This is a genomic window from Microvirga sp. 2MCAF35 (assembly GCF_052115545.1).
GTDB lineage: Bacteria > Pseudomonadota > Alphaproteobacteria > Rhizobiales > Beijerinckiaceae > Microvirga.
The window spans coordinates 1-46,290 of record NZ_JBFRGW010000035.1 but is presented as its reverse complement, the minus strand read 5'-3'; the positions used below and the strand labels follow the sequence as shown (position 1 = coordinate 46,290).

General features: G+C 59.1%; 35 protein-coding genes and 1 pseudogene. 23 read left to right on the top strand and 13 right to left on the bottom strand.

The features are described 5' to 3' along the window. Window positions 1-141: 141 nt before the first annotated feature. A pseudogene (locus AB4097_RS16645) lies at window positions 142-282 on the top strand (AMP-binding enzyme); the annotation flags it as partial. A 10-nt stretch (window positions 283-292) separates the two neighbouring features. On the opposite strand, the gene AB4097_RS16640 reads toward AB4097_RS16645, so the two are convergent. Next, a complete protein-coding gene (locus AB4097_RS16640; protein ID WP_442041520.1) occupies window positions 293-1,093 on the bottom strand; it encodes an enoyl-CoA hydratase in 801 nt (266 codons plus the stop codon). A 127-nt stretch (window positions 1,094-1,220) separates the two neighbouring features. On the opposite strand from AB4097_RS16640, the gene AB4097_RS16635 reads away from it, so the two are divergent. Further along, complete coding sequence (locus AB4097_RS16635; protein ID WP_442041518.1) at window positions 1,221-1,793, top strand: peroxidase-related enzyme; 573 nt, start codon at window positions 1,221-1,223, stop codon at window positions 1,791-1,793. A gap of 4 nt (window positions 1,794-1,797) precedes the next feature. Here AB4097_RS16635 and AB4097_RS16630 read toward each other — a convergent pair whose 3' ends face one another. Both AB4097_RS16630 and AB4097_RS16625 read right to left on the bottom strand, forming a co-directional pair. Then, on the bottom strand, window positions 1,798-3,186 hold the full coding sequence (locus AB4097_RS16630; RefSeq protein WP_442041516.1) for an FAD-binding oxidoreductase: 1,389 nt from the start codon (window positions 3,184-3,186) through the stop codon (window positions 1,798-1,800). A 104-nt stretch (window positions 3,187-3,290) separates the two neighbouring features. Beyond that, window positions 3,291-4,079 (bottom strand): SDR family NAD(P)-dependent oxidoreductase, encoded by a 789-nt coding sequence (locus AB4097_RS16625; protein ID WP_442041514.1) that lies wholly within the window; start codon window positions 4,077-4,079, stop codon window positions 3,291-3,293. Between the two features lie 432 nt (window positions 4,080-4,511). Between AB4097_RS16625 and AB4097_RS16620 the strand changes: the two genes are divergently transcribed. From AB4097_RS16620 to AB4097_RS16580, 9 genes are all read left to right on the top strand, one after another. After that, window positions 4,512-5,600 carry an ABC transporter ATP-binding protein gene (locus AB4097_RS16620; protein ID WP_442041512.1) on the top strand — a complete coding sequence of 363 codons (1,089 nt, stop codon included), beginning with the start codon at window positions 4,512-4,514 and terminating at the stop codon, window positions 5,598-5,600. A 12-nt stretch (window positions 5,601-5,612) separates the two neighbouring features. After that, the gene (locus AB4097_RS16615; protein WP_442041510.1) at window positions 5,613-6,713 is read left to right on the top strand and encodes an ABC transporter ATP-binding protein; all 1,101 of its coding nucleotides are present in this window, start codon (window positions 5,613-5,615) and stop codon (window positions 6,711-6,713) included. Continuing rightward, window positions 6,710-7,606: a carbohydrate ABC transporter permease gene (locus AB4097_RS16610; protein WP_442041509.1), complete on the top strand. Its 897-nt coding sequence runs from the start codon at window positions 6,710-6,712 to the stop codon at window positions 7,604-7,606. The genes AB4097_RS16615 and AB4097_RS16610 overlap by 4 nt, the downstream gene beginning before the upstream one ends. A 104-nt stretch (window positions 7,607-7,710) precedes the next feature. Further along, a complete protein-coding gene (locus tag AB4097_RS16605) occupies window positions 7,711-8,487 on the top strand; it encodes a carbohydrate ABC transporter permease (RefSeq protein ID WP_442041528.1) in 777 nt (258 codons plus the stop codon). 10 nt (window positions 8,488-8,497) lie between these two features. Further along, window positions 8,498-8,779, top strand: a complete 282-nt coding sequence (locus AB4097_RS16600) for a DUF2160 domain-containing protein (protein WP_442041508.1) — start codon at window positions 8,498-8,500, stop codon at window positions 8,777-8,779. Between the two features lie 150 nt (window positions 8,780-8,929). Continuing rightward, window positions 8,930-10,633: an ABC transporter substrate-binding protein gene (locus AB4097_RS16595; protein WP_442041526.1), complete on the top strand. Its 1,704-nt coding sequence runs from the start codon at window positions 8,930-8,932 to the stop codon at window positions 10,631-10,633. A gap of 133 nt (window positions 10,634-10,766) precedes the next feature. Beyond that, a complete protein-coding gene (locus AB4097_RS16590; protein WP_442041506.1) occupies window positions 10,767-11,687 on the top strand; it encodes a S1C family serine protease in 921 nt (306 codons plus the stop codon). 212 nt (window positions 11,688-11,899) lie between these two features. Then, window positions 11,900-12,238 (top strand): helix-turn-helix domain-containing protein, encoded by a 339-nt coding sequence (locus AB4097_RS16585; RefSeq protein ID WP_442041524.1) that lies wholly within the window; start codon window positions 11,900-11,902, stop codon window positions 12,236-12,238. A gap of 68 nt (window positions 12,239-12,306) precedes the next feature. Continuing rightward, complete coding sequence (locus AB4097_RS16580; RefSeq protein ID WP_442041504.1) at window positions 12,307-13,332, top strand: S1C family serine protease; 1,026 nt, start codon at window positions 12,307-12,309, stop codon at window positions 13,330-13,332. Between the two features lie 33 nt (window positions 13,333-13,365). Here AB4097_RS16580 and AB4097_RS16575 read toward each other — a convergent pair whose 3' ends face one another. From AB4097_RS16575 to AB4097_RS16565, 3 genes are all read right to left on the bottom strand, one after another. After that, a complete protein-coding gene (locus AB4097_RS16575) occupies window positions 13,366-14,616 on the bottom strand; it encodes an adenylate/guanylate cyclase domain-containing protein (protein WP_442041502.1) in 1,251 nt (416 codons plus the stop codon). Between the two features lie 98 nt (window positions 14,617-14,714). Continuing rightward, on the bottom strand, window positions 14,715-17,900 hold the full coding sequence (locus tag AB4097_RS16570) for an efflux RND transporter permease subunit (protein WP_442041500.1): 3,186 nt from the start codon (window positions 17,898-17,900) through the stop codon (window positions 14,715-14,717). Between the two features lie 23 nt (window positions 17,901-17,923). After that, entirely contained in the window at window positions 17,924-19,075 is a 1,152-nt protein-coding gene (locus tag AB4097_RS16565) for an efflux RND transporter periplasmic adaptor subunit (RefSeq protein ID WP_442041498.1), read from the bottom strand. Here AB4097_RS16565 and AB4097_RS16560 point away from each other — a divergent pair. Further along, window positions 19,074-19,208: a hypothetical protein gene (locus AB4097_RS16560; RefSeq protein WP_442041496.1), complete on the top strand. Its 135-nt coding sequence runs from the start codon at window positions 19,074-19,076 to the stop codon at window positions 19,206-19,208. The genes AB4097_RS16565 and AB4097_RS16560 overlap by 2 nt on opposite strands. A gap of 145 nt (window positions 19,209-19,353) precedes the next feature. Here AB4097_RS16560 and AB4097_RS16555 read toward each other — a convergent pair whose 3' ends face one another. Further along, window positions 19,354-20,415, bottom strand: coding sequence for a patatin-like phospholipase family protein (locus AB4097_RS16555; RefSeq protein ID WP_442041494.1), 1,062 nt, complete (start codon window positions 20,413-20,415; stop codon window positions 19,354-19,356). An 893-nt stretch (window positions 20,416-21,308) separates the two neighbouring features. On the opposite strand from AB4097_RS16555, the gene AB4097_RS16550 reads away from it, so the two are divergent. From AB4097_RS16550 to AB4097_RS16540, 3 genes are all read left to right on the top strand, one after another. Next, complete coding sequence (locus AB4097_RS16550; protein ID WP_442041492.1) at window positions 21,309-22,658, top strand: polysaccharide biosynthesis/export family protein; 1,350 nt, start codon at window positions 21,309-21,311, stop codon at window positions 22,656-22,658. A gap of 127 nt (window positions 22,659-22,785) precedes the next feature. After that, window positions 22,786-23,664 carry a chromosome partitioning protein ParB gene (locus AB4097_RS16545; protein ID WP_442041490.1) on the top strand — a complete coding sequence of 293 codons (879 nt, stop codon included), beginning with the start codon at window positions 22,786-22,788 and terminating at the stop codon, window positions 23,662-23,664. Window positions 23,665-23,753: 89 nt separating this feature from the next. After that, complete coding sequence (locus tag AB4097_RS16540; RefSeq protein ID WP_442041488.1) at window positions 23,754-25,076, top strand: O-antigen ligase family protein; 1,323 nt, start codon at window positions 23,754-23,756, stop codon at window positions 25,074-25,076. A 63-nt stretch (window positions 25,077-25,139) separates the two neighbouring features. Here AB4097_RS16540 and AB4097_RS16535 read toward each other — a convergent pair whose 3' ends face one another. Continuing rightward, window positions 25,140-26,297: a glycosyltransferase family 4 protein gene (locus tag AB4097_RS16535; protein WP_442041486.1), complete on the bottom strand. Its 1,158-nt coding sequence runs from the start codon at window positions 26,295-26,297 to the stop codon at window positions 25,140-25,142. 24 nt (window positions 26,298-26,321) lie between these two features. Beyond that, window positions 26,322-28,583 carry a GNVR domain-containing protein gene (locus AB4097_RS16530; protein ID WP_442041484.1) on the bottom strand — a complete coding sequence of 754 codons (2,262 nt, stop codon included), beginning with the start codon at window positions 28,581-28,583 and terminating at the stop codon, window positions 26,322-26,324. A 979-nt stretch (window positions 28,584-29,562) separates the two neighbouring features. On the opposite strand from AB4097_RS16530, the gene AB4097_RS16525 reads away from it, so the two are divergent. The 3 genes from AB4097_RS16525 (at window position 29,563) to AB4097_RS16515 (ending at window position 32,669) form a co-directional block, all read left to right on the top strand. Continuing rightward, window positions 29,563-30,225: an exopolysaccharide biosynthesis polyprenyl glycosylphosphotransferase gene (locus AB4097_RS16525; protein WP_442041482.1), complete on the top strand. Its 663-nt coding sequence runs from the start codon at window positions 29,563-29,565 to the stop codon at window positions 30,223-30,225. 198 nt (window positions 30,226-30,423) lie between these two features. After that, entirely contained in the window at window positions 30,424-31,533 is a 1,110-nt protein-coding gene (locus AB4097_RS16520; RefSeq protein ID WP_442041480.1) for a hypothetical protein, read from the top strand. A 20-nt stretch (window positions 31,534-31,553) separates the two neighbouring features. Then, window positions 31,554-32,669 carry a glycosyltransferase family 4 protein gene (locus tag AB4097_RS16515; RefSeq protein WP_442041478.1) on the top strand — a complete coding sequence of 372 codons (1,116 nt, stop codon included), beginning with the start codon at window positions 31,554-31,556 and terminating at the stop codon, window positions 32,667-32,669. A gap of 55 nt (window positions 32,670-32,724) precedes the next feature. Here the strand turns inward: AB4097_RS16515 and AB4097_RS16510 are convergent, their stop codons facing one another. After that, a complete protein-coding gene (locus AB4097_RS16510) occupies window positions 32,725-33,864 on the bottom strand; it encodes a glycosyltransferase family 4 protein (RefSeq protein WP_442041476.1) in 1,140 nt (379 codons plus the stop codon). Between the two features lie 487 nt (window positions 33,865-34,351). On the opposite strand from AB4097_RS16510, the gene AB4097_RS16505 reads away from it, so the two are divergent. Next, on the top strand, window positions 34,352-35,917 hold the full coding sequence (locus AB4097_RS16505; RefSeq protein WP_442041474.1) for a hypothetical protein: 1,566 nt from the start codon (window positions 34,352-34,354) through the stop codon (window positions 35,915-35,917). Window positions 35,918-35,983: 66 nt separating this feature from the next. On the opposite strand, the gene AB4097_RS16500 is transcribed toward AB4097_RS16505, so the two are convergent. Further along, the gene (locus tag AB4097_RS16500; protein ID WP_442041472.1) at window positions 35,984-37,441 is read right to left on the bottom strand and encodes a hypothetical protein; all 1,458 of its coding nucleotides are present in this window, start codon (window positions 37,439-37,441) and stop codon (window positions 35,984-35,986) included. Between the two features lie 72 nt (window positions 37,442-37,513). After that, complete coding sequence (gene pth / locus AB4097_RS16495) at window positions 37,514-39,466, bottom strand: aminoacyl-tRNA hydrolase (RefSeq protein WP_442041470.1); 1,953 nt, start codon at window positions 39,464-39,466, stop codon at window positions 37,514-37,516. A gap of 385 nt (window positions 39,467-39,851) precedes the next feature. On the opposite strand from pth, the gene AB4097_RS16490 reads away from it, so the two are divergent. Together AB4097_RS16490 and AB4097_RS16485 are read left to right on the top strand one after the other, a co-directional pair. Further along, window positions 39,852-41,030, top strand: coding sequence for a glycosyltransferase (locus tag AB4097_RS16490; protein WP_442041468.1), 1,179 nt, complete (start codon window positions 39,852-39,854; stop codon window positions 41,028-41,030). 113 nt (window positions 41,031-41,143) lie between these two features. After that, complete coding sequence (locus AB4097_RS16485) at window positions 41,144-42,619, top strand: lipopolysaccharide biosynthesis protein (protein WP_442041466.1); 1,476 nt, start codon at window positions 41,144-41,146, stop codon at window positions 42,617-42,619. 63 nt (window positions 42,620-42,682) lie between these two features. Here AB4097_RS16485 and AB4097_RS16480 read toward each other — a convergent pair whose 3' ends face one another. Further along, a complete protein-coding gene (locus AB4097_RS16480; RefSeq protein ID WP_442041464.1) occupies window positions 42,683-44,332 on the bottom strand; it encodes a hypothetical protein in 1,650 nt (549 codons plus the stop codon). Between the two features lie 424 nt (window positions 44,333-44,756). Here AB4097_RS16480 and AB4097_RS16475 point away from each other — a divergent pair, with 424 nt between their 5' ends. Together AB4097_RS16475 and AB4097_RS16470 are read left to right on the top strand one after the other, a co-directional pair. After that, the gene (locus AB4097_RS16475; RefSeq protein WP_442041462.1) at window positions 44,757-45,644 is read left to right on the top strand and encodes a glycosyltransferase; all 888 of its coding nucleotides are present in this window, start codon (window positions 44,757-44,759) and stop codon (window positions 45,642-45,644) included. Between the two features lie 481 nt (window positions 45,645-46,125). Beyond that, a partial coding sequence (locus AB4097_RS16470; RefSeq protein ID WP_442041522.1) for a DUF1565 domain-containing protein occupies window positions 46,126-46,290 on the top strand: 165 nt, incomplete at its 3' end.

Here is a 46,290-nt window from a genome sequence, read left to right as displayed (position 1 = left end):
ACCCAAGGCTGTCTTGATCACGCGGTCCCGCAGATCCTGACTGTAAGCGCGTGCCATGCCTGCCTCCATGTCTGGAAGCCAGCACGACACATCACGCCTCACAGCGGAATCCCCTCCGACTCGGAATAGCCGAAAAAGGCTCTAGCCTGGTGCCGGCAGCATCTCGCTTCCTACAAGTGCCCCCGCACGGTGATCTTCACGGAACTGCCCAAGACCTCCACGGGCAAGATCCAGAAGTTCCAGCTGCGGGAAATGGCCCGGGCTCACAAGGCCGCGGGCTGATCGGGGCAACTCACCGCCCCTTCCATACGGGCTTGCGCTTCTCGATGAAGGCATCGATGCCCTCGGCGGCATCGTCCGCCATCATGTTGCAGGCCATGACGTCCCCGGCATAGGCATAAGCCTCCTCCAGGCCCATGGAGCGCTGGCGTCCGAACATGGCCTTTCCCGTCCGGATCGCCACCGGGCTCTTGGCACAGATCTCCGCGGTCAATGCGCCGACAGCCTCATCCAGCCCGGCATCGGGCGCCACCCTGTTGATGAGCCCAAAAGACAGGGCCTCGCTGGACGAAATGAAACGCCCAGTCACCAGCATGTCGAAGGCCTGCTTGGGCGAAACGTTGCGGGACAGCGCCACGGCCGGCGTGGAACAGAACAGACCCACATTGATGCCCGAAACGGCGAATGTCGCGCTCTCGGCGGCAACGGCCAGATCGCAGGACGCAACCAGCTGACAGCCCGCAGCGGTCGCCATGCCATGCACGCGCGCAATGACCGGAACGGGAAGGTCGACGATCCCCTGCATCACCCGGCTGCACTGCGCGAACAATGCCTGATAATACTCCTGACGCGGATTGGCCCGCATCTGCTTCAGGTCATGCCCCGCGCAGAAGGCCTTACCGGAGGCGGCAAGTACGACGCAGCGGACTGCGTCATCGTCCTTCAACTCGTCCAATGCCTCCTGCAGCGCCGTCAGCATGTCCTCGGACAAAGCGTTGAACCGGGCCGGGCGGTTGAGGGTCAGCGTCACGACCCCATCCCGTTCCGCGCGCAGCAGAATGTCATCGCCGGAAATCGCCTGCTGGGCACTCATGAACATTCTCCTCCAGAGCATTTCAGGAATATTGTTTGCAGGATCCAACCTGAATAAGCTCGATCTGGCAACAAGACGCTTGAGGAACGCCAGCTTTACAAGTGGCCGTCAAGAAGAGGATTCTTTCGTGAGCAAGCCGCCGATCAGCCGCTTTCCCGTCCCCGAGATCTCCGACCTGCCGGAGGATATCCGCACGCGGATCCTGGCGGTTCAGGAGAAGTCGGGCTTCGTGCCGAACGTCTTTCTCGTGCTGGCCCGTCGCCCGGACGAGTTCCGGGCCTTCTTCGCCTATCATGACGCCCTGATGGACAAGCCCGGCAATCTCACCAAGGCCGAGCGCGAGATGATCGTGGTGGCGACGAGCAACGCCAACCAATGCCAATACTGCGTCGTCGCCCACGGGGCGATCCTGCGGATCCGGGCCAAGAACCCGCTGATTGCCGACCAGGTCGCGATCAACTACCGCAAGGCCGACATCACGCCCCGGCAGACAGCGATGCTGGATTTTGCCATGAAGGTCTCGCTTGAGGCTTACTCGGTCGGCGATGCGGACATTGCGACGTTAGCCGCGCACGGCTTCTCAGAGGACGATGTGTGGGACATCGCGGCGATTGCAGCATTTTTTGCCATGTCGAACCGCCTCGCCAACGTCACCAGCATGCGGCCCAACGACGAATTCTATTCGCTCGGCCGAGGTTGAACATTCAAGCCGAAAGCACCTTGCCCGGATTGAGGCGGTTATCGGGGTCGAGCGCCCGCTTGATCGTGCGGGCGAGTTCCATCTCGGGCGCCGCGCGGTAGCGCGCCAGCTCGCCCACGCGATACTGGCCGATACCATGCTCGGCCGAGATGCTGCCGCCGAAAGCCGCCACCACATCGTGCACGATGCGGTTCACGAGACCCGCATCATGGCTTCCATCCACGAGAACATTGTAGTGGATGTTGCCGTCGCCGAGATGTCCAAAGGCGTTCACGCGCGTTCCCGGCGCGCCGGCGGCCAGCGCCTCCCCGGCTTCGATGAGGAAGCGCGGCACTTCGGTGAGAGGGACGGAAACGTCGTGCTTGACGCTCTTACCCTCACGCGCCTCGGATTCCGTGACATGCTCGCGCAGGGCCCAGAGCTGGGCGGCCTGGGCGCCTGATTCTGCGATCACGCCGTCGAGCGCGATTTCCCGTTCGAAGGCCGTGCCCAGCATCGTCTCCGCGGCCTCACGCAGGCCGGCGAGGCTGGATGCCGCCTCGATCAGCACGAACCATTCCCCCTCGGCGATAGGAGCTTTCAGGCCCGCGTGCTTGGCCACAAGCTGCATGGAGGTGGCCGAGATCAGCTCGAAGGCCGAGATCTGGTCTCCCAGGTCGTCCTGGGCGAGTTCGAGAAGGCGCAGGGCCGCCGCAGGGTCTGCCACCGAGAGCAAAGCTGTCACCGCGTGCTTCGGACGCGGCAGAAGCCTCAGGACCGCCGCCGTGACGATTCCAAGCGTGCCCTCGCTGCCGATGAAGAGCTGCTTCCAGTCGTAGCCTGCATTGTCCTTGCGCAGCTTCCGCAAACCATTGACAATCGTGCCATCGGGCAAGACGACCTCAAGGCCGAGCACGAGGCTTCGCGTCATGCCGTAACGCAGGACATTCACGCCGCCCGCATTGGCTGCGATCACCCCGCCAATGGTGGCCGAGCCTTCCGCCGCCAGGCTGATCGGCAGCAGGCGCCCCGCCGCCTCAGCGGCATCCTGGGCGACTTTCAGGATGCACCCGGCCTCGGCCTCGATGGTCAAGCCGACCGGATCGACGCTGCGGATGGCCGCCATGCGATTGAAGGACAGAACGACCTGCGTGCCGGACGCATCGGGCACCGCCCCGCCGGCAAGCCCCGTATTGCCGCCTTGTGGGACGATGGCGACACCTGCCTCGCGGCAGATCTGCACGATCTGGGCAACCTGCTGGACCGTGGACGGGCGAACGACGCAGGCGGGCTTGCCCGGAAAGAGCCTGCGCCAGTCGATCGCATAGGGCTCGAGATCCGCCCCTTCCGTGATGACGGCCGAAGATCCGAGAAGGCCCGTCAGTCGCTGCAGCAGGTCCGTTGCGTTGATCATGGAAAAATCCCTCGCGGTTTCACCACCGCTCCTGACCGATCATGGCGCAATCGTCAACGCGGCAAGCGCGAGGGATCTATGAAAGGAACTGCAACAAGGTGGCCTCAGCCCTTGCCCGATCTCGGCTCCGCCATCTTGCGGTGCTGTTCGGCAAGCATGCCGGCTGGCGTCACGTTGGCGAGAATGGTCGTAAACTTGTTCTTCCAGCCGCTCACCACGTCGCCTTCGCCGTTCATCATGGCGTCGAAACCGACCTTGGCCACGAAAGCGGGATCGTCCTTCTTGGCCTGACCGACCTGTGTGTCTTCCATGCCGGCACGTTCGAAGAATTCGGTGTCGGTGGCGCCCGGCATCAGGCAGGTCACCGTGATGTTCGTATCCTTCAGCTCGTTGCGCAGCGCGAAGGAGAAGGAGTCGATGAAGGCCTTCGTGCCGTTGTAAACGGCCTGGAACGTGCCCGGCATGAACCCGGCGATCGAGCCGGTGATGAGGATCTTGCCCTCGTTCCTGGACCGCATATCCCGTGCGATCTTCTGGATCAGATAGAGGGTGCCGGTGATGTTCGTGTCGATCACGTGGCGTGCTTCGGAAAAGTCCTGGTCGAGAAAGGCATGGCCGAGGCCATGGCCGGCATTGGCCAAGAGCGCGTCGACCGGCCGGCCTTTGACGGCAGCGTAGAGCTTGTCGACACCCTCGAGAGTGGCAAGGTCGGCCTCGACAGCACCGACCTTTACTCCAAGGGCCTGGAAGTCCTTCGCCGCATCATGAATGGCAGTCTGATCAGCGGCGATCAGCAAGTCGTACCCATTCTGGGCACAGAGCTTTGCGAGTTCATATCCGATGCCCGAGGAGGCACCTGTCACGATGGCAAGCGGCTTTGCTGTTTCTGGCATGGCGTTCTCCCAGCCGATTTGAAAGGATGAACCGGCCACAAGCGGAGAGAGGCGCAACCGGCACGTGGTGCTTGAACTCCTGAAAGGCGCTTCAGTTCAAACTGCGCATCAAGCAGCCGGGCGCCCGAGCGCAGAACCTTGACAGATCAGTCCAGTCAAAGACCAGTTCCGTGAAGGTATTGGGCAGTTGCTTTCGCCATGGGGGCAAGATACCTTCACCATAACAATAGAAGAATGCTTACGCCCTAAAGGGCTGTGGCTGGGAGAAGCGCTCTTGGGTCCGCAAGAATCGGCGACGTTCGGCGTCGCGGTGAGTGGTAGCGCATGCGGGCATGACATGGCCCGAAACGCGATGGGGCGCGACCCCGCGACGATCCCTCCATATCCCATCCCTGCCGCCCTCCATGCTGCTCATAATGGAGGAGCATGCGGATGACCCTTGCTCTGGAAGGCGTATCGAAGAAGGTCGGAGCAGCGACGCATATCGACGACGTTCACCTGACCCTGGAGCGCGGCTCTCTCAACGTCCTGCTTGGGGCGACGCTTGCCGGCAAGACGTCGCTCATGCGTCTCATGGCCGGGCTCGATTCACCGACGAGCGGCCGCATCCTCGTCAACGGGCAGGATGTGACCGGCTGGACCGTACAGCGCCGTAGCGTCGCCATGGTCTACCAACAATTCATCAACTACCCATCGCTCGACGTGTATGAGAACATCGCGTCCCCCCTGCGCGTTGCCGGCCTGTCGAAGCCTGAGATCGATCATCGTGTCCGCGAGGCTGCCAAGCTCCTGAAGCTGGAACCCTATCTCGACCGCAAGCCCTTGAACCTCTCGGGCGGTCAGCAGCAGCGCACGGCCATTGCCCGCGCGCTGGTGAAACGCGCGGATCTGGTGCTGCTCGACGAACCCCTGGCGAATCTCGACTACAAACTCCGTGAGGAATTGCGTGAGGAGCTGCCACGGGTCTTCGCTGCATCGGGCGCCGTTTTCGTCTATGCGACGACGGAACCGTCGGAAGCCCTGCTCCTGGGCGGCAACACGGCGACCCTGTTCGAGGGCCGGGTGACGCAGTTCGGACCGACGCCGCAGGTCTACCGCCGTCCTCACGACCTGACCACGGCGCGCGTTTTCTCCGACCCGCCACTCAACATCCTGAAAGGCCGTAAAACGGACAGTACTGTGGCTTTGAGCACGGGAGCCGAGATCCGCACGATGGGTCCGCTCGCGGCCGTGCCGGACGGGGACTACACGATCGGCTTCCGGGCTCATCATCTCACCTTTGAGCCGGCAGGCACCGATGAGATCGCCATTCCGGCCGTCGTGTCCGTGTCCGAGATTACCGGGTCGGAAAGTTATGTGCATCTCGACGCCAGCGAACATCGCCTCATTGCGCTCGTTCCAGGTGTGAGGCGACTGGAGCCGAAATCCTCTGTCACGGCGTATATCGATCCGCGACACCTGTTCCTGTTCGATGCGGCTGGCCATCTGGCCGCCACCGACCCGGCCCAGAAAGCCGCGTGAGGAGAGAGACGGATGGCCCGCATCACCCTCGATCATCTCGCCCACGCCTACAGGCCCGATCCTCGCACGGCGGACGATTACGCCCTCAAGGAAATCAACCATGTGTGGAGCCAGGGCGGCGCCTATGCGTTGCTGGGGCCGTCCGGATGCGGCAAGACAACCCTGCTCAACATCATCTCGGGTCTGGTCCGACCCACGCGCGGGCGCGTACTCTTCGACGATCTCGATGTGACGGACCTGGCCACGGAAGCGCGCAACATCGCGCAAGTCTTCCAGTTCCCCGTGGTCTACGACACGATGAGCGTGCGCGAGAACCTGGCATTCCCGCTCAAGAACCGACACGTACCCCGCGACAGGGCCGCCCGGCGTGTGGAGGAAATTGCGCATCTTCTCGACCTGACGCGCGTGCTCGACCGCAAGGCGAGCAACCTGACGGCGGACATGAAGCAGAAGATCTCCCTCGGACGCGGCCTCGTGCGTCCCGACGTGGCGGCCATCCTGTTCGACGAGCCGCTCACCGTGATCGATCCGCACCTGAAGTGGCAGCTGCGCTCGACCCTGAAAGAGATCCACCGCGCCCTCGACATCACCATGATCTACGTAACGCACGATCAGACGGAGGCGCTCACCTTCGCCGACAACGTCGTGGTCATGCACGACGGCGCCGTGGTGCAGACGGGAACGCCCGACGAGCTGTTCGAACGCCCGGCCCACACCTTCGTCGGACACTTCATCGGCTCACCGGGCATGAACATCCTGCCCTGCAAAGTCGAGGGTGCCACCGCCTTCATCGGCCATCAGGCCGTCGCCCTGCAGTGGATCTATCGCACGCTCTCCGACGGGGAGCGGGTCGAACTCGGCATCCGGCCCGAATTCGCGCGGCTTCAGCCGCGAGGATCGGGACTGCCTGTCCGGGTGCGTCGCATCGACGATATCGGCCGCGCCCGCATCGCTCGCGTCGAGATGAGCGGACGCTCTCTGGCTGCCAGCGTTCCGGAAGGCGTCTCCATCGATGGGGATGAGGCGGCCCTCGTATTCGATCCGCGCCAAATTCACATCTATGCCAATGGGCACCTCGTCTCGGGCGAGCCGATCGGAGAGAGCCCGGCATGACGAAGACCGTCAACAACAAAGCCTGGCTCTTCGTTCTGCCGGTCTTCGCCATCGTGGCCTTCTCGGCCGTCCTGCCGCTGATGACCGTGGTGAACTATTCGGTCCAGGACACCTTCGGCAACAACCAGTTCTTCTGGAACGGGATCGGCTGGTTCCAGGAGCTGCTCGATCCCTCCACCGAACTCGGCGGACGATTCTTCGGCGCCTTGTGGCGCACCCTCCTCTTCTCGGCGATCATCCTCTTGATCGAGGTGCCGCTCGGCATCGCGGTGGCGCTCGCCATGCCGCGAGAGGGCTGGACCGTCGCGCTCTGTCTCGTCCTGATGGCTCTGCCGCTTCTCATTCCATGGAACGTGGTCGGCACGATCTGGCAGGTGTTCGCCCGTGGCGATATCGGCCTGCTCGGCTGGACTCTCAATCATCTCGGCATCGACTACAATTACAGCAACGACCCCATCGATGCCTGGGTGACGCTCATCGTCATGGATGTGTGGCACTGGACGAGCCTCGTCGCGCTGCTCTGTTATGCCGGGCTGAAATCCATTCCCGATGCTTATTATCAGGCGGCCCGCATCGACGGCGCCTCGCGCTGGGCGGTCTTCCGCACGATCCAGCTGCCGAAGATGCGGCGCGTTCTCCTCATCGCTGTGCTCCTGCGCTTTATGGATTCCTTCATGATCTATACAGAGCCCTTCGTGGTCACCGGCGGCGGCCCGGGCAACGCCACCACGTTCCTGTCGATCGATCTTGTGAAGCTCGCCCTCGGGCAGTTCGATCTCGGCAAGGCGGCCGCCATGTCGCTGGTCTACAACCTGATCATTCTCGCCATCTGCTGGGTGTTCTACACCGTCATGACCAACGTGGATGCCGAGCGGGAGAGGGTCGAAGCATGACCGGAACCGTCGCCGTCGGCACCTCCGAAACGAAACCCGTCGCTGCTCCGCTGGCCGTCAACCGCGCCCTTTCGGGCCCGCGCGTCAGCGGCAGCACGGTGGTGATGACGCTCTACCTCCTGTTCCTGATGCTGCCGATCTACTGGCTCCTGAACATGAGCCTGAAGACGAACATGGAGATCACGTCCGGCCTGACCCTCTGGCCGAAGGAAATCACCTTCGACAATTACATCAAGATTTTCACCGACCAGAGCTGGTACTCGGGCTATATCAACTCCCTGACCTACGTCGTCATCAACACGGTGCTGTCGATTTCCTTCGCGCTCCCGGCGGCCTATGCCTTCTCACGCTACAAATTTCTCGGCGACAAGCATCTGTTCTTCTGGCTGCTCACCAACCGCATGGCGCCGGCTGCCGTCTTCGCCCTGCCCTTCTTCAATCTCTATTCCGCTATCGGGCTTTTCGATACGCCCTGGGCCGTAGCCTTGGCCCACTGCCTCTTCAACGTACCGCTGGCCGTGTGGATTCTCGAAGGCTTCATGTCGGGCGTACCACGCGAGATCGACGAGACCGCCGCCATCGACGGTTATTCGTTTCCCCGCTTCTTCGTGAAGATCTTCATGCCGCTGATCGCGTCGGGCATCGGCGTCGCGGCCTTCTTCTGCTTCATGTTCTCCTGGGTCGAGCTTCTGTTGGCGCGCACCCTGACCTCTGTCAACGCGAAGCCCATCGCTGCCACCATGACGCGCACCATCTCGGCCGCCGGCATGGATTGGGGCCTGCTCGCCGCCGCCGGCGTTCTCACCATCGTGCCCGGCGCGCTCGTGATCTGGTTCGTCCGCAACTACATCGCCAAGGGCTTTGCCCTGGGCAGGGTTTGAGGAGAGCGCCATGCCCGATCTCGCATGGATGGCCTGGACGTGGCAGACGGGCCTCTTCTTCGCTGGCATCGCCAGCCTCCTGCTCGTCATGACTCTGCTGGCGTTCCAGCGCCCCGAGACGGAGCGTGTCGGCGTGCTGCGCATCCCCACGACGCGCGGCGACCGCCTTTTCATCTCGCTTCTCGGTACGGCTTTCATCCACCTCGCATGGCTGGGCTTTGTCGGCCCAGGTCTCTGGTGGGCCTCCGGCCTGTCCCTGCTCTACGCAGCGGCCGTGTTTCGCTACGTCTAGGAGGATGGCTCAAAAACCTTTCGGTTTGCCCGGACCGGAAGGATCAAGACCAGCGCGCAAGCCGGCCAGGGCATTACTTGGGAGGAACAAATGAAACTCACCCAATCTCACCGGCACATGAAACTGCTTTTCACGACAAGCATCCTTGCCATGGCGCTCGGCTCGAGCGCCGCCCTCGCGGGCATGGAAGAAGCCCGCCGCTGGATCGACAGCGAATTCCAGCCTTCCACCCTGTCCAAGGACGAGCAGATGAAGGAGATGGAATGGTTCGTGAATGCGGCCAAGCCGTTCGCGGGCCAGGAGATCAACGTGGTCTCCGAGACCATCACGACCCATGAATACGAGGCGAAGACACTTGCCAAGGCCTTCACCGAGATCACCGGCATCAAGATCAACCATGACCTGATCCAGGAAGGCGATGTGGTGGAGAAGATCCAGACGCAGATGCAGTCCGGACGAAACATCTACGATGCCTGGGTCAACGATTCCGATCTCATCGGCACCCACTTCCGCTACAAGCAGGCTATCCCGCTCGATGACTGGATGGCGGGCGATGGCAAGGACGTCACGTCCCCCACGCTTGATGTCGCCGATTTCATCGGCAGGTCCTTCACCACGGCGCCCGACGGCAAGATGTATCAACTGCCGGACCAGCAATTCGCGAATGTCTATTGGTTCCGCTACGACTGGTTTCAGCGGCCGGAATTCAAGGAAAAGTTCAAGGCCAAGTACGGCTACGATCTCGGCGTGCCGGTGAATTGGTCGGCCTATGAGGACATCGCCGAGTTCTTCACAAACGACGTGAAGGAGGTCGATGGCGTCAAGGTCTATGGCCATATGGATTACGGCAAGAAGGATCCGTCCCTCGGCTGGCGCTTCACCGATGCCTGGCTGTCCATGGCCGGCAACGGCGACAAGGGCATCCCGAACGGCCTGCCGGTGGACGAATGGGGCATCAGGATGGAAGGTTGCCGCCCTGTCGGCTCCTCCATCGAGCGCGGCGGCGACACCAACGGCCCGGCGGCCGTTTATGCCATCGCCAAATATCTCGAGTGGATGAAGAAATACGCTCCGCCCCAGGCGGCCGGCATGAACTTCTCCGAGTCGGGCCCGGTGCCGGCGCAGGGCAACATCGCCCAGCAGATCTTCTGGTACACCGCTTTCACGGCCGACATGGTCAAGCCCGGCCTCCCGGTGGTGAATGCGGACGGCACGCCGAAATGGCGCATGGCGCCCTCGCCGCACGGCTCGTACTGGAAGGACGGCATGAAGCTCGGCTACCAGGACGCCGGCTCGTGGACGCTTCTGAAGTCTACGCCCGTCGACCGGCGCAAGGCGGCCTGGCTCTATGCGCAGTTCGTCACGTCCAAGACGGTCTCGCTGAAGAAGAGCCACGTTGGACTCACCTTCATCCGCGAGAGCGATATCTGGGACAAGAGCTTCACCGAGCGTGCGCCCAAGCTCGGCGGTTTGGTCGAGTTCTACCGCTCTCCCGCCCGCGTGCAATGGACCCCGACCGGGAACAACGTGCCGGATTACCCGAAGCTCGCGCAGCTCTGGTGGCAGAACATCGGCGATGCGGCTTCCGGCGCGAAGACCCCGCAGGAAGCGATGACCTCGCTCGCCAATGCGCAGGACGAGGTGCTCGGCCGTCTGGAGCGCGCCAACGTGCAGGGTGAATGCGGCCCGAAGCTGAACCCGAAGACTTCCGCCGAGGAATGGTTCAAGAAGGCTGAAAGCTCCGGCACCATCGCGCCCCAGCGCAAGCTTGCCAACGAGAAGCCCAAGGGCGAGACGGTGGATTACGACACGCTCATCAAGAGCTGGCCCGCTTCCCCACCGAAGCGCAGCTGACGCACGGAGGCTCCGCCCACAAGGCGGGGCCTTTTTCATGTTGGAGACAGACACGTCACCTAGCCGCCCGGCCAGTATCGGAAAAGGACGTTTGCCGGCAGGATCGCCTGGACGATGACCGAAAGGGTTTATCATGCCAGATCCGGGAACCGGCTTCTCCCTCGACACGATCTCGAACCATGTCTCCGATTTGCTCGATGCTATCGCGCCACGGCTCGTGACGGTCCACGGCCGCCGACGTGGAACGTCGAGCGGCTTTCTCTGGCGTCCCGGCCTCGTCATCACCGCGGAGGAATCGCTTGAGGCGGACGAGGACATTGCAGTCGTGCGTCCCGACGGGCGCAAAATCTCGGCAAGCCTTGTCGGCCGGGATCCGAGCACGGACATTGCCCTTCTCCGCATCGAGGAAGAACCGCTGGAGGAAATCGCCTTCAGCCCGACGGATGGTCTTCGCGCCGGTCATCTCGTTCTCGCGGCGGGGCGGCAGCCCGAGGGACCCAATGCGGCGCTGGGCATCGTGTCCCTTGCGGGCGCGGCTTGGAAGAGCCTGCGCGGCGGACATGTCGACCGCAGGATTCATCTGGATCTGAGGCTCGACGTCCAATCGGAGGGCGGGGTCGCCCTCGACACGAGCGGACGAATCCTTGGCATGACGGTGTTCGGTCCGCGGCGCCGCGTCCTGGTCATCCCGTCGGAGACCATCGAACGCGTCGCTCCTCAGTTGCTCGAGAAAGGGCGCGTCGCTCGCGGGTATCTCGGCCTCGGGCTCCAGCCGATCCATATCGATAAGACCGCCGCCGATGCGGCAGGGCTCAGCGAGCCGCGAGGCCTGATCGTCGTCAGCGTGGACCAGGATGGGCCAGGGCAAAGGGCCGGTATTCGCCAGGGCGACATTCTCATCCGCTGGAACAGTGACGCCCTCCCATCCGTCCGCCGGATCTACAGGCTTCTCGGGCCTGAGAGCGTGGGTCAATCGGTCGATCTGGGAATCGTGAGGGCGGGTGAGCATATCACTCTTGCCGTTGAGATCAGCGAGCGCCCGACCCCTCAATAGCGAACTGACGCCAGTAGGTTTAAGCCTTGCACAGGGTGGCACTTCACATCGACGATGCGAGCTTGCTCGACCGCATTGCCACGATCCTGACCGACGAGACCGGCATCGATGTCCTGCACCCGGTTAACCCCGACGTGATCATCACTGACCATCTGCCGTTCTCGGGAACAGCGCCGACGATCCTCCTGGGTGATGAGTTGAACGGGTTAGAGATGCTCAAGGCCGGAGCGAGCGGGGCTCTCCCCCGCTCCATCGACGCGTCGGATCTTCTACTGGCGGTGGAAACCGTCAAAAGAGGCTTCGCGATCCTGCCGCGAAGTGGGATCGGAAGCGACCTATCCCCATCGCGGGACGATCTGCTCACCGCGCGCGAGCTCGAAGTTCTGCAGCTTCTGGCGGAGGGCGCCTCGAACAAGCTTATCGCGCACAGGCTCGGGATTTCATTCCACACCGCGAAATTCCACGTCGCCTCGATCGCGGCGAAACTCGACGCGACAGGGCGAACGGATGCGGTTGCTCAGGCCCTCCGCCTCGGCCTCATCCTGTTGTGATCCTGCCCTTGGCTACCCCGCTCCGCATCACCATTTGATGTGAAATAGCGTTATCTCTGGAGGGCTTCATGCTCGACCGCACTCCATCCTATCTTCTTCACGACACCCCCTCGCCCGCTCCGTCGCAGCCGGTCGCCAGCGCCCCTGATGACGGATTGCTGCTCGATTCCTACTCCCATGCCGTGTCAGGCGTCGTAGACCGCATCGGCCCCTCGGTCATGCGGGTCGAGCCGCAGGTTTCCGGACGAACGGCGGGAATGGGCTCAGGCGTTCTCATCTCGCCCGACGGGCTCCTGCTCACCAACAGCCATGTCATGCAGGGCGCCCGGGAGGCGAAGCTCACCGGCTCGGATGGGCGCACCCTCGAGGCACGGGTCATCGGGGACGATCCGGACACGGATCTCGCCCTGCTGCGCGCCAGCGGAGACAGGCTCCCCTTCGCTGCCCTGGGTGATTCCAAGCGGCTGAAGCGCGGCCAGATCGCGGTCGCCATCGGCAATCCCCTCGGCTTCGAATCGACGGTCACGGCCGGTGTGGTCTCGGCCCTCGGACGGAGCCTGCGGGCGAAATCGGGACGGCTCATCGACGACGTGATCCAGACGGACGCCGCCCTGAACCCGGGTAATTCCGGCGGGCCGCTCGTGGCAACCTCCGGCGAGGTGATCGGCATCAACACTGCCGTCATCATGGGGGCACAGGGCATCTGCTTTGCCGTCGCGAGCAACACGGCGAATTTCGTCGTGTCGGAGCTGATCCGTCACGGCCGCGTCCGCCGCGCCTCGATCGGCATCGCGGGACAGACGGTGCCTCTGCCCCGGCGCGTCAGCTATGCGGCAGGTTTGACCGGGTCGTTCGGCGTGGTCATCGCCGCCGTGGGGCTGGACAGCCCTGCCGACCATGCCGCCCTGGAACAGGGGGATGTCATCCTCTCTCTCGACGGAGAGCCGGTCGGCGGCGTCGACGATCTCGTGCGCCTGCTGAACGGCGAGCGCATCGAACGCGTCGTGGAGCTCGTGCTGCTCAGGAAGGGCGCGATGCGCACCGTGACGATCACGCCCGTGGAGCGCAAGACGAAGGCGCCCCGCTCCGAGTGAGATACGACAAGGATTGCGAGCGGATCTCCAGGCTTATTGCTGGTCCGCTCGCGTCTTGCTTTCGTCCAGCCATGTTGGATCGAGCGTGAACAGCTCCTGCGGACGCGCGATGCCTCTCAAGGCGTACCGGCCGACCGACACCAGACATTCCCGATCATCCTCCGTCGCTGCCGAGAAGAAGGCGGAAGACACGAGAACGTCCCTCTCGACGGAACGGCACAGGGCTCCGATCCGGCTCACCTCGTTCACGGCCGGTCCGACCACCGTGAAATCGAGCCGATCCTGACTGCCGATATTACCGTAGAAAACCTCGCCGATGTGCAGGCCAAGATAGGCCGAGGTGACCGGCAGGTTGCACGACAGGCGCTCTTCGTTCAGCGCTCGGATCCGGGACTGCATCAGACGCTCGGCCTTAAGCGCGCACCGGCAGGCCTGGCCCGGATCCTCCTCCTTGAAGATCGCGAGGGCCCCGTCGCCGATCAGCTTCAGGACATCTCCGCCCGCGTCGTAAATGGATGAGATGATCGCTTCCGAGTAATCGTTGAGGAACGGAATGATCTGCTCGGGATCCGCCGTCTCCGTAATGTGGGTGAAGCTGTGCAGGTCGCTGAACCACAGGACCGCTTGAATCCGGTCTGTGACGCCACGAGCGATTCGGCCGCTCAGGACAAGCCGGCCCGCATCGCGGCCGAGATAGGTCTCGACAAGAGTTTTCGCGATGCGCGCGAGCGAGGCACATTTCATGGCCAGCATCAGGGGCGATGCCAGCTCGCGCAGGAGCGCGACCTCTTCATCGCTGAAGCCGGAAGGTGCGTCTGTCGTCCAGGACGAATAGAAGGAGTCCATCTCGCCGATGGCGCCTTCGGCTTCGAAGCGATGGATCAGAACAAGATAGTCCGTCTGCCCTTCGGCGCGAAGATCCTTGAGGATGGAAAAATCCTCGATCTGTCCAGGCCCAATCCGACGCCGCAGGAAGTCCTCTCCGCTTGCCCAGAGATGATAAAAGGTGCTCCGGCGCCAGTTTTCGGCCGCCTGCCCCTCCACATTGGTACGACCATATTCGGTGATCGGATTGAGACTGTCCTGATCGTCACGATGCCATCGGAAAACCCGGCCTTCATGGATCGGGTGCAGCGTATCGATGATGAGGTTGACTCGGCAGACAGGCAATTCCTCCTGAGCCAAACGAGTGCAGAAGCCGCGCAGGAGCTCCAGCTCCGACATGCCGGTCAATCCAGCCTCGGTGACCCATTTCGCGATATGTGCCGCCTGGGTTTTATCCATGAGAATCTCTTCACGATATCAGTGCGTCCAGCGTTTCATGCCAGCATATGGGGCGTCGGGTAAAGTCGGACAGCCATCACGCGCCGCCCGACCTTCGCCTACTCGGCCGGGGACGCCTGGGTTCCCACGGAGCCGGCCCGCTTCGGACCGGCACGCTTGAACAGGCGCAGCACCACGAGCCGGACTGCGACGTAGAAGACGGGCGTCAGGAACAGGCCGAACACCGTCACGCCAAGCATCCCGGAGAACACGGCTGTGCCGAGGGATTGGCGCATCTCGGCGCCGGGTCCGGTCGCGATCGCGAGCGGCAGAACGCCGAGAATGAAGGCGAAAGCCGTCATCAGGATTGGGCGCAGACGCAGCCGACACGCCTCGACGACCGCTTCCACTGGGCTTTTCCCGTCGAACTCCGCCTGTCTGGCGAACTCCACGATGAGGATCGCATTCTTCGCCGCCAGGCCGACAAGGACCACGAGGCCGATCTGCGTCAGGATGTTGTTGTCCTGGCCTCTGATCATGACGCCGATCAGCGCCGAGAGAACGCTCATCGGCACGATCATGATGATGGCGATGGGGAGCGACCAGCTTTCATACTGGGCAGCCAGCACGAGAAACACGAAGAGCACGGACAACGCGAAGATGAACACGGCCGTGTTGCCGGTCTGCCGCTCCTGGAACGCCAGATCTGTCCATTCGAAGCCCATCCCGGGGGAAAGGTTCTGCCGGACCAGCGCCTCCATGGCATCGAGGGCGGTGCCGGAGGACACGCCGGGACCCGCATTGCCCTGCAGGGCCACCGAGGTGAACATGTTGTAGCGCTGGATCAGGTCCGCCCCCGAAACCTCCCGCATCTCGACAAGCGTCCCCAGGGGCACGAGAGCGCCCGTCGACGAGCGGACCCTCAGCCGGTTGATATCGTTCTGGTCGATCCGGAAGCGCTGATCGGCCTGCGCCCGAACCTGGTAGACACGACCGAACGCATTGAAGTCGTTCACGTAGGCCGTGCCGAGATTGATGCGGAGCGTCTCGAAGATATTCGGGATTGGCACGTTCAGAATGCTCGCCTTCTGACGGTCGATTTCCAGATAGACCTGTGGCGAATTGGCCGAGAAGGTCGTGAAGACTCCGGCCAAGTTCGGGTTCTGCCGCGCTTGTCCCATCAGCTGATAGGCAACCGCCAGGATACCTCGGACATCGTCGCCGGTCCGGTTCTGGATCTGGATCTTGAAGCCGCCCGAATTGCCGAGCCCGCGAACGGGTGGCGGCGGGATGGCGATGATGAACGCCTCCTCGATCTGCTGCATGCGCGCGAAGAGATCGGCGATGATCTTGGACCCGGATTCGCCCGCCTCGATCCGCTCGTCGAACGGCTTGAACCCAGCGAAGATCGCGGCAGCGTTGGTCGCATTGGTGAAGGTGGCCCCCGAAAACCCCGCGAAGGCAACCGCGTTCTTAACGCCGGGCGTCTCTTGCATGATCTTGGATGCCCGCTGCACCACCGCATCCGTGCGCGCCAGGGACGCTCCATCGGGCAGCTGGATCACGACGATGGCATAGCCCTGGTCGAGGGTCGGGATGAAGCCGCGCGGGACATGGTTTGCGATCCATAGGGTGCCCGCAAGAAGGCCGACATAGATCGGCAACACGATGAATTTGTGCCGCGCCACCGATCCAACCGCTCTGGCATATCCGTTGGACGTCGCGTCGAAACCGCGATTGAAGCCGTTGGCCAATGTTCGCCCAACTCGGGCGACCGGGTTCCTGGAATGCTCATGGCTGTGCGGCTTCAGGAGGAAGGCGGCCAGGGCCGGGGAAAGCGTCAGGGAATTGAACGCCGAGATGACCGTCGACACGGCGATGGTCAGGGCGAACTGCCGATAGAACTGTCCGGAAATGCCGGGGATGAAGGCTGTGGGCACGAAGACCGCCACGAGAACCAGCGCGATGGCCACAAGCGCGGTTCCGACCTCATCCATGGTGGTATGGGCGGCGTCTCGCGGGGTCATGCCGAGCGCGATGTTGCGTTCCACATTCTCCACCACGACGATGGCATCGTCGACCACGATGCCGATGGCCAGGACCATGCCGAACAGGGTCAGCGTGTTGATCGAGAAGCCCAGGGCCGCCATGAAGGCGAAGGTGCCGATCAGGGAGACCGGAATCGCCACGATCGGAATGATCGCCGTGCGCCAGCTCTGCAGGAACACGAAGACCACGATCACGACGAGCGCCGTGGCCTCGAACAACGTCTTGTAGACCTCGTTCACGCTCTCGGAGATGAATTCCGTCGGATTGTAGACGATCTGGTACGCGATGCCCGGCGGGAAGTTGGCCTTGAGCTCCTCCATGGTCCGAGTAATCTGCTCCGATGCGGCAAGCGCGTTGGTCCCTGGCCGCTGGAAGATGGCCAGGGCGACCGCAGGACTGCCGTTCAGATAGGAATTCGTGACGTAATCCTGCGCGCCGAGTTCGATACGGGCGACGTCCTGCAGCCGCACGAGGCGTCCCTGCGGTGTCGCCTGGACGATGATCTGCCGGAACTGGCGCGGGTCCTCGAACCGCCCCTGCGTCGTCACCGTCAGCTGGAACGCCGCATCGGTCGGCGTCGGTTCCTGCCCCAAGGCGCCGCCAGAGACCTGAACGTTCTGCTCCTGGATCGCGCGCACCACTTCGCTCGATGTCATTCCATATGAGGCGAGCTTCTCGGGATCCAGCCAGACGCGCAGGGAATATTGCCGCTCGCCGAAGATGATGAGGTCGCCCACGCCGTCGAGACGGAGCAGGATGTCGCGCACATAGTTGCGGGCATAATTCGAGACGTAGAGCTGGTCGTAGGATCCGTCCGGCGAGAGCATGTGCACGACCATCATCAGGTCTGGCGAACTCTTGAGCGTCGTCACGCCGAGACGGCGCACCTCCTCGGGCAGGCGGGGTGTTGCAATCGCCACCCGGTTCTGGACGAGCACCTGGGCCTTGTCGAGATCGGTGCCGAGCTTGAAGGTGATCGTCAGCGCCATGGCGCCGTCGCCCGTCGAGTAGGAGGACATGTAGAGCATGTCCTCGACGCCGTTGATCTGCTGCTCCAGAGGCGTGGCGACCGTGGCCGCAACCGTCTGCGCATCGGCTCCCGGGTAACTGGCCCTGACCACCACGGTGGGCGGCGCGATATCCGGATATTGCGCGACCGGCAGGGTCGAGTAGGCAATGCCGCCGATGATCAGGAAGAGCGCCGACAGGACCGTCGCGAAGATGGGACGGTCGACGAAGAAATGGGCAAAGCGCATGGAAGCGCACTCCTGGCGTGGGGTCAGCTGCCGTTTCGTTCCCGCACCGGGGGAAGCGTTGTCATCTGAGGCGTAATCGGCGCTCCGGGCCTCACCCGGACAAGGCCGTTGACGACCACCGTCTCGTTGCCGGTCAGCCCGTCACGGATCACCCTGTAGCCGTCGATCCGCGGTCCGATGCGAACAGGCTTGAGATTGACGGTGTTGTTCTCGCCGAGCACATAGACGACCCGCCTGTCCTGGTCGCTGCCGATGGCCTCATCGGGCAGGAGGATGCCTCGGTACGGATCCGAGGCGCCGACCGTCACACGGCCGAACAGACCGGGGGTCAGGAAGCGATCCTTGTTCTCGAAGACCGCGCGCACGCGGATCGTTCCGCTTGCCGAATCAAGACGGTTATCGACGAAATCGAGATGTCCCTTGCGCGGCTCCAGCCGTTCATCCGTCAGCCTGAGCACGACCTCGTTGGTCTCTCCGTTGGCGGAGGTATTCGTGCCTCCACGGGCTTGCCGGGAGAACGCCAGGAACGAGCGCTCATCGACATCGAAGTAGAACTGGATCGGGTCGAGCGAGAGGACGTTCGTCAGGATCGTCTCATTGGCATTGACCAGATTGCCCTCGGAGACGAGTTTGCGCGAGATGCGCCCCGACAGGGGAGACCTGATTTCCGTGAACTCTACATCAAGCTGGGCCTGCCTCAGGGCCGCCTGTGCGCGGTCCAACTCGGCCTTGGCCGTCAGGAACGATTGACGGCGCTGATCGTAGAGCTGGTCGGTAATGTTCCCGGTTCGACGCAACTGCTCGGCGCGATCGAGATCGCTTTGCGCGAATTCCAAACGGACCTGGGAGGACGTGACGGCCGATTGCGCCTGCTCGAGCGAATTGCGGTAAGGCCGCGGGTCGATGGTGAAAAGAAGGTCGCCCGCCTTGACGAAGGTACCGTCCTGAAAGTGAACCTTATCGAGATATCCGGACACCCGGGCCCGGATATCCACCTGATCGATGGCCTCGAACCGTCCGATGAAGTCGTCCTGTTCGACGATGTCCTTCACAAGCGGTTTTGCCACTGTCACAGGCGGAGGCGGCGCGGGGCCGCCCTGCGCTGCGACGAGATTTGTCGCGGCGAACCACGATAACAGAACGCTGGAAACAAACACTGACCCAGGAAAGCGCATGCGTAACCTCCTGATCGGCATTCCGGACGCAGCACTAAGCCTCCACATTCCAGCCTATGACCCTATGCGCGGAGGCACGCAGAAGGCTTATGTTCTTATTGCAACGCAATATTACGCATTGCTGCAACCATGACAAGGTATGAAACTTTGATACATTGCGAATGTGAGAAGTCGCCGCGAGATCGGACTGCAAGCTGTCTTGGGCCTCGACTGGATTAATTATTCGCCTAATGCTGGAGAAATGGTCTCACGAAGCACTGGCTCTGCGAGCTTGAGGCTCAGGAATAGGCGTCACGGAGATCAAGAGTGCTTTGCTGTCCAACATACCGATAGTTTTTTGTCAGCCATGTGCGAGCCGCGTTCCTGCCGAGATCTTTCAGCTCCTTGAAGAAGCTCCACTGAGCGCTAAGGCGCGACGCAGCCGTGAACTCGTCGAGCTTGTCACCCCCATGGATTCGGTGCATGAGAACCCGCTTGTAGTCCCTGGTCGAGAGTTTTCCTTCGTCAATCAGCCGCGTCACGAACTCGACCGCCCTGAACTGCTCCAGCAGATTGGCATTGAACGTGATTTCCGTCAGACGGTTCTGGATCTCCTGCACGCTCCGAGGGGTCGACCGACGCTCGATCGGGTTGATCTGCACCAGCAGGATATCGTCCGACTGCGTTTCGTAGAAGAGCGGGAAGAGGGCCGGATTGCCTGTGTAACCGCCGTCCCAGTACGGTTCGCCCTCAATCTCTACAGCCTGGAAGAGCATGGGAAGGCAAGCCGAGGCCAGCACGTGATCCACGGTCAGCTCAGGACCGCTGAAGACTCTGATCTTCCCGGACCAGACATTGGTTGCCGCAACGAATAATTTCGCATCTCTGCATGCCCTTACCCGTTCGAAATTGATCAGACTGTTGAGAGCATCGCGCAGAGGGTTGATGTCGAGGGGATTGAGATCGTAGGGGCTCGCGACCCGGGACCAAGCATCGAACCAGAGATTCGAAGATCCGTTCATGCTCCAATAGCTCAAGAGACGGTCGAAGAGCGATCGCTGGATCGGCGAGAGCACGCCATCCAGGCTCACGCGTTTCCAGAATGTGCGCAGCTGCTCCCGCGCCCCGTCACGGCCTCCTTCCAGCCATCCTTCGAAGAGAACGACCGCATTCATTGAGCCGGCGCTCGCCCCCGTGATCGCCTCGATCGTCAGTCTTCCGTCCTCAAGGAGATAATCGAGCACACCCCACGTGAAGGCGCCATGCGCGCCGCCGCCCTGCAGCGCCAGGGACACGGATTTCTCGGCATTGGGACACACGAGCCCGCGCACAGGGTTTCTACGGATTTTGGCTCGGTCCATCATTGCGGTCTCCAGATCTCAATCGGCAGATTACCACTGGGACCGCTTCAAAGGGCAAGCCGGATTGCATCGTTCTCTGGATGTCGCATGAGGGAGAAGCGCTGCCCCGCAGGATTTCAAGGGGGAGCAAGAGCTAAAGTTTCGGGATCTGCGCAACAGATGACCTCCGATCGGGCGAGAAGATTATTCCGTCACTGACAGCAATCCCGGACGTCTTCATCGTCACGGACGATATTGCCTGGGATGGCGAGGAACGCAGAAGGTAGACTTGGTTCATCAGAACCTCGGGCCTGCTTGAATGATTCCGGGATCCATGCCGTCGCTGGTCGATATGGATATTCAATCGTCAGTGAAGGACCGCAAACCACGAAGCGAAGGTGATCTCAGACACCGAACCTCGGGCGCGTTCAGATCAGCGCCATAGAATGGCGGCCGCAACGGGGTCCTCCCTCGAGGCTGGTTCGGACGAAGGAAGTTAGATGAACTATATGTCGGAAGTTGGATCCATTGACTCCACGATTCACCGCATTGGGAATCGATCTGGGATCGAACTGCAAGTGGATCCCGCTTTCGGAGCCATGCTCTAGCGCCAAGCTTCGTCGTTATATTGGCCGTTTCCTCCCGACCGCTCTGAAGGGAGTATGATTTATTTATTGACATTCCGGCACTTCACACGATTATATCGTCATGACTTGCGCTCCGCTGACGTACACAGAGTAGCAGTTTTTCCTGAATGTACATGCGTGGAAGAGCTTAGCGTGCGGCCTGCAGACAGCTGTCGCCCGCGTCTCCAATAAACTGATAATTTTGGTGGCTGATTTAGTCTCTTGATGAGCTAAGGTGAGCTGCTGCCTGGCCTACGACAAGAGGATGTTGTCAAGTGGAGAGGCTGCATGAGCTCTCACGGTTATCCGCTTATCCGAACCATTCGCAGTGCCGTCCAAAGTGTCAAAGGCTCGTTTATCCTCTGGATTATTTTCCTCCTTATCCTCCCCGGTGAGGCAGCAGCTGCAGAATATCGACTTGGTCCGCAAGACAAGATCAGGATCAAGGTCGCTGAATGGAGGGCAGGCAAGAGCGAGTACTTCGACTGGGGCATTCTCATGGGCGAGTACACCGTGAATGCATCGGGCAGCGTCGCACTGCCGCTTCTCGGCAATCTGTCGGCCAAAGGATTGACGGTCGACGAACTTGCAAAGCTCGTGGCTGAAACGCTCCAAATGCGTGCCGGCATCCCTAACCGCCCCGATGCCGCCGTCGAGATCGTCCAATATCGTCCGATCTATGTTGTCGGAAGCGTGCAGCAGCCCGGTGAATATGCCTATCGACCGGCACTGACCGTCCTTCAGGCGATCGGTCTGTCGGGAGGCCTTTATAGGCAGACTGAATCGGGTCTCATTCGCCTCGAGCGCGACCGGGTCACAGCCATAGGTTCGTATGAGAGCGCACGCCTCGAAATGCGTCGCTTGCTGGTGCGACGCGAGCGTCTCGCCACTGAGCTGGCTTCAGGTTCGCAAATCCCAATCCCGGACGATCTGCGCGATGACCCGGACGCTTCCCGTCTTATCGCGGACGAGGTCGCGGTCATGAATACCCGCAGCGATGCCTTGCGATCCCAATTGGCGGCCAATGCCGAGCTAAAGGATCTTTTCTCGAAGGAAATCGTGAATCTCGAACAGAAGGTCGCGGCCCAGGAACGGCAGATCGCCATCGCCCGCCGTGAGCTGCAGACCGTAGGTGGATTGGTGGAGAAGGGTCTCGCTGTCAATTCGCGCGAGTTTGCACTCGAACGTACCCTAGCCGATCTGGAGAGCAAGATGCTCGACTACACGACAGCAATACTTCGGGCGCGCCAGGAAGTCAGCAAGGCTGACAGGGATGCGACAGACCTTCAGGCCGAGCGGAAGGCGAAGATCGAATCCGAGAGGCAGGAAACGGAGGCCGCGATCGATCAGCTCAAGTCGCGGCTCTCGACATCCCAAAGTCTCATCAACGAGGCAACATCCGTCGCGCCGCGGCTCCTCATGGAGCGAATGGAAGCCACACGACAGATTACCTTCTGGATCGTACGTCGCGGAGATAGCAGCACCGTCAGGATTTCAGCCGATGCAGACACGACTGTTGAACCCGGTGACGTTATCCAAGTCGAGCAGAGCTCCACAACAGATGCCAGAGCCGATTGGCCTGACCGAAACGCGGTGAGCATGGATTCCAACATGCAATCCCGATCCAAAGCCAACTGATGAATGCAGCCCTCCTCCATGACCCAAACGTTATGGCTGCCCCGGAGAGAACATGGCTTTGCGCCGATGAGACGACAGCAACTGCACCTGACGCCCATATGCCTGCACATTGCTTATGGAGATTTCAATGAGACCGATCTCAACGGAAGGACTTGAGAAACCGACAGGAATCGATGCCGGCGCAGTACCGATGCTTCAATGGCTCAAGATTGAAGACCTTCTTGTCGACCCCACTTACCAGCGCCCCATCGTCGGCCAAGGCCGCCGGAATGTCATTCGCATCGCTCAATCGTTCTCATGGGCATGCTTTTCTCCAGTCGTCGTCTCTCCCATTGAAGGAGGAAAGTTCGCCATCATTGACGGCCAGCACAGAACGACAGCGGCTGCACTGGCCGGCTTCGACAGCGTCCCCTGTCAGGTTGTCATCGCGACGCAAGAGGATCAGGCCATTGCCTTCAAGGCGATCAATGGGGTCACTGTCCCCATCTCTCCCATGGCCTTGTATTCCGCCGCTGTCGTCGCGCGGGAACCTTGGGCGCTCGAAGTTGCCGATGTATGTCTCAGGGCGGACGTGGAACTCCTGCGGTATCCCCTCCCGGTGGAACGCCAACGCCCTGGTCAGACGATGGCGGTCGGCGCCATTGCCCGTTGTCTCAACCGCTATGGCCAAGCAACACTCATCACGGCGCTCCAATGCGTCACTCAGACGAACAACAATGTACCCGGAGCTCTCACAGCCCGGGTCATTCGTGCCATCTGCGAAGTTCTTCATAGCAATCCGGTGTGGAGAGACGGCGGCTTGACACTGCTGGAAGCATTCGACTCGATTGATCTTGCCGCACTTCAGAGCGAAGCGACATTGCATACGGGTCCGACCCGAACAAGCCAGGTTGAGTTCATGATGGAACGCATCCGCTCAGAACTTTCCGTCTTGATGCCAGGAAAAGAAATATCGCTTCAGACATGGTCTCATGGCGTGCAAGAGTTCCAAGGCGCAACCAGCTGACGTGGCGTCTGACGGGCAACGATGCTCATCGGCAGTGAATACGGGTCGATGACGTACGGGGGTTACGACAGAGTAATAAGGATGACGGTATGGAGACAAGCATACCGACCTTTCCGACGCCTATCGTCCTTGGCGTATTTCTCGCGTTAGCTCCATTCACGGCTTTCGCGGCATTGCGCCTGAATGACAAGCTGGCATGGTTTCTCCTGGGCGCGGTTTGGCTGCGCTACCTCATGTCGGCCCTTCATCAGTATACCTATTCTCCAATTCTCGCCGGGCTGTCGCTCAACGCTCTGGCTTCGGTTGCAGTGGCAGGAATCGGGGTACTTATGCTCGACAAGCGCTTCCTTCTCTTGAAAGCCTTGTCCGGGATCTATCTGGTGATCCTCGTTCTGGTCGCCAGTGCAGCGGCCAATCGCTATCCGGGAGCCTTCGGGAGTCTGGCCAAGTGGGCCTACCTGACCGCCCTGGCAATGATTACGTACGAACTTCTCCGCCGGCATGGGTCCACCGCTATCTTCACTGCCCTGTTGACGGTCTTCCTGCCACCGTTTGCCTTGCAGGTTCTGTCCGTTGTCATGGGATTGGGAAAGCTCAGCGAGTCGGATGGCTCCATATGCTTCATCGGCGGATACAACCATGAGGCTGCGTTTTCCATCATCATCCTGACTTTTCTCTATTGTGTCTGCTTCCTGGAACCGGAACGTCCGAAGCTGGCGTTCGCATGCATACCGGTTGTGATGGCGGCCCTCCTCCTTGCGAATTACCGGACGTCTCTTCTGGCCTCGCTTCCAATCGTTTCGGCAACGCTTTTCTTCGGTACTCTCAGGCGCTTTGCACCGTCTGACCGTCCCTTCCTGATCATCGTACTATGCCTCGCCGGAGCTCTTCTTCTGTATGCGGCAGGGATCGCTCTGCAGGGGCGGTTCGACGACCTCTACATGACGCTGTCGAGAAGCTCCGACCTCATCAAGCCCCCGGAGCACTACACTAGAGCAGAGGAGGAACTTCTGTCCGCTCGCGCGATCATATGGAGTCGCTATATCACTGCATACCTGAACGGCTCTCTAACCAATTATATGTTGGGTTACGGTCCTGAATCCTGGGAAGACACCTTCACATTGTATGCACATAACACATTCGTGTCCGCTCTCTACGAGACCGGAGCAATCGGTCTCGTCAGCATCCTCCTCCTGTTCGCCTTGTTCTTTCGTCTTGCCTTCAGGACAACGCGAGACCGGCGCCTCCTGATCGTCAGTGCACACACGAGCTTCCTTGTTCTCAATCTCGCCACGATGCCCTTATGGATGATTGAGGGAAACGTTCTTCTCGCACTCACGCTCGCTTATACCATGCACAGGCAGGTCACTCATCGACACCCTCCTATTCTGGAACAGCTCAGAACGACTTGAGCACCATCGACACGATCAAGGTGCCTTGGTTAGTGCCCCCCGTCCCACGCGAGCCGGCCGATATCAAAGCCGGTTATAGATCTCGATGACCCGTTGAGCATGCGTACTGGCGGAAACATCGTTGATGACTTTCTGGCGATCCCGTTCATGAAGGACGAGACCCTCAGGGTCCTGCAGGATCTTCAGTGCGCGCGAAGCGAAATCCTCCGCACTGGCTTCCAATGGAACAAGGCATCCCCCACGCCAGCGATCCCATGTTTCCCGATAGCCCGCGCTGTCCGTCGCAAGGTATGGCGTTCCAGTGATGACGGCCTCGACCAGGGTCCGTCCGAACGGCTCTCTCGTCGAGGTGGCGACAAGGAGATCGAGCGCAGCGATGTTTCTTTCGGCGGGCATCTGGAATCCTGCGAACGTCACCCGATGGGCCATTCCGAGATCCCCGGCGAACTCCTTGAGATCGTCCTCGGATTCATCCCCTTTGCGACCAAATACGACGAAATGGCAGTCGCTCCGCTCGCGCCCGATCTTCGCACAGACTTCGAGGAAGAACCGCGGCCGTTTCCAGTTCCAGAAATTTCCTACGAATCCGATCAGGAAAGCGCCTTCCGGACACCCGAGCTCACGAGCGAAGCGGCGACCTTCGGTCCGAATCCGCTCATCCGCTGATATCTTGATTGGATTGAGCACGAAGGTTCTCTTCTCCGGTCGGATGTACTCGATGTTGTCCTCGCAGGCTCCAGAAATACAGATGACCTGGTCTGCAAGGTTCGCGAGGACCCGCTTGGGCCATGTCATGCGGTTAAGAGATCGGTGATGATAGACGGTGTGCCTGCCGGAAAGTTTGGCCACCAGCCCCCACGACTGAACGCTAGGGAGGTCATTGAAATGAAAGATGCTGTCTTCGGGAAAGCTCCGGACAAGCTTCCATCGGCTTGGAAATCGCAAGACATCATAGGCAGGATGATGGCGCGAGACCGGCGTCTCACCGCAATCGATGACTGAAAGACCTTGGCGGCGGGCTTGCTCGGCGATGCTGGTCCCATCTGGGCAGAGAGCGATACAGCGCGTGTCAAATTCGTCCTGAAGGGTCTGTCCTAGGGTCAAGGCCGAAACGTGACTCCCTCCGATTTCACTTCCCATGAACGGGAAGATTACGAATTTTGGACCTGCCTCTCGTTTCTCCCTCGGCGGTGCATGGAGCGAAGCCACTGCCTCATTCATATACGTGTCCCAAGTAGGAGATACTTAGTACCAACGCAGACTCTTCAAATCCACGCGATTGAGAACCACGCCGATCCATGGCAACTCGCCCATGTCGATCCCCAGCAAAGTTTCTCTGACGGTCTCCGAGCGGGAACGTCCCCAGTCCATGACAAGAAGGGCGTTCTCCACCATCGACGCCACCACCTTTGCGTCACTGCTCAAGCCGAGTGGCGGAGTGTCGATAATAACATAATCGAAGGCATCCCTTGCTTCGCATAGGGTCTCCTCGAACCGATCCCGCGCGATCAACTGATTGGAGTGGATCAGATCGGGACGGCTCACTGTCGGAAGGATCAGGCATGTCGATCCCGGAACCACATGCAACGCCGAGCGCCAGGGGGACCCTTCGGCGAGAACCTCGAGCAGTCCTGTCTCCGCATCGGGAACAAGCGTCTTGCTTAAAGTCGAATTGGCGATATCGCCATCGATCAGCAGACATGTCTTCCCGGCATTCGCCAGCAAGGCAGCCAAATTCGCTGCAAAAAGCGTGCGGCCGGTCTGAGGCTCTACGGATAACACCGCGAAGTCCTTTGCGACATTGCCGGAGTGTCGATGGGTGACCGTTGCCGCGATCGACCTCATCGCCTCTGCGAACTCCGACTGCGGAACGTCAACAGAATAGCGGAGAAGGTCCGGCAATCTGTCCACTCTAGGCTCTGCCGACGGGTTCGGCGTCATCCAGGAACGCCACGGCGTGCCCAACCGGGCGGGAGCAATTTTCGGCAGCATACCGATGCAATTCATTCCGAGCTTTTCGCGAACCTGACCCGCAGTCCTTATGGTATCATCCCGGCGCTCCCGGATCGCTCCACATGCTCCTCCGGCAATGGCACCGAGGAAAGCCGAGAGGATAATGATCGGGGCCGTCTTCGGATGGCTCGGGCTCATCGGCGGGACCGCCGGGGTCACGATGCGAGCATCGCCTATTGGAAAGGATTGCTGCTGAACCGTCTGCTGGTAACGCTCCATGAAGGATTGATAAAGGCTCCGATAGGTGTCGGCCGAGCGCTCCAGCTCCCTCAGTTGCACAAGCCGATTGTTCGCGTCCGCAGCATTGTCGATCAGCGTCCTCACATTCTTGTCCAATGTCTCAAGCCGTGATTTCGCTATCTGGTAGTCGCTCTCGTAGCTTTCCGCGATGCGGCTGAGTTCGGCAAGGATCTGCCGCTGGATATCGCTCTTCTCCAGCTTATATTGTGTTGCCCTCTCATGCTCGGGTCCGAAGCGTGAGACTATCTCGGCCTCGCGTCTGCTCGCATCCATGAGCCTCACTTGAAGGTCGCTGATGGTAGGATTGCTGATGGCCTCTCCAACCTGCATATCAGTTTGGCCTGAGCTCAGAACCGTACGGATACGATCAAGCCGTGCTGATGTACGTGCGACATCTCCCTGGGCTACGCTGAGCTGTGCGTTAAGTTCCGAAAGCTGCAGCTCGGATACGAGTTGCCCGCCTACCGCTATAAGATTGTTCGCGGCACGGAACTTCTGAACCGCCATGTCGGAGTCAACGGATTGCTGCCGCAGTTCGGCAAGGCGCGCCTCAAGCCAGGAGTTTGCCCTCCGGGTCGCGTCATACTTCGTATCCAGCTGCTCCGCCAGATAGGCGTCGACATAGGCATCGGCGATCTGTACGGCCTGCTTTGCGTCTGATCCTGTATAGCCTATCGTGATCACGTAAGTCTTCCCAACGCGAGCAACGGTGATCCGGGAGAGCAGACGGTAAACGGCCCCCCAGCGCTGAGCTTCTTCTACCGCGGCTGGATCGGCCTGGGGTTTGTCCGTCGGGCCTGTCACCCAGGTGACAAGGCTCCGTGCAGTATCTCCCACCCATTGAACCGCCCAGGTCAGCAGCCACCCCTGCGGAGCTTGGAAGGTTGCATTGTTCACAAGGTCCATCTTATTGACAACCGCGAGAGCGATTGTCTCCGACTTCATGACCTCGACCTGACTATCTGCCACGATCGGAGCGTCAATACCGAGGTCTGTGACTGCCGAAACATCCTGGACAGCCCGAACCTGGCGGCGGTCGATCACGATGCTTGTCGTGGCTGTATAGAGCGGCACCGAGGTCGCAACATAAATTATTCCCAGAACAATCCCTACCACAGTACCGCCGATAATGACTCGGGATTGACGCCGAACGGCCGCGAATATCGATTTCAGATTGATGTAATCATCGCCCCCGGCTTCTTTCGGGAAGGGTTCGGCCGCTCCATGGGACATTCGCTTTGAAAGCTGAAGCATGACGTCTCTCCCGACATCGCGCCCAATCCTCATGAGACTAGGCAGGTCTAACCGTCTTACGCCTGATTACCGTCATGCTTGGATCAATACCGTCTCGTAAGTGCGAGATCCTTAAGCAGCCTGGAAACACGGGCCTCTGTCACAACTCGCACTTTTGCGAAAGCTGGATGCCTACTTCGAAGACCGGGAATTCCATCTCTCACACCGATGCGAAATGCCAAGTTTGAGTTCCTATGCAATAAACTACTTCCGGTTTCGATTTGGCTACGGCCTCATCTTTTCGACACTTGATGGCATAATAGCGTCGATCGAACTTTACTCTTCGAATATAAATCGAACGGACTTCACGTTCGTGTGTCTCCCCAATCCCGCACCTGAAAGCAAAATGGCTCATTCCGCGTTGCGCTAGTTTAGCACACGGAAAAAGCCTCAAGCCGCCGAGCTGAATGCCTATTAGATATATCACTCGAACTATTCGAGCTGCCAGGGGGCCTCAGTCCAGTCGGATTTCCAATCCTCCAATCTGTCCCATGAGCGGGAAGCACCAAGCTAAATTAGTTTCCTCGATCCGATCTCGTCGGACACAATTCATTTGGATCCTTTTGCGCAGCGATTCATTGACTGTCGTCAGACAGAAATCAAATCGAATTCTATGGATATCTTAAGTCAAATTCGTCGTTTTCTAAGAGGTCTAAATTAAGAGCAACGTAAACTTAGAGCTTTTCTCTAGGATCTACTGCTCTTCCCAATATCGCGTGGGGCGCTATCTGACCCGCGGGTTATCAAGGTTTCCAGCTATGGATCCGGACTCGCGGTCTCTCAGCAAGCCCAAATACACGGCGTTGGAGCGTTAGGTGCAAAGGATCGACGTCCCGATTTTCATGCAATCGCGTAGCGCCATGATCGAGATCATTTGCGTTGCCATCGGCAGAAGAAAGTCACGTTTCACCCCGCTCTACATCATGAGGAGACCCTCAACGTGACGGCACCCCATCAAAGCACATTGATGTCAGGCTACGCGTTCGATGGTAGTTATGTGGCGCTTAGTCGAGCAGGGCGTGCTCAGAAACGCATCTTCGACATTGTCCTTTCGTGCATCGTTATGGTGGCGGTATTTCCCATACTCGTCATCATTGCGGTCGCGATTAAGCTTGACACTCCAGGGCCCGTCCTGTTCCGCCAGACCCGTGTCGGGCTCAATGGACGTCGCTTCCGAATCTACAAATTTCGAACCATGACTGTGCTCGAAGATGGAGAGTTAATCGTTCAGGCGAAACACTTCGATCCACGCATCACCCGCGTCGGACGTTGGCTAAGACGCCTAAGCCTTGATGAGCTTCCGCAACTGCTCAACGTTCTGAAAGGTGAGATGTCGCTCGTAGGTCCCCGGCCGCATGCGTTGGCTCATGACCATGCGTTCGCTAAGCTCATCAACAGCTACGCAATCCGTGGACACGTCAGGCCGGGCATTACGGGTCTGGCGCAAGTCCACGGCTTGCGTGGAGAAACGGCGACTATTCAAGCCATTCAAAAGCGCGTCGAGCTCGATGTCGAGTATATCGCCCGTTGGAGCATGCTTCTGGATCTGGAGATCCTTGTTCGAACGGTCGGGGAAATTGTTAGGCCTAGAAACGCCTACTGATCCCGTTCTTGAAAGCCTTTCCTAGGTTTCACTGACGTCCACGCCTACGAACCGGAGGCTTGCATGACTTTTCGCTTGCAACCGACACAGGACACTCGGCGTAGGATCATTGTGACCGTCCTCCTCTATCTTGCAGGAACTCAAATGTGCTCTTCGCTCTCCACGGAGCATCGCACTTTATACGTAAGTCCATCGGCCATGGGCGATAGAGACGGGACAAGCTGGGACAATGCCGGCTCGTTGGAAATGCTTTCCCTGTTCATCTCGCGTGTTGGCGCAGGTGGAAGGATCCTCATTCGTGCAGATGCCGGGCCTTATCGAACGGACCGACAGATTACAATCCGATCGGGAGGCAATCCGAATGAACCAGTCACGATTACCGGCGCGGATGTTAGCGGAAATCCAGCAAGAGCATTGATACAAGGTAGTCGTTCCGATCCATGGACTGTGGGAAGCGATCCAGGGTCTGAGGTCTTCCGTCTTGATTCCGGGGCTGATCATCTTCGTTTCGAGAATCTCACGTTTCAGAATCAGGGAAATGGCTGCTTTCGCGTCTCAAGCAACATTCAAGGGCTTGAGCTTCAAGACATAGATGCTCGCAATGTCCGTCGCTTCTTCGAGAACGGGCCTGGATCCTCCGACAAGATTGCCAGCATTACAGGTCTCAACATCCGCCGAGTATCCGTTCGGGGCTATTCCAAGGGCGCAATTCGCCTCAGCGGCGACTCGAGCGACGTTGTCATGGAGGATGTCTTGGGGGATAGCCAGCGTCAGGACGGCGATGATTTTGCAATCGGCGTCGCTCTGCAGGGAAATGTGAGGAATGTCCTGCTGCGTCGCGTAACGATGATGAACAGCCAGGACACGACGCACGGCTACTGGAACGGTGACGGTTTCGCAACCGAGAGGCACGTTTCCGGAGTCAAGCTTGAGGATACAGTCGCATCCGGCTCTACGGATGGCGGCTATGACATCAAGTCGTCTGAGACGATTTTGATGCGGACCAAGGCAGAGGACAACATGCGCAACTATCGCATCTGGAGCGACGTCAAGGTCGATGATTGCCTAAGTCTAAATCCAAACAAGCGTGGCGGAAACGGCAAACAGAATCATTTCTGGGTGGCCAAGGGCGCGCGCGTCGAAATCGCGGGATGTCGGATAGAAGGGGGCGATCAGAGAACCATCGCTTTCCAGATCGAGGCGAAAGGCGAAGCCGTCGTCCGGGATACGGAAATCAATATAGGCCCCGGCGCCCGCATGTCGCTCATCGAGAATGGCGGAACACTCGACAACAGAGGCATACAATAGGACCTGAAAAGGCGGCAGCAATGAAGATCTGCGTCCTTGGACTAAGAGGGGTTCCGGCAGTCGTCGGTGGTGTCGAAACACACTGCGAACAACTTTATCCCCGATTGCAAAGACGGCGATCCTCGGACCGCTTCACGATAGTCGGCCGGCGTTCCTATTGCGGATCCCCCTCGGCTGAATTCAATGGCGTGGAGGTTGTCGCTCTACCGCATATAAAGGGTAAGCACCTCGAGGCCATTTCGAACGCCATCATCGCCCTGCTTTATGCCAGGTTCCAGCTTCATGCCGATATTGTGCATATTCATGCGATCGGACCGGCCCTTGTGGCGCCGATCGCAAAAGCGCTTGGCTTGAGGGTCGTCGTAACGCACCACGGAAAGGATTATGACCGGGACCGGTGGCACGCCTTGGCAAAAAATGTGCTTCGATTAGGCGAATACTGTGCCTTGCACTTCGCTGACCACATTATCGTTGTCTCTCCTTCTTTGACGGAGATGCTGAAGACGCGGCACCAATCGCGCTCATCCCACATCACGTTTATCCCCAACGGCGCGACCCATGTCCTTGACGTTGCTCAGGAGCATGCAGACAGTTCGGCGCTTTTGGACAAGTTCAACCTAACGTCGGGAAGATACATCATCACCGTCGGGCGCCTGGTTCCCGAGAAGGGCATCGATTTCCTGATCAAGACTTTTAAACGCGCGAACTGCGGTACGAAGTTGGTCGTCGTCGGCGATGCTGGAATGGATCAATCCTACGTCGATGCGCTTCATCAGGAAGCCGATGGGAACCTGATTTTCACCGGTTATTTGGGTCAGGCGGATGTCATTGGTCTCCTGCGGCAGGCCTCGCTTTTCGTCCTGGCCTCCCGGCATGAGGGTCTGCCGATCGCTGCGCTGGAGGCAGCTATGAGCGGGTGCCCGGTTCTTCTTAGCGACATCGAGCCGAATCTCGACCTCGGATTTCCGGCGAAGAGCTATTTCCGGGTCGGGGACATCGAAGATCTGGAGCGCAAGTTGCGGGCGCCCCATCATGCCTTCAAGGTAGATCCGCCGGGTGTGCTGAAGAATTACGACTGGAACAGGATCAGCGAGGCGACAAGCGAGATCTATACGAAGTTGATGTCGGTCGCGTAGAATTGGCTCCGCATCACCTTCCCCGCAAAGCGATTTATGGTCTCGAAGTCGTGACTTATGAGATTGCCTGTATTCTTTTGTAGATCGCGAGAACGCGGTCAGCATGTCGCACCGGGGAGAGCTCGTCTGCGATCTTGCGCCGGACTTCATCCGGGAGAGCCGTATCCTTTGGATTCACGAGAACCTGCAGAGCGACTTCGGCGAATTGTTCCGGCGTTGCATCCCTTGCGACGAGGCGCCCACCGGCCCATCGGCGGGCTATTTCACTATGGCCAGCATCGTCGGTCGCGACATAGGGGACGCCCAGCAGCAAGGCCTCGACGAGTGTTCGGCCGAACGGCTCGCCAAGCGCTGGGGCGATCAGGAGGTCCAGTGTGGCGAAGTTCATCTCGGAAGGCGACCGAAACCCGGGAAGGACAATCCTGTCGCCGATCCCAAGCCCGTCGGCTTTCCGTTTAAGATCCGCGTTCGATTCGTCTCGATCCGAACCGAAGATGACAAAGCGGGCATTCGGTAGAGCCTGAGCAATATTGCTGCACACATCGAGGAAAAAGCCAGGTCTTTTGCGGTGCTGCAGGTTGCCGACGAATCCCACTAAAAGAACAGGTTCACCAACGCCCCAGACCCGTTTGAACTCAGCCCTCCATCCTGAGCCGGCGCTGAGAGCAGGCTCAGGAAATGGGTTGGTGATGCTGTCTATCTCTTCTTCTCGCAGGAAGCTGAGATTGCGGCGACAGGGCTCGGAAATGCTGATGACGGAATGGGCCAGTTGCAGGATTCTTCTGTCCAGCATCGACATGTCGAGAATGGCGCGGTGATGGTACACGACTCGCCGTCGAAGCACTTTCGCTGCGCTTCCCCATGCCTGAAGCGTCCATAGATCGCTGCAGTGAACGATCGCTCCAGCGCCATACGATCGCAACATAAGGACACGCTTCGGAAGCTTCAGGACATCGGCGAGCACATCACGCCGCTTTGCTGGAACATCGGCAGTCGGCAACACCTCCAATCCCATCTCGGCGGCGCATTTCGCGACCTGTGAATCGGCTGCGGCCACGATGACGCACCTGATCCGGTGTCTTGTGCCCAGAGCACGGGCCAGATGGAAGGTGGAGATATGACTTCCGCCGACGCCCATCCCGGTAAATGGGAAGAGGATCGGCCCAATCGATGCACCTGTCTTGGATAACATCATCCAGCTTCTTGTCCTGGATCGTCTCCCCACGGCAAAGCACGAATTCACCTGAGCACCTGGAACGTCAAACCAGGAGGGCTCACTCCTGAGATCCCATTATTCCCGTCAAGTGGATACCAGCTTCGGAGAGTCATCTTTCGAGGTGTAATCATAGTACTGTTTCGTGTCACAGACCATCGGTCAATTATGCTCAGAAGTCAGCTCCTTCCATCATCATTGATGATCCTCCCAAGTTGCCGCGGAGATCTGCTAAATTAGTCAACGGCTACCTTTGATTGAAAACTTTCGAAGAAAACATCGTGCTGCAAAGAGGGTCCACTTTCTCGCGGGATGCGCTAGTCTTATGGCGTGGTGGACGGCTTGATCAGCCCAAGACAGGCTCTTCCTATCGTCTTCCATGGCACTGCGATCCCGCTCGAGAGAGTATATCCATTGACCGTGGCGCCACTCACTCGTGAGCGCGTTCCAGCGCCGCGGGAGGATCATCATGGAGAGTGACAATCGCCGACAGCCGAAGGATGATCTGACTTGGTCCTTAGGGAGCGGCGTGCACCCTCGCAGCTTCCTTTTCTCTCTTGATGATCGTTATGAAGCCCCCGGACTTGGCCATGTTCTGGTACCGATCGGAAAGCTCCAAATCTCTCCGGACTACCATTGCTATACAGTTGCAAGCCAAGAATCGTTCCTGATCCTCATCGGCCACTGCATTGATTTACGTGCTCCCGCCAGTCAGGAGCCGGATGCGGCTCGAACTCTCCTGCATGCTGCGTTACATGACGGGGTCGAGACGATGCTCGCCGCGTCCGACCACATCATCGGACGCTATACGGTGATCTGCTACAGTCGAGGGACATGGACCGTCTTCAACGATGCATGTGCGACACGATCTACGTATTTTGCAGAGGATGCCGATCTTATCGCATCTCATTCGACGCTGATCGGCCGAGCCCTCGGGCGAGAAGCACGTAAGGAGCTGTTCCGACACTTCCGCTATGGGTTGCCTGGCAACGTCTCGCCTGTCGCTGGCGTTCGCGTCGTTCCGGCCAACTTCTCTCTTGATCTCCGCAGCAAGAAACTCACGCGGTTCTGGCCCATAAAGCGCAGGGTCGAGAGGACGATCGAGGAGCTAATTTCTCCTCTTGAAGACGTGCTGACGAGAACCGCCGATGCCGTGGCGCTCCGTTGGACGCCGGCCCTCTCACTCACAGCTGGGATCGACAGCAGAACGACACTGGCTGCGTTCTCCCATATTCCCTCCACCGTTCCATTTACCTATTATCGCGGTCCGGATGATGCGACCGATATTGACATCGCAAGCATGCTCTGCCGGTCCGCCAGGTTCGAACACCGGCCTCTCGCTGTCGTGAACCGCTCGGATGCTCCATCGATTTACGCCGCGGCGGATGCGATGGTGGATTACAAGCACTTCGACGAGGCGAGCGCAATATATTTCGAAGCATTCGCTGGCGGAAACTACATTCACGTCCGCTCGAACCTGGCAGAGATAGGTCGTGCGTTCTGGCGCAGGCATCCCGTGATGCCAACCCGTTTCGGGGCGGACAATTGGATCGATGTTGCCACGCACCAGGATCGCCAAGGTGAGCCTCTTCGCCAGGAGGCCATGCGGTATATGCAGGATGAGATGGCGGCCTTCATCGACTTGGCCGGATATGATCTCTCAGACCCTTTCAATCCCTCGCTGCTCGGCTACGATGCCTGGGATCTGGTCTACTGGGAGCATCGCATGTCGACGTGGCACGCGCAGGTTCTAATGGGATCGGACTTCGCCTTCGACACACAGGTCATCTTCAACTCGCGCACCGTTCTGGATCTTCTCATGTCCGCGCCTCTCAAGGACAGAGCCAAGGCCGCTCTGTTCCATCAATTCATCGACCGGAAACGTCCCGATTTCAGCAGTATTCCAATCAATCCTCGCCCATCCAAGCGTGGGGTCGAGGCCCTAATCCTTGGCGCCTACCGACGGCTTCGCCGAAGAGTTCCCATTCTCCGATCGCTCGACAGATCCACGAACCTCATGGCCCGATTGCGATAGCGTAACAACCCGGCATTTCATATCGCGCTCCGGACCCTCACGTGACTGAAGGCCGGCCTCATATTCTTACATGCTCCCCTTGGAATCCGAAGCATCCCGCAAGAAATTTACGCAGCGCTGGTAGCGCGACATCGAGCGGCGAAACAGATCCACCTCAATGCCGTCCAACCCCTGCACCAGAGTGGCCGCCGCCAGCTTCTTCTGGCCGAAGGCCTGGCGTGGTATCCCGGCCTCTTCGGCGATTCTCCTCGGAATGGGTCGGTCATAAGTCCCGCGATAGCGCCATTGCCGCGCCTTCTTCGGAAGCCACCTCGAATCCCAAAATCGTTGCAGGAGAGGATGTGTCTTCACGCCGAGAACCGGAATATTGATCGAGATCGACTGGATCTTCAGCGTCCGTCCGCTTCTCCACGGCCGCATCTCATTCGATAGCCCTATTGCCTGAAGCAAGGGATGCGCCTTGAAAGCCAGCATCGGGACCGGGATGTGAAGGAACCCCACTCTCAAGCGAAATTCTCCGATGCTCGCGCCCGAAATATCTCCTCTTTTGAGAACAGTCGTCGGGTGAAGGGAGGGATCCCAGATCTTGTCACCGTGGAAGCCCGTCAGCACCGTCCGCCCCGCCAGCAAGTCTTCGGGAGCATGGAGGCATTCGTCCAAAACTCCCATTCCGATATAAAAATCAGAGAGGCGATCTATGTCGGATCCCGTGACGAACTCACGCCATACATCACGCTTCTCTGAGAAACGTAGGCGGTTCTTCCGGTTCAACATCTCGGCCCGGATGCCAAGTGCACGCGCGGCCTCAAGGCCGGCGTCGGTCTGCCCGGACCGGGCGTTGTCGATCATGATTGCGATGCAATCGCCATCCACTTGCCTTGCGAGTGCCGCACACGCCGTCGAATCATATCCTGTCGACAGATAAACCGAAATGCCGTCGCTTCGGTATGTATCGGCTGCCTGCCGAATGATGGACAAAAGATAATTCCGGTAAGTCTCGAATGACGTAATGCACGAAACATCCGCGTCCTGAACGATCTCTCTTGGCTCTCTTCCCTCACGACATTGGATGATGGCGTTGAAGTATCTGTAGAGGCGAAGCCGTGGCGTCTCGTAAAGGTCGCGCCGATATCGCTCAAGGCCTTGGACCAATGTCTCCAACCTGCCCCGAACGCTCCCAACCTCGAACTCCGTCACACCTGCGCCGGTCAACACGAAAGGCAGTGAGTTTGAGGCGAATAGAGCATCGGGCGTAATAGCAACATAAACGGCTTCCGCCGTGTGACTGGGCGCAATGAGCGAAAGACATTCTCCATCCCATACGCCACCGGACCCCAGGTAGATCCCGTCTCCTTTCAAAGAGCGTGGGCTATCGGTTTCGGCCCATCCGCCCTCATAGAACCAGTCGGCGTGACACCGAACGTGCGTTCCGCTCACCAGTTCAAGAGTGCCGCCACTCAGCTTCGAAAGCCAGGCTTGCTTAGGCGCATCTCGGCTGGTTTTGACGACGAAGTTGCTTGGCATCGATAGGTCCATGGATGCAATCGAAATCGGACGCCTTGGTCGGCAGAGGACAGTCGTATGAACGACCTTTCATTAAGATGTGGCGCGTTGGCTTTGAAGCCACTTCGTTACTTCTCTTGGAATAAGCTCGCCCGCGACCTCGGCACAGACACGGCTGACGGTCAGCGAATCTTTCGGTGAGAACGGGCTTAGTACGTACTTGGCCGCGCTGTCCTGTTCGGCCGGACGTCCTACTCCGATTTTGACCCTGGTGATGGAAGCGGAGCCGAATGCCTGGAGCACTGACCGAACGCCCCTGTGCCCGCCGTCGCTTCCCTTGGAGCGCACTCGAACGCCTCCAAGGGGAAGATCCATGTCATCATGAACAAGGATGCATTCATCCGGCCCAAAGTGAAACTCGGTCGCCAGGTTCAGAAGGACGGCGCCGGTTTGGTTGACCGGCATCATGGGCTTGACGAGGCACAGTTTCGCTCCGTTCCATATTGTGCTCGCCATGAGAGCATCCGGATACGATATCCACTCCACTCCGAAGAAGCGCGCCAGTTCGTCGAGGGCATGATGACCAATATTGTGCGGGCTTTGACTAAACTCCGCCTCCGGGTTTCCAAGCCCGATGATAAACATCATTCCGGGGTCTTCGGATGGAGCATCCATCGATACTGATGTCGCTCCTACGGCGCTTAAAGCATCAGGGTGAAGTGTGTGAGCGCGCCGCGCCGGCATTGTCGCCGCTTCCGACATCACTCCATTGTCGGTCGCAGCGCCGAGGCTTGCGGGATCCGGATTGTCCATAAGTGAATAGAGCAGGTCGAACCTGTCCGCTCGTTCAGACGCTTTGAGAAGTACAAGATCGCCTGCGTGAAGCACCTTGGCCAAATGATCCCGAGCCTGTGCGACCGAGGCGAATATCCAGAGTGCGTTGCCTCGCAGCGTGTTTTTGACCTTTGAGCATTTCGACGCTTTCGGCCCAACGAAGATCACAATGTCGGCGGCTTCAAGGGCCGACTTGGCAACGCGTTTGTAAATCGTCTCCGAGTTCCCGGAATAGTCGGAAATGGTTCCGATCACGATGATCTTCCGAGACGCTCTTGCGTCCTTCATGAACTCCAAGGCGGGAGGGATGGAGTTTAAAGACGCCTTTATGTCGTCGCGAATGAAGGTGATCCCGCGTGTGCCCGATACGGGCTCCATCCGCCTCTTATTTGGCGTAACACGGCTCACCGCATGCGCGGCAGCCTCGATGGGCACTCTCATCTCGAGACCCACACTCACGGCCGCCAGCACACAGGACACCCAATGCTTACCGCAAAGCTGCGTCTGGATGCGATGGCGTACCCCATCGTGAAGGCAGTCGAACGCAAGCCGGTTGGGCCAAGTGCTGTCGATGTTCTCCGCTCTGACGATCGCATCAGGCGATAATCCATAGGTCACGGTCCTACCTTCAAACCGCGAGCGCATCGCCAGAACGTTCGGGTCGTCGGCATTGAGGATCGCCACACCGTCTTTCGGCAGCAATGCTACAAGCTTGCCCTTCTCAGCCGCGATCTCTTCGATGCTTCCGAATGCGCCGATATGGTCCGTACCGATGTTGGTGACAACTCCGATGCGGGGCCTGACCAAGGCTAAGGGGCGTTCGAGAGCAACCCTGTGACCGCCTATTGCTGCTGCGATCTCCTGGACGCAATAGGAGTGGTCGGGCCTGACATGATAGATAGTTTCATGAACTGCTAAATTATCATTGGCCCGGCTCTTGTGGCCAGTAAAACAGGTGGACAGGATGGCGTGAATTAAATCCTTCGTCGTCGTTTTGCCCGTGCTGCCCGTCACGCCGATGAAGACGACCCGACTGAGCAATCCTACTCGGTAGAACAGGACACACGCTCGGCCGAGGCTTGTCACGGTGCTACGTATGGGTGAGGGAAGCGTCCGGCTCAACTTTCTGAAGATGTTCTTGGGACGCCAAGCCTTGGCATGCCCTTCACCTGCGCCGATCCATGAGAGGCGTAAACGATTGACGACATACATGGCGTATTCTCCCTCCGACGGCGTGCGGAATGGGACAAGGATCCAGGGGGCAGCCGTAAAGTCTTTGCATTCTTGCCGAGAAACACAGAGCCCTGCTCTGATCATGTGCACCATAGCTTCCAGTGTCTAGGTAACGTCGACATCGGACAGATCGGTCGATTGAACTCCACACATACAATAGCGGCATCCCCATCCGTCCGCCATGATCCGCGCGCTGTCTTACGGGCATCGGAATGCGGATGACGTGAGAAGCGTCTAAATTAGATCCGCCGGCGCGAAGCAATCGCTTCAATCGCTCAGCCATACCCGCAAGCCTGTGCTATCATTCCTCCAAACGTCGGAAACTAAGCTCGGCCTTACATGCCGGGATCGATTTGCCTCACTCATGACGAACGAAACACACTCCCCCAGGATTCTCTTCGTCATCAACTCTCTCGAGGGCGGTGGCGCCGAACGGGTGATATGCCTTGTGGCATCCGTCCTGGCAGAGTCCGAGAGGACTTGGACGGTCACTCTCGTCACCCTCGATCAGGCACATGACAGCTACTCCCCTTCGGAGCGCGTCTCCCGTATTCATCTGAATGCGGCAGGGAACCTTCTGCGGAGCATGGCCGCTCTTCTTAAGCTTATCCGCAGGGAGAACCCTGATATCATCGTCAGCTTTCTGACGCGCTCGAACTGTGCTGCGATTGCCTGTTCACGCATCGCGCGCATCCCATGCATCGTGAGCGAGCGCGTCCATACGACGAGCCATCTCTCGTCTGCCCACGGGCGGCACGTGAAGAAAGCCCTGATTAAGCTCCTCTATCCCTTTGCGGATCAGATCATCGCCGTGTCCCATGGCATCAGGGATGATCTCCTAGAGAATTATGGAGTGTCCGCCTCGAAACTGACCACGATCTACAATCCAGTCGATTCCGAGAGAATCGAAGATGCCGTCCGAGCGGAACCTTCCGTTACCCTGCCTCTCGACTTCATCGTGGCCGTCGGACGTCTGGCGCCGAACAAGAATTTCGCCATGCTGCTGCGCTCCTATGCTGCTGCGCGTATCGAGAGCTCGCTCGTGATCCTCGGAGAGGGAGCCGAACGGTCCAGGCTTCAGGCATTGAGCCGCGAACTCGGTATTGCCGACAGGGTGCACATGCCTGGCTTCGCGGAAAATCCCCACGCGATTATGGCACGAGCGAAGTTTTATGTGTCGCCGTCCAATGCGGAAGGCTTTCCCAATGCGATGATCGAGGCGATGTGCATCGGTCTCCCCGTCGTATCGACGGATTGCGATTCAGGTCCGTCAGAGATTCTTCAAGGGACAGCCGGAACGCAGAAGGTGACAGCGTTGACCATGGCCAGGTTCGGCATCCTGGTTCCAACCAATGACGAAGGCGCCATGAGCGCCGCCCTTCGGACCATGAGCGATACTCTCAATCGCAGATCCTTCGCCGCCGCAGCCCGTAAGCGGGCGCTCGACTTCTCAATCGATCGCACTCTGGCAGAGTATCGATCTGCCATTGGTACGAGCCTTTCAACCTTCGCGGACGGGAGGCGGCTGGACGTGCCAGCATGACATTCGACATTGGTTTCGGCATCGAAATCAGGATGGGCGATGACGATTTTCTTGGAATTTCCTTGGAACCACCTCCGCAATACCTATTACCGGGCCATTTGGGTCCGTAAGGCATGCAACACGCCTCGGGCAGTCCGATGACCAAAAAGGTTTCAACGGCCCGAGCCGTCGTCTTCATGGGGGCGGCTCAGGCTTGCCGGCTCTTGGTGACTTTCGCAACCGCTCCGATCCTGGGGCGCTTGCTCCATCCGGCCGATTTTGGCCTGATCGCCACTTCGGCGCCCATCATCGGCTTCGTCACGATGATCCAGAACCTTGGCCTGACCCAAGCGCTCATTCAACGGCAGACGATCACGAAAGGTCAAGCCAACACGCTTTTCTGGCTGTCCGTTCTCCTCAGCCTCGCTTTCGCTGTCGCGCTTGTGGTTTTGGCGCCCTTCCTCGCGCGGTTCTTCCAGGAACCCCGTCTGACAGGCGTCATCTGGGCTGGGGCTGCGCTCACGGTATTCTCCGTCATCGGCGAGCAGCCAATGGCGCTTCTGACCCGCAACCTCCGCTTCAGGCTGCTGGCTTGTCTTGACATTCTCGGCGTCGTCGTGGGAGCTGCACTGGGGGTTGCGGTTGCCTGGTACACAGGCAGCTACTGGGCCCTGCTGGTGCCGCTCATATGCGCCCGAACCCTCAACCTGTTTGTCTCGGCCATCGCGGCGCGCTGGCTCCCGGGGCGCCCGCTCTGGGACGAGGCGGCGCGGCAGATGATCGGCTTCGGCGCCGGCCTTTCCATGTTCAACATATTGAATTTCTTCGCGCGCAGCGCAGACAACCTGATGATTGCAAAAGCCCATGGCGCTGTCGCACTTGGATTCTACGATCGTGCCTATCGGCTCATGCTTCTGCCGCTCACGCAGGCGACCTGGCCCTTGAGCCGAGTCATGACGCCGATCCTGTCGCGGCTGCAGAATGAGCCGGATGAATACCGCCGCACCTATCTCAACAGCGTGAGCCTCCTGATGATGGCCGTGCAGCCCGGCGTATTGTGCGCGGTTATTTTTTCCGATGCGACTGTCTCACTGCTCCTCGGAAGCCGATGGACGGAAGCCGCACCGATCTTCGCTTGGCTTGGAATTGCGGGGCTGCACCAGACCTTCACGTCGACACTGGGCTGGCTCTTCATCAGTCAGGGCAGGATGCGTGATCTCGGGATCGTCGGGATCGTGGCCTCTATGTCGACGATCATCTCGTTCGCCGTTGGCTTGCCCTGGGGCCCGCTTGGGGTAGCCATCGCCTATGTCGTCAGCGATTACGCGTTTCGCCTTCCCTTCCTATGGTACATGGCAGGGAAGGCTGGCTATGTGAGCGTTGGCGACATCTACAGAACCGTGCTCCCCCATGCGATCGGGTTGCTGGTGGGCGGATGCGCACTGGCACTTGGAAGGACATATCTGCACGCACCTTCGATCACCGAACTGGGTGCCGCTCTCGTCATCACTTACGCAATCAGCTTCGCGGTCCTCATGCTGTTCAGGTCCAAACGCGTCCTGATTATCAAAACCCTCACCATGATCCATGAAAATATCAGGCCGCGCTGACGTATCTCATCCAGGATGCGGCTCGGTGCGATGCCGCGCCGAGCCGCACTGTCTTTTATCTGTTTAGATCACGTAAAAATCGGCCGCCGTCAGGCGTGCATGATTGCTGAGCGTCGCCAGATGAATCGCGGCCGCGGCGCCAGCTCCGTCGGAATCATAGAGAAGCTCCCCGGATTTTGAATCATAGATCACATGATCGTTCGCATCGAGAGCCTTGGTTCCAGCAACAAAATTCGCTGAACTCAGAGCCCCGCCTTTGAGCTTGACGAACACGCCATTCTCAAGGCTGATGGTGTCTTCTCCTGGCCGGAAGTCCACGATGGTCGCGGCACCAGACTTCCTGCTGGCCTTCGTGTCGAACACGAAGGTATCGCTGCCCGTGCCGCCCAGAAGAATGTCCGCGCCGCCCTTGCCCCTGATGGTGTCGTTGCCGCCATAGCCGAAGATCGCGTCCGCGCCTGATGTCCCCTTCAGCTTTTCGGAGCCGTTCGTGCCGAAATGCGCGCGGGGCGCATCGCCGGCAGACGAGGGCGCGGATGCCTTCGATGCCTGAGAGGACAGGCCGGATTTGCTGGCCGTATCGAGAAGCAGGGACGACTTCGAATGAAGGCCGGACAGTTTCCCGGCCGAGTCGATCTTGGTGCCATTCACTTCGAGAACCGCACCGGCCTTCCAGAGGTCGAACACGGTCGATCCAGGGTTATAGTCCGAAATGTACCCTGACGTTACTTTCCCGTGCGCATTCTCGCCCAGCCAGAAGTGATCCGTCGATGCACTCCCGCCGAAATGCCTCGGGTCGAGGCTCTGACTGTTCTCCATTGTGATGGAGTCGCTCCAGAACCGGTAATTGCGGTTGTTGCCGATGGCGATTGCATCGACCAGCACCGTGTTGCTGGATTTCAGATCGTAGCCCGCATCCGTGTTGCCGTACGCCACAGTCTTCTCGAAGCGGATGTTGTATGTCCCACCTTCCGTGGAAAACCCGTCCCCGTTCCAATATGCGTTGTTCGCTCCACGGGCATGGCTGCTTTGCATCGTCACGTTTCTGAAGAGCACGTCGTGGACGGTACCATCGAGCGAAACGCCGAATACGTATTGCTCGGGCGTGCCGGAATCACCCCGCCCGATGACATCCTCGATGACGACGTTTCGGCTGTCATACTGAAGCTTGATGGAGTTGTGCGAGTACTTGTCGATGTCAACGTTGCGAATGGTGAGACCGTCGACGCTTGCGCTGGAATAACCGCTCGAAGCCGTGTCGGCCAGAAAGCGCTTCACGTTGGTCGCATGCATGTCCTGAAGCGTGATGTCCTTGATATCCGCGCCGATGCGAAATGCGCCGTCACCGATGTTGCTGAACGCCATATCCTCGAACTTGAGGTGATCGGCTCCACCCAGCAGGCGGAACACTTCGGAGCCAACAGCTTTGCCGGTCGTCCATTCGGCAGCGCGGGTTCCGTTGATCTGGGCGAGCTTCGTATGGCCGCTTGCATCCACGCCCCGGATCGTCACTGGAGCGTCCGCGCTGCCGCCGCTCTTGATCGTGATTTGACCCGAAAGATTGTAGGCGCCCTGGTCGGCACGCAGGAGAACCTGTCCCCCGGCACCGGCCTTACCAATGAAAGTCGAAAGATTTGAAAGAGTACCTGCATTGGCCAGGGATGAGCCGTCCCGGCTCCCCGAGCCTGTCGGTGAAATATAAAGTGTAGACAATGTATATGCCCCTATATGTGGGTAATCGCTTTGCGTTACCTTCTTTCCGGATGTCGTTGCATCCGGGTTCCCTTTTGATCGCATGAGATCATCACGCAATCGGGCAAAGCAGCGCCGGCTGCTTAAGCAAATTCATAGCTCAGCTTTGCTTGAGAGAAGCCGTATCATGTCGCAGCTTCAGGTGTACAGTTGACATTATGCGACAATACGTCAGTGAAAGTCGCAAGATCTTACGCAAATAATCTCTTAGTAGATCTTTATGCCTAACATGCATCCAAGAGCATTTCGGAACCTGCTGGCTACCTCCCAAGCCTTGGGTCGCGGATGCTTGATGAACAAGTGACCTGCCTTATAAACGCGAAGGAGAGCGGTCGTTGCTGGCACCCTGCCCGATGCCGCGTTTCGTCAACAAGGCTTCGCAAACATGGAGCGCCCGCGAGTCTCCGTTGTCATCCCAACCTATCGGATGGATGCGCACCTTCGTGAATGCCTGACCTGTCTCGTCGAACAAAGCTATCGGAGTTTCGATGTCGTCGTTGTCGATAACGACGCTGATGCGAGTTCTGGTCCGTCTGCGGGCGTTCAAGCACTGATCGACGAGTTCTCTACCATTGGTCTTCCGGCGGCAGCGATCGCACATGGCGAACCGGGATCGTACAATGCGCGACATGCAGGTGTTCTCCATACACGCTCGGAATTGATCGCTTTCACGGATGCCGATTGTCGGCCCGGGTTTTCCTGGCTGGAATCGGCCGTCGCAACATTCGACCTCCATTCCAATGTCGGCGTCATCTCAGGCCCTGTTATGCTTTTCGCTGCGGATGAAGGCCCCGTGTCATCTTATGAAATGCGCCACAGCTATCTTGGGAGAAACGATATTGACGATGGCTGCGTGACGGCGAACTGGCTCATGTCTCGAACGATCTACGACGAGCTGAATGGTTTTGATCTCTCCCTGAGATCGGGAGGAGATGTCGAATTCTCGCAAAGGATCAAAGCCGCGGGCTACGATCTCGTCTGGGCTTGCAGCATGATCGTCGAACATCCGACGCGCACATCCCTCGATGATCTGATCAGAAAGCAACGTCGGACCCTCGGTGGAGCCTGGAACCGGAGCCAGCGATCCTTCCGGGCCTTGCGCGTTCTAAAACATGTCCTCAAGCGAGGTTGGCGACGCTCCCGATCAATTCTCCAGGACCCGAACATCGACGCGGCGCTTGCATCCAGACTCCTGAAAGTGCAACGCGCCGTAACGTTGGCCGAACTTCACGAGGTGCTCAGGCTCACTGTCGGCGGCACACCCGAACGCTGACTTGAACCCTAGGCCCGGCCTCTTAGACAAACAATCCGGATTCATTTCGCCGACTAAATCTTCGGCATTGCGGTCTGCGCGGTTCGTTCAGCGGAGCCCCCTGATCGCATTCGAGTTACTGCGACATAGCTAAAAAATCGGGCCCGTCATGCTTTGGCCCTATTCTGAAATCAAAAACCATTCGCAGTGTTTCCGTACAACTCTCCAGAGCACACCATTTCGGAAGGAGAAACCGCATTATCTCAGCCAGAATATCATTCTATGAGTAATGGTATTAAGTGCACCTTTCTGAGTTCAGAGTATAATATTCCCTCCTAGTATCCCCCCTAGACTTCTTCATCTCTGACTTCTTACAACATCAGCTCTCATAATACTGAGACTGCGTTCAGTGCATCGCATCTGAGCCAACGATCTTCTTTGCAGAAGAAGAGCGCGTTCTGCGCAACTCACATCTTATCAAACTTTTCCCTAATCCTTTTGAATGAGAAGAATCATGACCACTATTTATGTTTCGACGACGGGCAGCGACACGGGTTCGGGTGCATCCGGTAGCCCGGTGAAATCGATCACCAAAGCCGCCCAGCTCGCCAAGGCGGGCGACACCGTGCTGGTCGCCGGCGGCGTCTACAACGGCAACGTCTCGATC

Excerpts from the sequence above, each read along its gene's own strand:
- AB4097_RS16640 (WP_442041520.1), bottom strand. The coding sequence starts at position 1,093 with ATGAGTGCCCAGCAGGCGATTTCCGGCGATGACATTCTGCTGCGCGCG.
- AB4097_RS16630 (WP_442041516.1), bottom strand. The coding sequence starts at position 3,186 with ATGATCAACGCAACGGACCTGCTGCAGCGACTGACGGGCCTTCTCGGA.
- AB4097_RS16625 (WP_442041514.1), bottom strand. The coding sequence starts at position 4,079 with ATGCCAGAAACAGCAAAGCCGCTTGCCATCGTGACAGGTGCCTCCTCG.
- AB4097_RS16620 (WP_442041512.1), top strand. The coding sequence starts at position 4,512 with ATGACCCTTGCTCTGGAAGGCGTATCGAAGAAGGTCGGAGCAGCGACG.
- AB4097_RS16615 (WP_442041510.1), top strand. The coding sequence starts at position 5,613 with ATGGCCCGCATCACCCTCGATCATCTCGCCCACGCCTACAGGCCCGAT.
- AB4097_RS16610 (WP_442041509.1), top strand. The coding sequence starts at position 6,710 with ATGACGAAGACCGTCAACAACAAAGCCTGGCTCTTCGTTCTGCCGGTC.
- AB4097_RS16605 (WP_442041528.1), top strand. The coding sequence starts at position 7,711 with ATGACGCTCTACCTCCTGTTCCTGATGCTGCCGATCTACTGGCTCCTG.
- AB4097_RS16600 (WP_442041508.1), top strand. The coding sequence starts at position 8,498 with ATGCCCGATCTCGCATGGATGGCCTGGACGTGGCAGACGGGCCTCTTC.
- AB4097_RS16595 (WP_442041526.1), top strand. The coding sequence starts at position 8,930 with ATGGCGCTCGGCTCGAGCGCCGCCCTCGCGGGCATGGAAGAAGCCCGC.
- AB4097_RS16590 (WP_442041506.1), top strand. The coding sequence starts at position 10,767 with ATGCCAGATCCGGGAACCGGCTTCTCCCTCGACACGATCTCGAACCAT.
- AB4097_RS16585 (WP_442041524.1), top strand. The coding sequence starts at position 11,900 with ATGCTCAAGGCCGGAGCGAGCGGGGCTCTCCCCCGCTCCATCGACGCG.
- AB4097_RS16580 (WP_442041504.1), top strand. The coding sequence starts at position 12,307 with ATGCTCGACCGCACTCCATCCTATCTTCTTCACGACACCCCCTCGCCC.
- AB4097_RS16575 (WP_442041502.1), bottom strand. The coding sequence starts at position 14,616 with ATGGATAAAACCCAGGCGGCACATATCGCGAAATGGGTCACCGAGGCT.
- AB4097_RS16570 (WP_442041500.1), bottom strand. The coding sequence starts at position 17,900 with ATGCGCTTTGCCCATTTCTTCGTCGACCGTCCCATCTTCGCGACGGTC.
- AB4097_RS16560 (WP_442041496.1), top strand. The coding sequence starts at position 19,074 with ATGCGTAACCTCCTGATCGGCATTCCGGACGCAGCACTAAGCCTCCAC.
- AB4097_RS16565 (WP_442041498.1), bottom strand. The coding sequence starts at position 19,075 with ATGCGCTTTCCTGGGTCAGTGTTTGTTTCCAGCGTTCTGTTATCGTGG.
- AB4097_RS16555 (WP_442041494.1), bottom strand. The coding sequence starts at position 20,415 with ATGGACCGAGCCAAAATCCGTAGAAACCCTGTGCGCGGGCTCGTGTGT.
- AB4097_RS16550 (WP_442041492.1), top strand. The coding sequence starts at position 21,309 with ATGAGCTCTCACGGTTATCCGCTTATCCGAACCATTCGCAGTGCCGTC.
- AB4097_RS16545 (WP_442041490.1), top strand. The coding sequence starts at position 22,786 with ATGAGACCGATCTCAACGGAAGGACTTGAGAAACCGACAGGAATCGAT.
- AB4097_RS16540 (WP_442041488.1), top strand. The coding sequence starts at position 23,754 with ATGGAGACAAGCATACCGACCTTTCCGACGCCTATCGTCCTTGGCGTA.
- AB4097_RS16535 (WP_442041486.1), bottom strand. The coding sequence starts at position 26,297 with ATGAATGAGGCAGTGGCTTCGCTCCATGCACCGCCGAGGGAGAAACGA.
- AB4097_RS16530 (WP_442041484.1), bottom strand. The coding sequence starts at position 28,583 with ATGCTTCAGCTTTCAAAGCGAATGTCCCATGGAGCGGCCGAACCCTTC.
- AB4097_RS16520 (WP_442041480.1), top strand. The coding sequence starts at position 30,424 with ATGGGCGATAGAGACGGGACAAGCTGGGACAATGCCGGCTCGTTGGAA.
- AB4097_RS16515 (WP_442041478.1), top strand. The coding sequence starts at position 31,554 with ATGAAGATCTGCGTCCTTGGACTAAGAGGGGTTCCGGCAGTCGTCGGT.
- AB4097_RS16510 (WP_442041476.1), bottom strand. The coding sequence starts at position 33,864 with ATGATGTTATCCAAGACAGGTGCATCGATTGGGCCGATCCTCTTCCCA.
- AB4097_RS16505 (WP_442041474.1), top strand. The coding sequence starts at position 34,352 with ATGGAGAGTGACAATCGCCGACAGCCGAAGGATGATCTGACTTGGTCC.
- AB4097_RS16500 (WP_442041472.1), bottom strand. The coding sequence starts at position 37,441 with ATGCCAAGCAACTTCGTCGTCAAAACCAGCCGAGATGCGCCTAAGCAA.
- pth (WP_442041470.1), bottom strand. The coding sequence starts at position 39,466 with ATGTATGTCGTCAATCGTTTACGCCTCTCATGGATCGGCGCAGGTGAA.
- AB4097_RS16490 (WP_442041468.1), top strand. The coding sequence starts at position 39,852 with ATGACGAACGAAACACACTCCCCCAGGATTCTCTTCGTCATCAACTCT.
- AB4097_RS16485 (WP_442041466.1), top strand. The coding sequence starts at position 41,144 with ATGCAACACGCCTCGGGCAGTCCGATGACCAAAAAGGTTTCAACGGCC.
- AB4097_RS16475 (WP_442041462.1), top strand. The coding sequence starts at position 44,757 with ATGGAGCGCCCGCGAGTCTCCGTTGTCATCCCAACCTATCGGATGGAT.